Origin of the sequence: Polynucleobacter sp. MG-5-Ahmo-C2 (assembly GCF_018687735.1) — a bacterium.
GTDB lineage: Bacteria > Pseudomonadota > Gammaproteobacteria > Burkholderiales > Burkholderiaceae > Polynucleobacter.
In genome coordinates, this window is record NZ_CP061304.1 from 1 (window position 1) to 57,671 (window position 57,671).

Below are 57,671 nucleotides of genomic sequence, written 5' to 3' on the forward strand. Positions count from 1 at the left end.
ATGAGCAACCTACAAAATCCCCCCGCCTTGAATTCTATTAGCCCCCTGGGTTTTTGGGATGGTGCCGTTAGCGCCCTTTCCCGCGAGCTGTCGCCCCAGCAATTTAAAACCTGGATTCAACCCCTAACCCTCGTATCTTTTGACGAGAGTGATCACTCACTAACTGTTGGCGCTCCAAATCGATTTAAGCTCGACTGGATTAAGAAAACGTTTGCAGATCGCTTTCAAGAGCTAGCGTCGCAGTACTTCGGGCTCCCCATAAATGTTAATTTTGTCCTCGATATCGAGGCTGGCGCACCCTTGGCTGCAACCCCAGCGCCCTTAAAGAGTGTCGCCCCAGAGCCCCAGCAAACCAACGCGCCCGAGCCAGCGTCCACCTCCCTAGAGGAAAGTGCGTTTGAGCTTGAGGATCACTCAAAATTAAACCCCAACTTGACCTTTGAAACCTTTGTTACTGGTAAAGCAAATCAACTTGCTAGAGCGGCATCCATTCAGGTTGCACACAACCCCGGCAGTTCATATAACCCAATGTTTTTGTATGGAGGGGTAGGGCTTGGCAAAACCCACCTAATCCACGCGATCGGCAACCATCTTTTAAAAGAAAAGCCCAATGCCCGCATCCGCTATATACACGCGGAGCAGTATGTCTCCGATGTGGTGCGCGCATATCAACAAAAAGCTTTTGACCGATTTAAGCGCTATTACCACTCTCTAGACCTTTTACTGATAGACGATATTCAGTTTTTTAGTGGTAAGTCCAGGACACAAGAAGAGTTTTTTTATGCTTTTGAGGCCCTTTTAAGCAACAAAGCCCAGGTGATTATCACCAGCGACACGTACCCCAAGGAGATGGTAGGAATTGATGACCGCCTCATTTCGCGCTTTGACTCCGGCCTAACTGTGGCCATTGAGCCGCCGGAACTGGAAATGCGAGTCGCCATCTTAATGAAAAAGGCGATTAGCGAGGGGATACCAATGAGCGAGGATGTGGCCTTCTTTGTGGCCAAACACCTACGCTCGAACGTCCGCGAGCTTGAGGGTGCCCTAAGGAAGATTTTGGCTTTTGTTCGCTTTCATGGCCGCGAGGTCACAATTGAGGTTGCTAGGGTTGCACTTAAAGACCTTCTATCTATACAAAACCGCCAAATTTCAGTGGAAAACATTCAAAAGGCGGTTGCTGATTTTTATAGCATCAAAGTGGCTGATATGTACTCCAAGAAGCGGCCAGCGAACATTGCGCGACCGCGCCAAATTGCGATGTTCATGGCCAAAGAATTAACGCAAAAAAGTCTTCCTGAAATTGGGGAGCTTTTTGGTGGTAGAGACCACACAACCGTCTTATATGCGGTTCGCAAAATAGCAGATGAGCGAGCTCATGATGGCCAGTTAAACCATGAAATTCATGTTATTGAACAGACCCTAAAGGCTTAAACCCTGCCTGTGGATAAGTGTGTGGACAACCCTAGGGATAAGTTTGGGGATTGTGTGTGGATAAATTGTGGAAAGACACAGCTTCATGCAAAAATAGGGTATTGAAAAAAAGCTATCCCCATTTTATACAAGGCTTATACAGTAGTTTTCCACAGGTTTTTTGTCTTACAAGATGTTGATTTACAAAAGGTTTATGACTTACCCACAGAAATAAGCGCCCTTATTACTATTACTACTAAGATATATACAAGGATTTAAAAGCAATGCAACTCGTTAACACTTCTCGCGATAACTTACTAAAACCCCTTCAGGTTGTTAGTGGAATTGTTGAACGTAGGCACACACTGCCAATTTTGGCAAACCTCTTGTTTAAGAAAAACGGTGAAAAGGTTTCTTTCGTCTCGACAGACATTGAAATTCAAATTACGACTAATGCCAATTTTGGGGTTGGTTCGGAAGACGTAACAACCACGGTTGCTGCGAGAAAGCTACTGGATATCTTGCGCGCACTTCCGGAGGGCCCCGTCTCTTTAAACTTAAAAGATAATCGCATGGTTGTGCAAAGCGGTAAAAGTCGCTTCTCCTTACAAACCTTATCTGCGGCTGAGTTTCCTGTAATGCAAAGCGTTGGTGAGGTAACTGCTACATGGAAGATGTCACAAAAAAGTTTCCGTCAGTTAATAAGCCAAGTGCACTTTTCAATGGCTCAACAAGATATTCGCTATTACCTCAATGGAATGTTGTTGGTTGTCGAGGGTAAAGAGGTTGTGGCAGTTGCAACCGATGGGCATCGCCTCGCATATTCTCAGGTTGAATTGTCTGAGGTGCCATCAGGCTCTGGTCAAAGGCAGGAAATTATCATTCCCCGCAAAACCATTTTGGAGTGCCAGCACCTTTTGGAAGACTCTGATGAGTTGTTGGAAATTAGTCTTACAGCAAATCAGGTGAAATTTGCTTTTGGTGATATTGAGTTAATTTCTAAACTGGTCGAAGGAAAATTTCCCGACTTCCAAAGAGTTATTCCAAAAGGACACAAAAACACATTGGTTGTTGGTCGAGATGTTTTGCAGGCAGCTCTGCAACGCGCCGCTATTTTGACGACAGACAAATTTAAAGGTGTTCGTTTTTCTTTATCACCCAATCGCATTACGGTTCAATCTACTAATGCTGAGCAAGAAGAGGCTCAAGAAGAAATTGAGACTGAATACGGTGGCGACACCGTAGAAATTGGGTTTAATGTGAGCTATTTGTTAGATGTTTTATCCAACCTAAAGAACGAGAAAATCCAAATTAGTTTAGGTGATGCAAACAGTAGTGCTGTGATTACTCTGCCTGGCTCAGAGAGCTTTAAGTATGTTGTGATGCCAATGCGTATTTAACTTAGAAAAAAATGACTGAAGAAAAAAAAGTAGTAGAGCAGTACGGCGCTGCATCGATTCAAATCTTAGAGGGTCTCGAAGCTGTTCGTAAACGTCCTGGTATGTACATTGGAGACACCTCCGATGGAACGGGTTTACATCATTTGGTTTTTGAGGTTTTAGATAACTCTATTGACGAGGCTTTGGCTGGGTATTGCTCAGAAATTACAGTTGTTATTCAAACCGATAACTCCATATCAATTGTTGATAATGGGCGCGGTGTCCCAACGGGAATTAAGTATGACGACAAGCATGAGCCAAAAAGGAGTGCTGCTGAGATTGTAATGACTGAGTTGCATGCCGGCGGTAAGTTTGACCAAAATAGCTATAAAGTTTCTGGTGGTTTGCATGGGGTGGGGGTAAGTTGTGTGAACGCCCTATCAAAATGGCTGAAGTTAACCATTCGTCGAGACGGTAAAGCGCATTACATGGAGTTTGAACGCGGCGTTATTAAGAATCGCAATATTCAAGAAGAGAATGGTGTTGCAGTTTCTCCAATTACTGTTACGGGGAATACAGAGCTTTCAGGAACCGAAGTTCACTTCTTAGCAGATGAAACCATTTTCGGAAATGTGGAGTTTCATTATGAAATTCTTGTAAAACGCATTCGCGAACTTTCATTTTTAAATAATGGCGTTCACATTAAATTAATTGATCAACGCACGGGACAAGAGGAAGACTTCGCATACTCTGGTGGCGTCAAAGGTTTTGTTGAATATATCAACCAAACTAAAAACGTTTTACATCCAAACATTTTTTATGCTGAAGGGGTTCGCCCGTCCGATTTGGGTGGGCAGATTACCGCAGAAGTTTCAATGCAGTGGAATGACAGCTTTAGTGAACAAGTACTTTGTTTTACAAACAACATTCCTCAGCGTGATGGCGGAACGCATTTAACGGGTCTGCGCGCAGCAATGACGCGTGTCATCAATAAATACATTGATGAAAACGAGGTTGCAAAGAGAGCTAAGGTAGAAATTTCTGGAGACGATATGCGCGAAGGCTTAGCCTGCGTGCTATCAGTAAAAGTCCCAGAGCCAAAATTCTCAAGCCAAACCAAAGACAAGCTGGTTTCTAGTGAGGTGCGCGGTCCGGTGGAAGAGATTGTTGCAGAGGCGCTTAGTGCGTATTTGCAAGAGCGCCCAGCAGATGCAAAAATCCTTTGTGGAAAAATTGTCGATGCTGCTCGAGCTCGCGAGGCCGCACGCAAAGCACGCGACATGACAAGGCGTAAGGGCGCGCTCGATGGCCTTGGGCTTCCTGGAAAGCTGGCGGATTGCCAAGAAAAAGACCCAGCAAAATCTGAACTATTTATTGTTGAGGGTGACTCTGCAGGAGGTTCTGCGAAACAGGGGCGCGATCGCCGCTTCCAAGCAATTCTTCCTTTAAAAGGAAAAATTCTGAACGTAGAAAAAGCGCGCTTTGATAAAATGTTAGCCAGCCAGGAGGTGGTTACTTTAATTACCGTTCTTGGTACGGGTATTGGCATTGAGGAATATAAGGCCGACAAGTTGCGCTATCACCGCATCATCATCATGACTGATGCGGACGTCGATGGTAGCCATATTCGCACTTTGTTATTAACATTTTTCTACAGACAGATGCCAGAGCTTATTGAACGGGGGCACATTTACATCGCACAACCACCGCTTTATAAGGTGAAGTTTGGAAAAAGTGAGCAGTACATTAAAGATGACGCAGAGCTCAACCAGTTGTTGCTAAAGATTGCGCTAGAAACAGCCTCTCTACAAACACCTGGGGGAGAAATTATTGAGGGCGCGGCGTTAAATGAGTTGGCCAAACACTATCAGGTAATTCAATCCATTGTTGATCGCTTATCTCGCACGATCGACGAAGACGCCTTGCGGGCAATAGCTTCTGGCACACAACTAAACCTCGATACTGAGAAGTCTGCCAATGAATCTGCTGAGCGTTTAAGAAAAGCTTTGGCTGAATCAACCAATCCATTGGCTTTAGCGCCAGAAATCATTGTTCAAAAAGAGGATCGCACTGAGCGCTTTAGATTGTTGCTATCACGCCGCATCCATGGCAACCTCAAGCTGTCTTCAATTAACTCTGATTTTGTTCATGGCGACGACTATCAAAGCCTCGCAAATGCAGCAGCAGTTTTGTCTGGAAAAGTTTTGCCTGGCTCAAAAGTGCGCCGTGGCGATCCCGATAAAAATCAGAAAGAGCAAACGATTGGAGATTTTAGGGCTGCTTTCTCTTGGTTGTTGTCGGAGGCTGAGCGTGTATTGAGTCGTCAACGATACAAAGGCTTGGGCGAGATGAATCCATCGCAGCTTTGGGAAACCACAATGGACGCTAGCTCACGCACCCTGTTGCAGGTAAAGATTGAGGATGCTATTGCGGCCGACCAAGTATTCACAACATTAATGGGGGATGAGGTTGAACCTCGCCGCGCATTTATTGAAAAAAATGCACTCATTGCTCGCAACCTAGACGTTTAAATATGAAATCAAAAAAAATAACACCCCCCAAGGTGGATCGATCCTCTATTGTTGTTAAATCTTCGCCTATTCACGGTAAAGGTGTTTTTGTGCTTAAGCCAATTAAAAAAGGTCAAGCCATTATTGAGTACAAGGGAGAGCGCATTAGTTGGAAGTTGGCTATCAAGCGCCATCCACACGACAAGAAGGATCCAAACCATACGTTTTACTTTTCTTTAGATGATGGTCGCGTTATTGATGCAAAGTATGGCGGAAATGCCGCGCGTTGGATCAATCACTCATGCAAGCCAAGTTGCGAAACAAAAGAGGGTATTTATAACGGAGAGCCACGCGTTTTTATTTACGCAAAGCGTGCCTTGAAGGTTGGCGAGGAGTTGTTTTATGACTACTCTCTTGATGTTGATGGGCGGGTTACTAAACAAATGAAAAAAGACTACGAGTGTCGCTGCGGTGCTAAAAAGTGTCGCGGCACAATGTTGGCTATTCAAGAGAAGTAAGTCATCACAACTCCATGTTGTATATAAGCATTCAAGAGCTTGAGGCTGCAATTAATTATTGGCGCAGTCAATCTCCAGCAGAGGGCGAAGAGTTGCGTCTTTGCCCTGAGGCCTCCGCCCTTGCAAAACCCTACGCACTCATGATTGTTCAGGGCTCACAACGCGTGCCGGTTGACGTTCTAGATGAGTTGGCCCGAGTTGCAATCCAAAAGTTTATAAAAATCAAACAAAACCCTTAGGCATGAAGGACTATGGGTTTTAGGGTTATTGCTATATAAAGCCTAACTATCTTGAGTTATCCTCAATGTCTTGCCCCAGTGAGGGGTAGAGGGCATGAGATTGCAAGAAACAATATTAAAAACAATTGATCTTGGTAAATCCTTTAAAGGATTTACAGCGGTGAGTGCTGTAAACCTAGATGTGACTAGGGGCACCATTCACGCTTTAATTGGCCCAAATGGGGCTGGAAAAACAACCTGCTTTAACTTATTAACAAAATTCCTAGAGCCTAGTAGCGGCCAAATTTTATTTAATGGAATTGACATTACGCGCGAGGCCCCGGCGCAGATTGCACGACGCGGCATTATTCGCTCCTTTCAGATTTCCGCCGTTTTTCCACACTTGACCGTGCTTGAAAATGTTCGTGTTGCACTGCAGCGAGGATTGGGAATAGAATTCCATTTTTGGAAATCAAGCGATTCTTTAAACGTTCTGAATGAGCGCGCTTTAGAGCTTTTGCATGAAGTTGGTTTGGAGGGCTTTGCCAATGAAGAAACTTTAAATTTGGCCTATGGTCGTAAAAGAGCGCTGGAGATTGCCACCACCTTGGCTATGGAGCCAGAGTTGATGTTGTTGGATGAGCCAACACAGGGTATGGGGCACGAGGATGTCGAGCGTGTAACAGAGTTAATTGATCGCGTTGCCAAAGGTCGCACCATCCTCATGGTTGAGCACAACATGAAGGTGGTTTCTTCTATAGCCGATCGAATTACCGTATTACAGCGAGGTTCGGTTTTGGCTGAAGGCTCCTATCACGAGGTTTCAAACAACCCATTGGTGGTGGAGGCTTATATGGGCAGCCACGGGGGCGATGCGATATGAGCACCACAGCCTTAGAGGTTAAAAACCTAGAGTCTTGGTATGGGGAATCACACATTCTGCATGGCGTGAATTTTGCTGTGCGTGATGGAGAGGTGGTTACGCTTCTTGGTAGAAATGGCGCAGGCCGCAGCACTATTCTTAAAACTATTTTGGGTTTAACTAGCAAAAGGTCTGGTTCTGTGGAGATTTATGGCACAGAGACCATCTACATGCCAACCTACAAAATTGCTCGTTTGGGCGTTGGTTTTTGTCCGGAAGAAAGGGGTATTTTTGCAAGCTTAAGCGCAGAAGAGAATCTTTTGTTGCTACCAGAAATTGCTTCGGGCGGAATGGGTTTGGATGAGATTTATGAAATGTTCCCAAATCTTTACGAAAGACGAAACAGCCCTGGAACAAGGCTGTCTGGTGGCGAACAACAAATGCTGGCAATGGCTCGTATTTTAAGAACGGGCGCCAAATTATTATTGCTTGATGAAATCACGGAGGGTTTGGCACCCGTGATTGTGCAGAAACTAGGCGAGGTTGTTACTAGTTTGCGCAACAAGGGATTCACGATTGTGTTGGTTGAGCAAAACTTTCGTTTCGCTGCCCCCTTGGCTGATCGTCATTATGTGGTTGAGCATGGAAACGTGGTTCAGGTTGTGCAGCAAAGCGAGCTTGCGGCAAAAGCAAGTTTATTGAATGAGTATCTTGGTGTTTAGTACTTATCTATAGGAGATAAAAATGAAGTTAAAGCAAATAACCGCATGCCTGGTTGCGGCAACCATGTTTGGTTCAAACCCAGTTTTTGCACAAAGCGGATCCAAAGTAAGTGGTGATGTTGTCAAGATTGGTGTATTGACCGACCTTTCTTCAACTTATTCTGATTTGGCCGGCCCAGGCGCAGTCATTGCAGCAAAAATGGCAATCGCCGATTTTTCTAAAGACGGCACAGTCATTGGTAAAAAGATTGAGTTGATTAGTGCCGACCACCAGAACAAAGCTGACATTGCCGCCAACAAGGCGCGCGAGTGGTACGACAAAGATGGTGTTGATGTGATTGTTGAGTTGGTTTCAACCAATGTTGCTTTGGCTGTAATGGAAGTGGCGGAGCAAAAGAACAAAATTACATTGGTGTCTGGAGCAGCCTCTTTGCCAATTACCAATGAAAAATGTACTGCCAATAACGTGCATTGGACCTATGACACTTATGCACTTTCAAATGGCACAGCCAAGGCGGTTGTAAAGCAGGGGAAAAAGAATTGGTACTTTCTTACTGCTGACTATGCTTTTGGCGCAGCCTTGGAGAAGGATTCAACCAACGTTGTTACAGCTAACGGCGGCAAGGTTTTGGGAACCAGCAAGCACCCGTTTCCGAACAGTGACTTTTCTTCGTACCTCTTAAAGGCTCAGGCTAGTGGTGCAGACGTTGTTGCTCTTGCGAACGCTGGTCAAGACACCATTAATAGCGTTAAACAAGCCTCCGAGTTTGGCATTAATAAAAAACAAACCGTTGTCCCTTTGTTAATGTTTATTTCTGACGTTCACTCTTTAGGCCTCAACTCTGCCCAGGGTATGTACCTCACAGAAGGCTTCTATTGGGATAAAGATGACAAAACTCGCGCCTTTTCTAAGCGCTTCATTTTGCAACATAAGCGTATGCCTACTAGCGTTCAGGCAGGCGTTTATTCCTCAGTTCTTGCTTACTTAAATGCGGTTCAGAAGGCGGGCACTGACGATACTCAGGCTGTGATGAAGGCGCTCAAGTCCACCAACATTGATGATGGCCTCTTTAAGGGCAAGATTCGTGCTGATGGTAAGTTTGAGCATGATATGTATTTGCTCGAAGTGAAAAAACCTTCTGAGTCTACAAGTCCATGGGATTACTACAACGTGCGTGCAGTGATTCCTGCTGCCGAGGCAACACAACCACTTTCATTGTCACGATGCAAGTTGCTTACTAACAAGTAATTCACCTCTTAAGCATGTTTGAACTTCTCGGAATTACCCCCCAAGGGCTGGTAGCCCAGCTCTTGGTGGGGCTTATTAATGGTTCGTTTTATGCCATATTGAGCTTGGGTTTGGCTATTATTTTTGGCCTTCTCAACATCATTAATTTTGCACATGGTGCTCAGTACACCATGGGTGCCTTTATTGCTTGGATTGGTTTGACGCAAATCAGTCAGTGGCTTGGTTTTTCTGAGCTGTCGATTAACTATTGGTTTGCTCTAATTGTTGTGCCCTTAGTCTTGGGGGGATTCGGTTTGATTCTGGAGCGCACTATGTTGCGCCGCTTGTATCACCTCGATCATTTATATGGTCTGCTACTGACCTTTGGCCTTGCTTTGATTATTGAGGGCATGTTTCGTCATTGGTATGGAATTTCTGGTGAGAGCTACCCGGCTCCAGAGCTCTTGCAAGGCGCCATTCCATTAGACGCCATTGGTATTATTTTGCCCAAGTATCGTGTTTGGGTAGTGTTTATTTCTTTGGTGGTTTGCTTCTCTACTTGGTATGTTATTGAGAGAACAAAGTTGGGCGCCTATTTGCGAGCGGGGACAGAAAATCCAAAATTACTCCAAGCGTTTGGCATTAACGTCCCCTTGATGATTTCTTTGGCTTACGCGTATGGCGTTGGGCTTGCGGGTTTTGCTGGTGTATTGGCCGCACCAATTTTTCAAGTAAACCCATTAATGGGTTCGAACCTCATCATCGTAGTTTTTGCAGTGGTGGTGATTGGTGGAATGGGTTCAATTATGGGCGCCATTTTGACTGGCCTAGGGCTGGGTTTGATTGAAGGCCTAACAAAAGTGTTCTACCCAGAGGCTTCTGGCGTTGTGATTTTTGTGATCATGGCAATTGTTCTGTTGATTCGCCCGGCGGGACTTTTTGGGCGAGAAAAATAATCATGAATCCAAAAACAAAACCCCTCTTTAGCATCTTATTTTTAATTGCTATGTTGTTGCCATTTCAGGACTTCATTTATTTAGTCTTTGCAATGAAGGTTTTGTGTTTCGCCCTCTTTGCTTGTACCTTCAATCTATTGCTTGGGTTTACCGGGCTACTCTCCTTTGGTCACGCAGCTTTTTTTGGAACCTCCGCCTATATCACGGCCTATCTTTGTAAGGAGGCTGGATTTTCTCCCGAGCTCGGAATCATTTTGGGCGTAATTGGCTCTGGTGCACTAGGATTAATGATTGGATCCCTAGCCATTCGTCGTCAGGGTATTTACTTTGCAATGGTCACATTGGCTCTCTCCCAAATGGTCTACTTTTTGGCGGTACAACTTCCTTACACTGGTGGGGAAGATGGTATTCAGGGTGTGCCGCGGGGAGTGTTGTTTGGTCTCATCGACTTAAAAGACGATGTTGCTATGTACTATTTTGTGTTGGCGATTTTCTTGTTCGGTTTTGCGCTCATCATGCGTGCTGTCAACTCCCCGTTTGGCCAGGTTTTGAAAGCCATTCGTGAGAATGAGCCGCGTGCCATTTCTTTGGGTTACGACGTCGATCGCTTTAAGTTAATGTCGTTTGTAATTTCAGCCGCTCTCTCTGGTTTGGCTGGCTCCATGAAGTCTTTAGTATTTCAACTGGCAACATTGACCGATGTTCATTGGCACATGTCTGGCGAAGTCGTGTTGATGACTTTGCTTGGTGGTATGGGAACCATTCTTGGCCCGGTGGTTGGCGCAGGCATTGTGGTGGGCCTACAAAACTACTTAGCAAATATTGGATCTTGGAGCACGATTGCAACCGGCTTCATTTTTGTGATTTGTGTTTTGGCATTCCGTCGTGGTGTCGTTGGGGAAATTACCGCGCAGTTTAAAAACAAAAACTGAGTTTTTGTTTTTCCTTTTATTATTTGGTTTTAGTGCGGCGAAGACGCCGCACTCATTTAACTAAAAGAGACGCTCATCGAATTTTCAATTTTGATTTGGCCATTGCTTTTGGCGATGGCTTTTTTTGCTGGACTCGTGGATGCAGTTGCTGGCGGCGGTGGGTTGATTCAGGTTCCAGCCTTATTTGCCGCTTACCCGGATGCTCCCCCCGCAACACTGCTATCAACCAATAAAGTTTCTGCTGTGGGCGGAACTTTAAATGCTGCACGCAGATACTTGCGCCATGTTTCTTTGCCTTGGGCAGTTGTGTTGCCTGCAATAGTGGCGGGGTTTATTGGATCTCTTTTGGGCGCCAATGCTGTGAGCACTTTTCCCGCAGAGCCTTTACGTAAAGCCCTCCCCTTTGTTCTCCTTTTTCTTCTAATCTACACCTGGTTTCAACCATCGCTTGGTGAAGAGCATGCGCCCAAGGGTGAAAATCGTTTTCAACAACTTAAGGCTGCGCTTCTTGGGCTAACGATTGGTTTTTATGATGGTTTCTTTGGGCCGGGCACTGGAAGCTTTTTACTTTTTGGGTTTGTCAGATTTTTTTCATTTGATTTTTTGCACGCCTCTGCCGCAACAAAACTGGTAAATGTGGCTACAAATTTTGCTGCCATTCTGATGTTGGCTAGTCTAGGCCAAATTAATTGGCCTCTGGGTATCGCCATGATGGTTGCTAATATTGCCGGAAGCCAGTTTGGCAGCCGATTGGCAATTCAGCATGGCAGTGCTTTTGTTAGAAAGGCTTTCCTGGTAATTGTGAGTTTGCTGATTCTGAAGTCTGCATGGAATGCTTATTTCTTGAATTAAATCAGTCACTTATAAAATACCACTTATTTTCCTAGATTTTTTCACCAGTTTTGTTTCACGTGAAACAAACAAAATGCTATGATCATCGCCCTATCTGAGGCAAATCATGCGCTATTCCAAAAGTTTCGATGTCATCGTAGTTGGCGGCGGTCATGCTGGGACTGAGGCCGCGCTCGCATCGGCTCGCATGGGGTGCGATACCCTATTAATTACCCATAGCATTGAAAATTTGGGCGCAATGAGCTGCAATCCTTCTATTGGCGGGATTGGTAAGGGGCACCTGGTTAAAGAAATCGACGCTATGGGCGGAGCTATGGCAGCTGCCACCGATGAGGCCGGCATCCAGTTCCGCATTCTGAATTCCAGCAAGGGCCCCGCCGTCCGTGCGACCCGAGCCCAAGGCGATCGTATTTTATATAAGGCTGCAATCCGCCGGCGCCTTGAAAACCAACCTAATTTAAGCCTGTTTCAGGCTGCTGTAGATGATCTTTTGGTAAATGGCGACGAGGTCCAGGGCGTTCTAACCCAAATGGGCCTGGAGTTTGTGGCTAAAAAGGTTGTTTTGACCGCTGGGACTTTTTTGGATGGAAAAATCCACGTCGGCTTAAATAATTTTGCTGGAGGTCGCGCTGGTGATCCAGCGGCAGTTTCTTTATCGGCTCGCCTGAAAGAATTAAACCTTCCACAGGGAAGGCTGAAAACGGGCACCCCTCCTCGTATTGATGGGCGAACTATTGATTTTTCAGTCATGCTGGAGCAGCCGGGGGATCTTGATCCGGTGCCGGTATTTTCTTATTTGGGCCGTCCAGAGCAACACCCAAAGCAGGTCCCCTGTTGGATTTCTCATACAAATGAGAAGACCCACGACATTATTCGGACTGGCTTAGATCGCTCCCCGATGTATACGGGCGTTATTGAGGGGGTGGGTCCGCGCTACTGCCCCTCTATTGAGGACAAAATTCACCGTTTTGCCTCAAGGAATAGCCATCAGATCTTTTTGGAGCCAGAGGGCTTAACCACAAACGAGTTTTATCCTAATGGAATCTCAACCAGCTTACCTTTTGATATTCAGCGGGACTTGGTCCGCAGTATTCGCGGCCTAGAGTCTGCAGTCATTGTGCGCCCAGGCTATGCCATTGAATATGACTTCTTTGACCCACGCCAACTGCGCCATAGTCTAGAAACCAGGGCTATTGGCGGTCTGTACTTTGCCGGCCAGATTAACGGCACAACAGGTTACGAAGAGGCTGCAGCCCAAGGGATGTTAGCTGGCATTAACGCTGGCTTAGCCTCTAAGGGCAAGTCGCCTTGGCTGCCCAAGCGCAGCGAGTCCTATATTGGGGTCTTGGTTGATGACCTTATTACCCGCGGCGTACAAGAGCCGTATCGCATGTTTACTAGCCGTGCGGAGTACCGCTTAAGCTTGCGAGAAGACAATGCCGACATGCGTTTAACAGCAATTGGCCGTGATTTGGGCTTAGTAGACGACTATCGCTGGGAAGTTTTTTGTAGAAAACAAGAGGCTGTTTCACGTGAAACATCTCGTCTGCAAAACATTTGGGTTGGGCCAAAGCATGAGATCGCCCCGCTTGTTTCTGGAATTTTGGGCCAAGATTTGTCCCACGAGTGCAATTTAACTGAGCTTTTGCGCCGCCCAGGAATTACTTATGATGCAATTACTAGTTTGGGCGATGGTTTATGGTCTCCGGGAATCTTGGATGCCGATATTGGGCTTGCCGCTCAAATTAGTGATCAGGTTGAGATTTCGGTGAAATACCAGGGCTATATTGATCGCCAGGCAGTTGAAATAGCCCGTCAGGAGCATAACGAGACCTTTCCTCTCCCGGAAAATCTCGACTATTCGAATGTATTGGGTTTGTCTAAAGAGGTTCAGCAAAAACTCAACTTGCATAAACCAGAAACATTGGGGCAGGCCGGCAGGATTTCTGGTGTAACCCCCGCCGCCCTTTCTTTACTTTTGGTTCATCTCAAAAAAGGTTTGGGCCGCACCCAAGAAATGACATGAGCGAGAGCTTGCTCGCTCTCGGAATTCAAGAGCTTGATTTAAATTTAAGCAAAGCGAACATAGCTGATTTAGAGCTTTTTTTGCAAGAAATGGGCCGCTGGAATCAGGTTCATAACTTGACTGCAATCGAGGGCGAAAAGGATTCTGTTAGATTGCACCTCATTGATTCTATTGCAGTTTTACCTATTTTAAGGCGGCTTCTTAAGGGCCCCAACCCTAAAATTGCCGACCTGGGGTCTGGCGGCGGCTTGCCTGCCATCCCGATTGCTATTGTTGAGCCAGAATGGCGCTTATCCCTAATTGAAGCTGTGAGAAAGAAGACGGCCTTTTTGCAGCATGTGCGCGGAAAACTAAAGCTAAAAAATATAGAGGTGCTAAGTGAGCGCGTTGAAGATGTTGCGGTGCAGCAACCAGGCCAGTTTGATGCGGTTATTTCTAGGGCCTTTACGAATCTCTCACGCTTCTTAGATTTATCTTTGCCTTTTTTGAAGCCAGATGGCCTAGTGTTTGCAATGAAAGGCAAGCGGGCAGATGAAGAAATGCAAGATGTATGCATGAACGACTGGTGTTTGTTGGCAGACGAACCCTTACATATACCAAATCTATCTGTGGAAAGACGCCTTTTGGTCTTGAGCCCCATGAGAAAATCATCACTCACCTCTTAAGCAAAGTCACAAAGTAGCTATGGCAAAAATATTCTGTATTGCAAATCAAAAAGGCGGCGTTGGAAAAACGACTACAGCTGTAAATTTAGCAGCGGGTTTGGCTGGGCTTAAGCAACGCGTTCTACTGGTGGATTTAGATCCTCAGGGCAATGCAACCATGGGGTCTGGAATTGAAAAAGCAACTTTGAATAACAGTGTTTACCAAGTGTTGATTGGTTTGGCTGCCGTAAAAGATTGTGCGCAGCGTTGTGAAAGTTCAGGATATGACGTGTTGCCTGCGAATCGCGATTTGGCTGGCGCAGAAATTGAATTGGTGGATATCGATGCGCGCGAGTCTCGTTTGAAAGATGCCCTGGCTAAGGTGGCAAATGATTACGATTTTATTTTGATTGACTGCCCACCTGCATTGTCTTTATTAACGCTCAACGGATTGTGTGCAGCGAATGGCGTCATTGTTCCAATGCAGTGCGAATATTTTGCACTTGAAGGGTTATCTGATTTAGTAAATACCATCAAACAAGTACATGCCAATTTAAACCCCGATTTGGTGATTATTGGTTTGCTGCGAGTGATGTTTGATGCGCGCATGACCTTACAGCAACAAGTATCCGATCAGCTGCTTGAGCACTTTGGCGACAAAGTATTCAAGGCCATTATTCCGCGCAACGTGCGCCTTGCTGAAGCCCCATCTTATGGTCTTCCTGGGGTTGCCTTTGATAAATCATCGCGTGGAGCGAAAGCCTATTTAGAGTTTGGTGCCGAGATGATTGAGCGCATCAAACAAATGTAATTTTTTGGAAGACTAAAAGAGATCATGGTTGCAATCAAGAAAAAAGGTTTAGGTAGAGGTTTAGAGGCGCTATTGGGCGAGAAAACTCAGGAGGCAAATGCAACTACAGAAATTAATCGTTTGCCATTGAACGCATTGCAAGCTGGCAAATATCAACCGCGTCAAAAAATGGAGACAGGCGCCTTACAAGAGTTGGCTGAGAGTATTCGTGAGCAGGGTGTGATGCAGCCGCTATTAGTAAGACTTGTGGCCCCTGGTAAATACGAAATTATTGCTGGTGAACGCCGGTTTCGCGCGGCCACAATTGCTGGCTTAAAAGAAGTTCCAGTACTGGTCTCTGACGCTGATGATCAGGCAGCGGCGGCAATGGCTTTGGTTGAGAACATGCAGCGTGAGGACTTAAATCCCCTGGAGGAGTCTCAAGGCTTGGCTCGACTGATTGAAGAGTTTGGCTTTACCCACGAGCAGGCCGCAAAAGCTGTAGGAAAGTCCCGCAGCGCAATTACCAATTTGTTGCGCTTAGCCCAGTTGGCAAAGCCAGTGCAAGCAATGCTTTTAGCTGGCGATATTGATATGGGCCACGCCCGCGCCCTATTGCCATTGCCTGGGGCTAGCCAAGTAGCTTTGGCCCAAAGAATTTCTGCGCAAGGCCTATCTGTTCGTGAGGCAGAAAAAATGTCAGCAGCCCTAGCAATTGCCGGCGGCCAGATTGGAGACAAAAAGTCCAAAACCAAGGCAGGCTCTTCTGTTCCAAGTCGCGATCCTGATACGCGTCGTCTTTCACAAGAAATTGCTGATTTAATTGGTTTAAATGTCGAATTTAAGTTCAAAGGCAAAGGTGGCGAGATCCGAATCGGATTTAGCCAATTTGATGAACTTGATTCCTTATTAAAAAAGTTGGGTATTGGTCTTGAATAAAGAGCACCCCATTAAAACTGCTGATTGGGACGATCAAGCCGACGATTCATTTAAGGCGCTCAGTAAGGCAGAGATGGATGCGTTGCGAAAGGCAAAGCCTAAAAGCTTTGCTTTAATCAATGGGTGGCGCATTGTTGCCAGTCAGGTGGTGCTTACCCTGATCATTGCTAGTTTTTGTTACTTTTTTTCTGAATCGCCTGAAAGAGTCGTTTATACTTACTCGGCTTTGGTGGGTGGCTTGATTGGGGTTTTGCCCTCTGCGTTGTTTTTAGTGCGCTTAGAGGCCGCGAAAAAGAATGTCAAATCAAGCCCTGGCGGATATTTAGCAGCAGTGGTTTCGGGTGAATTTTTAAAAATCCTAGCAACCATCCTCCTATTTATTGGCTTTGCCCTAAAGCAACCTGATTTGAAATGGATTCCATTGCTTGTCACTTATTTAGCTACGCTCAAGTGTTATTTACTAGTGTGGTTTTGGAAGTAACAGGTGGTAAATATAGATAAGGACAAGTTTAGAGATGTCTAGCGAAGTCAACGCAGCAGCAGAGGCAGCCCATCATGTGGCTAGCGAACCGCTTACACCGACTGCTTATATTGCTGAGCACTTACAAAACCTAAATAACGTTGGTGGGGCTCAGTCTTCCATTATCGATTTCAGCGTTGTTAATTTAGATACTATTTTTTGGACCTCTTTGATGGGGTTGCTAACCGTTTTTCTGTTGGTTATTGCTGCGCGCAGGGCATCCCCTGGAGTTCCTGGCCGCTTTCAATGTTTAATTGAGATGCTGGTTGAGATGGTTGAAAGTCAATCAAAGGGAATTGTTCACGGCGACCGTTCTTTTATCGCGCCTCTGGCTTTATTCGTTTTTTGCTGGATTATCCTTTTAAACACCCTAGACTTAGTGCCGGTGGATTGGATCTTCGGCGTAAATCAATTTATTGGTAGCTTCGGAGTGCACGTACCGCACCACAAGATTGTGCCTACTACTGACTTGAACGCCACTCTCGGCTTGTCATTCTCTGTGCTCCTATTGGTTTTCTTCTACAGCTTCAAGGTTAAAGGTCTTGGCGGTTTTGCTCATGAGCTTATTTCAGCGCCTTTCGGTGCGAAGTGGTACTTGGCCCCTTTTAACCTTATTTTGAACATCATCGAATATGTTGCCAAAGGCGTTTCTTTAGGAATGCGACTTTTCGGCAATATGTATGCGGGCGAGTTGATCTTCTTATTGATTGCCCTCTTGGGAAGTATGTGGACCTTTAACTTAGATTTGTACATGCTTGGCTTCGTTGGCAATGTGATTGCTGGCTCAGCTTGGGCGATTTTCCATATCTTAGTTATTTTGTTACAAGCATTTATTTTTATGATGTTGACTTTGGTTTACATTGGGCAAGCCCACAGTCACCATTAACCTTTTTATTTTTAACCTCACCTTCAATACTTAGGAGTAAACATGCAAGCATTCTTAGCCAACATTCAAGGACTAACCGCTATCGGTATTGGCCTCATCATCGGCCTCGGCGCATTGGGAGCCTGTTTGGGCATTGGCCTAATGGGTGGTAAGTTCATTGAGGGCGCTGCCCGTCAACCAGAATTGATCAATGAATTACAAACCAAAATGTTCCTTTTGGCTGGTTTGATCGACGCTGCGTTCTTGATCGGCGTTGGTGTGGCAATGTTGTTTGCTTTCGCAAACCCACTGCTCGCAGTTATTAAGTAATTGTTTTGGCGTGGATGACCACCGGGTCATCCAACTGTTCTCAACAATACTGAAAGGAATATCGTGAATCTGAACGCGACCCTATTCGCGCAAATGATCGTTTTCTTCGTCTTATGGTGGGTTGTTGCACGCTTCGTGTGGCCACCGCTAGTTAAGGCGTTAGATGAGCGTTCAAGCAAAATTGCTGATGGTTTAGCTTCTGCTGAGCGCGGCAAAGAAGCGCTTGCATTGGCCAGCAATGAAGCAGAGCAAGAATTAACAAAAGCACGCCAAGAAGGTGTTCAACGCGTTGCTGAAGCAGAAAAACGTGCACAAATGTCAGCCGAAGAAATTCGGTCTAACGCACAAGCTGAAGCCGCTCGAATCATTACGCAAGCGAAGCAAGACGCAGACCAGCAAGTTACTCGTGCCCGCGAAGTGTTGCGCGCCGAAGTGGCTGTGCTTGCTGTTAAAGGTGCTGAGCAAATTTTGCGTCGTGAAGTTGATGCAAAGGCGCATGGCCAGTTACTTGACCAACTAAAGGCAGAACTTTGATATGGCTGAATTAGCCACTATTGCCCGTCCTTATGCTGAAGCACTTTTTCAAAGTGCTAAGCCTGCTGAACTTGCGGGATATTTGGAGCAACTAAACGAGTTGGCACAGCTTGCTGCTTTGCCAGAAGTTGCCACATTAGCAAATAATCCAAAAGTATCTGCTGATGATTTAAGCAAACTACTTTCTGGCATGGTGAAAACTAAGCTGGATCCTAGAGTGGCCAGCTTTTTGAATCTTGTGAATCAAAACCACCGCTTGTCTGCTGTTCCTGAAATTGCTAGTCAATTTGAGGCAATGAAGAATAAGAGCGAAGGTGCAGCAGAAGTAATGATTACCAGCGCATTCCCTTTAGAGGGTTCTGCGCTAAATGATTTGTTGTCAAGTTTGAAGAAGCGCTTTGGGGGTAAAGAATTGCGCCCAACTATTCAAGTTGATCCAACATTGATTGGCGGAGTACGCATTCAAGTTGGCGACGAAGTGATGGATAGTTCAGTTAAGGCACAGTTAGCTCAAATGCAAGCAAGTCTTGGCGCATAAGTTATCCCTATTAAGAACATACGAAATAAGACCCAGGAGTAAGTAATGCAACTCAATCCTTCCGAGATCAGCGAGCTGATCAAAAGCCGAATTAGCGAAATGGGCGTTGACTCCCAAGTTCGCAACGAAGGCACTGTAATTTCAGTGACCGACGGTATTTGCCGCGTACATGGCTTGTCAGGTGTTATGCAGGGCGAAATGTTGGAATTTCCTAACAACACTATCGGCCTCGCATTAAACCTTGAGCGTGATTCTGTTGGTGCCGTAGTGTTGGGTGAATACACCCACATTAAAGAAGGCGACCCAGTGAAATGTACGGGCCGCATTTTGGAAGTTCCAGTTGGCCCGGAGTTGCTTGGTCGTGTCGTAAATGCACTCGGTCAACCAATTGATGGCAAGGGCCCAATCAATACCAAGTTAACCGACTTTATTGAAAAAGTTGCTCCAGGCGTTATCGCACGTCAATCCGTTAGCCAGCCAGTACAAACGGGTTTGAAGGCGATTGACGCGATGGTTCCAATTGGCCGTGGTCAGCGTGAGTTGATTATTGGCGACCGCCAAACTGGTAAGACAGCTGTTGCGGTTGACGCGATCATTAACCAAAAAGGCAAAGGCGTTTATTGCGTTTACGTGGCGATTGGTCAAAAAGCTTCTACTATTGCTAACGTGGTTCGCAAGCTCACAGAATTGGGCGCGATGGAGTACACCGTTGTTGTTGCAGCGAGTGCTTCTGAGTCTGCGGCGATGCAGTACCTCTCTGCTTACGCAGGTTGCACCATGGGCGAATACTTCCGTGATCGCGGCGAAGACGCTTTGATTGTTTATGACGACTTAACTAAGCAAGCAGTTGCTTATCGTCAAATCTCCTTGTTGCTCCGTCGCCCACCAGGCCGCGAAGCTTATCCTGGCGACGTGTTCTACCTCCACTCACGCTTACTCGAGCGCGCTGCTCGTGTAAATGCTGAGTACGTTGAGAAGTTCACTAATGGTGCAGTAAAAGGCAAGACTGGTTCTTTGACTGCATTGCCAATTATTGAAACTCAAGCTGGTGACGTTTCTGCATTCGTTCCAACCAACGTGATTTCGATTACTGACGGTCAGATCTTCTTGGAAACTGACTTGTTCAACGCTGGTGTACGTCCTGCGATTAACGCCGGTATTTCTGTTTCCCGTGTTGGTGGTGCTGCACAAACTAAAGTGATTAAGAAGTTGTCTGGCGGTATTCGTACTGACTTAGCGCAGTATCGTGAATTGGCAGCGTTTGCTCAGTTCGCTTCTGACCTTGACGAAGCAACCCGCAAGCAGCTTGAGCGCGGACGCCGCGTTACCGAATTATGTAAGCAAGCGCAATACAAGCCACTCCAAGTTTGGGAAATGGCTGCTTCACTCTACGCTGTCAATAACGGCTTCTTCGATGACATCGATGTCAAGAACGTATTGGCATTCGAAAAAGGTCTGCAAGATCATTTGAAATCTAAGTACGCCGACTTGGTTGGACGTATTGAAGAAACAAAAGATCTCAGCAAAGATGACGAAGTTGCTTTGCGCGCTGCCATTGAGGATTACAAGCGTTCCGCCTCTTTCTAAGAGGGCTCGCATAAATCATGGCAAGTACAAAAGAGATACGATCAAAGATCAAGAGCGTGCAAAATACGCGCAAGATCACGAAAGCGATGGAAATGGTCGCCGCATCGAAGATGCGTCGAGCCCAGGAGCGCATGCGTAATGCGCGCCCCTATGCTGAAAAAATTCGTGAGATTGTTGCTAATCTTTCTAAAGCCAATCCTGAGTTCCGCCCTGCTTATATGGCAACTCGTGATGTCAAGAAGGCTGGCACGATTTTGGTTACAACAGACAAAGGCTTGTGCGGCGGTTTAAATACCAACGTTTTGCGTTTGATTGCCAACCAGGTACGCGATTTACAAGAAAAAAATGTAGAGATTGTGTACACCGCAATTGGTTCAAAAGGCCTGCAGTTTTTGAATCGCTCAAAAGCAAAACTAATTTCTCAGACGATTCAAATTGGTGATACGCCGCATTTGGATGTCTTGATTGGTGCTATTACTGCTCAGTTAGAAGCGTTTGAGCGTGGCGAGATTGATGCTGTGTATTTGGCATACACCCGCTTTGTAAATGCGATGAAACAAGAGCCTGTCTTAGAGAAGCTCTTGCCTTTGGAGCCAGCAGCTTTAACCCCAGAGGAAAAATCAGGCCCATCTTGGGACTACATTTACGAACCTGAAGCTGAATCCATCTTGAATGGCTTACTAAAGCGTTACGTTGAAGCAATGATTTATCAGGCGGTTGCTGAAAACATGGCTTCTGAGCAGTCTGCTCGCATGGTCTCAATGAAGGCCGCGTCAGATAACGCGAAGAATGTGATCGGTGAATTGCAATTGGATTACAACAAAACACGACAAGCTGCTATTACCAAAGAGTTGTCAGAAATTGTTGGCGGAGCGGCTGCGGTTTAAGCGGTCAGCATTTAGGAATACGAAAGAATTCAGGAATTAAAAGCGGAGAAAGCGATGAGTAACGGAAATATCGTGCAATGTATCGGTCCAGTGGTGGACATTCAGTTCCCACGTGACAAAATGCCAAACATTTATGATGCGTTGACATTAGTTGAAAGCGGCGAAAAATCATTTGCTGAAAAAGGTTTGACCTTTGAAGTTCAGCAACAAATCGGTGACGGCGTAGTTCGCGCGATTGCTATGGGCGCCAGCGATGGTTTGCGTCGTGGCATGGAAGTGAAATCTACAGGTAAGCCAATTTCTGTTCCGGTTGGTCCGGCAACTTTGGGCCGCATCATGGACGTATTGGGTCGCCCAATTGATGACGCAGGTCCGATCGCTACTGAAGAGCGTCGCGCTATTCACCAGCCAGCACCGAAGTTTGATGAACTTTCACCTTCTGTTGACTTGCTCGAAACCGGCATTAAGGTTATTGACTTGGTTTGCCCGTTCGCTAAAGGCGGTAAGGTTGGCTTGTTCGGTGGTGCGGGTGTTGGTAAGACCGTGAACATGATGGAATTGATTAACAACATCGCTAAGCAACACTCTGGTTTGTCAGTGTTTGCCGGTGTTGGTGAGCGTACTCGTGAAGGTAATGACTTCTATCACGAGATGAAAGAATCTAACGTTATCGACAAAGTGGCGATGGTGTTTGGTCAGATGAACGAGCCTCCTGGCAACCGTTTGCGCGTTGCTTTGACTGGCTTGACAATGGCTGAAGCATTCCGCGACGAAGGCCGTGATATTTTGTTCTTCGTTGACAACATTTACCGCTACACATTGGCCGGTACTGAAGTTTCTGCGTTGCTTGGTCGTATGCCTTCTGCTGTGGGTTACCAACCTACATTGGCTGAAGAGATGGGTAAATTGCAAGAGCGTATTACTTCTACCAAGACTGGTTCTGTTACTTCTATTCAGGCCGTTTACGTTCCTGCGGATGACTTGACTGATCCGTCGCCAGCAACAACCTTCTTGCACTTAGACTCCACTGTTGTGTTGTCACGTGACATTGCTGCATTGGGTATCTACCCAGCAGTTGACCCACTCGACTCTACTAGCCGTCAGCTTGACCCACAAGTGGTTGGTCAAGAGCACTATGAAGTGGCTCGTGATGTACAGATGACATTGCAACGTTACAAAGAGTTGCGCGACATTATTGCGATTTTGGGTATGGACGAATTGTCACCAGAAGACAAATTGGCTGTATCACGCGCTCGTAAGATTCAACGTTTCTTGTCCCAGCCTTTCCACGTTGCCGAAGTGTTTACTGGTTCACCAGGCAAATACGTTCCACTGAAAGAAACCATCCGTGGTTTCAAAATGATCTGCAGCGGTGAGTTGGATCACTTGCCTGAGCAAGCGTTCTACATGGTGGGTTCAATTGATGAAGCCATTGAGAAGGCGAAGAAGCTTTAATCGAACTCATCTAGGGAAATCATGTCAACCATACGCGTCGATGTAGTAAGTGCTGAGCAGTCTATTTTTAGCGGGGAAGCTAAGTTTGTTGCGCTTCCTGGCGAAAGTGGTGAGCTTGGCATTTTGCGCGGCCACACTCCTTTGATTACACGTATTCGTCCAGGCTCAGTTCGTATTGAAAAAGCTGATGGTGACGAAGAGTTTGTTTTCGTAGCGGGTGGCTATTTAGAGGTCCAGCCAGACCACGTTACCGTATTAGCAGACACTGCTATTCGCGGTCATGATCTTGATGAAGCAAAAGCTACTGAAGCCAAGAAACGCGCAGAAGAAGCAATGCAAAATCGTGGCAGCGACTTCGATTTAGCTTTGGCTCAATCTGAGTTTGCCATGGCAGCTGCCCAACTCGCTGCCATCGCCCGTTTCCGACGTAAAAAGTAATTACCGGTCATCTCCTTGTTGTTAAACGATCGGTTTTTAAAGGCCTGCCTGGGCGAAGCGGTTGATCAAACACCGCTTTGGCTCATGCGACAAGCCGGCCGATACCTCCCTGAATACAACGCTACGCGCGCGAAAGCAGGAAGTTTTCTGGGGCTTGCAAAAAATCCCGCATATGCTACGGAAGTAACACTTCAGCCCTTAGATCGCTATCCATTGGATGCGGCAATTTTGTTCTCCGATATTTTGACGATTCCCGATGCAATGGGATTGGGCCTCAAATTTACTACTGGCGAAGGCCCCAGCTTTGACAATCCTTTGCGCACTGAAGAGGCTGTCAAAAAATTGCGCGTTGCGGATATGGGTGAATTGCAATATGTGTTTGATGCTGTTTCAGAAATCCGCAAGGCACTTATTCAGGACGGCAAGCAACGCGTGCCCTTGATCGGCTTTTCTGGAAGCCCGTGGACCTTGGCCTGCTACATGATTGATGGTTCTAGTTCTGACGATTTTCGTCATGCTAAAACCATGATGTTTAGCCGCCCTGATTTGTTACAACATATTCTCGATATTAATGCCCAATCAGTCGCTACATACTTAACTGAGCAAGTAAAAGCGGGCGCACAAGCGTTGATGATTTTTGATACCTGGGGCGGTATGTTGCCAGACGGCTGGTATCAAAAAATGTCTTTGGCTGCCATGCAAAAAGTTATTGCTCTATTGCCACGTGAACACGAGGGCAGAAAAATTCCAGTGATTATGTTTACCAAAGGCGGTGCAATTTGGTTAAACGATATGGCACAGGTTGGCGCCGATGTTATTGCAATTGATTGGACGATATCGCTCAGTCGTGCTCGTAAACAACTGCTTGCACTAAACAAGCCTTTGGCAATACAAGGCAATTTAGATCCGCTTATTCTGTTCTCGGGGCCTAAAAAGATTGCTGAGCAGGCTAACTTACTTTTAGAAGATTTAGCCAGCGCCCCAGCCCTTAAGATGGGCCTTCACCCTCTTGACGGGCATATTTTCAATTTGGGGCACGGAATCTCCCAATTTACCCCCCCGGAAAGCGTTACCGCGCTGGCAGAAACAGTGATACAACGGTCAAGGGCTCTCAGATCCAAGCATTAATCCTGAGTGGTTGCTAACTTAGGCTTGAAATTTTGATGAAAGTTATGCACAGATAAGTGCAAAATTCAAAATTCATGAAGATTCCGAATAAAGATAAACATTAACTTGCGAAGTTCATTGTAAGTAATTGATTTATATTAATATTTATTAAAAGCGCTTAAAAACTGTGCACAAGTGGATTGCTGTTAAATTGGCTTATAAATCAAAATCATTGAATGATATCCACAGACTTATCCACAGGCAAAAGAAAGATTGAAGTAAATAATGGCCCCACCAATAGTGGTACAGGTAGTTGTTGATAAGCCTTTAGCTCAAGGCTTTGATTACTTGTGGGATGCTCAAAAGTTGGGCCGGTCACCAGAGATAGGACATATGGTGGAAGTGCCGTTTGGGCGCTCAAGCCTGGTCGGTATAGTTATAAAAGTAAGCGCACACTCTGAATTTGACATTAATAAACTTAAGTCCATATCCAGACTTGCCCCCCTGCCCCCGTTGGATCCAGCGGCCCTCAGGTTAGTTAGCTTTGCAAGCCAGTACTACATTCATGCCCTTGGTGAAACCATCATCCCAGCAATTCCACAAATGTGGAAAAAGCCCGAGGCTTGGGACAAGATCCTAAAAAAACTCATTGTTGCGGAAGAAAAGAGAAAGAAAAGAACTCAGGAAGAGCAAAGCGAAGGCTTTATTAGTGAGGCCTCCTTAAATGACGGACAAAAGCAGGCATTAGAAAAAATACGTACGTGCATCAAGAAAAATGAATTCAAAACTATCTTATTGCAAGGCCAAACCGGCAGCGGTAAAACAGCAGTATTTTTAAACTGGTTGACAAAGGTTTTGGAAGATGAAAGCGCACAAGTGCTGTTACTTGTTCCGGAAATTAATTTGACGCCACAACTAGAGCGGAGAGTGCGGGCATACTTTCCTGAAAAGAGAATGGCTGTGCTTCACAGTGGAGTGAGCGAAAAAGAAAGAGGCATTGCTTGGTATGAGGCAATGACCGGACGGACGCAAATTATTTTAGGAACAAGGTTGGCGGCACTAACCCCGCTTCCAAATTTACGGGCCATTGTTGTCGATGAAGAGCATGATCCGTCCTATAAACAACAAGACGGGATAAGGTACTCGGCACGTGATCTCGCTATATGGCGGGCACATGATCTGAAGATCCCAATTGTGCTTTCATCTGCAACCCCATCATTAGAAACGTGGATAGCAGCAAAGGCTGGACGCTATGAAAATATCCGGATAGATCAGAGAGCGCACGGAGCAAAATTGCCCAACGTTCATCTGATCAATATGCGCGATCCGCAAAATCAGTATAGCCCTGGCGATATTGGCAGACCGAAGGTGAAGAGCTTAATCAGCAAAACACTTGCTAATGCAATTAGTAAAAATTTAGAAGATAAAAAACAAAGTTTGGTCTTAATTAATCGCAGAGGGTATGCTCCAGTACTAAGTTGTGGTGCTTGTGCATGGCTATCAAAATGCCAACAGTGCAGCTCCTGTATGGTGTTACATAAAGCAGGGGTGTTGACTAAAAAATCAGTATTGAGCTGTCACCATTGTGGCTTGTCAAAAACAATTCCAAGCCATTGCCCTGATTGCGGGAATGCAGATCTAAAAACCCTGGGTCAGGGTACGCAAAAGATTGAAGATTTCATTGAAGAAATGTGGTCAAAGGCCAAGGTGTTGCGGATCGATACGGACTCTAGTAGGAGCAGTAAAGGCGCAGAAGAGTTATTTCAAGAAATCCACCAGGGCAAGGTAGATATTGTTGTTGGTACGCAAATGATTGCCAAGGGACATGATTATCAGAATATTGGAATGGTGGGTGTATTGGATGCGGATGGTAGATTATTCTCGCAAGATTTTAGAGCCGCAGAAAGGCTGTTTGCCCAACTTGTGCAAGTGGCTGGTCGTGCAGGACGCTCTAAAGGGGATGGCGAGGGCGGAGGGGATATTTACATCGAGACTCAATACCCCGAGTCAGCAGTATTTCAATACTTACTGCGCCATGATGTAGATGGATTTTTATCCCACACCGCCAATGAAAGGCAGGAGGCTGGATTGCCACCTTTTTCATATCAAGCCTTAGTACATGCTGAGGCAAAAAGTTTAGATAAGGCAATCCAATTTTTGGGCGCCCTAAAAGAGCATCTAAGGTTACAGGGGCAAATATGTAATGGGCTGCGTGTTTATGATCCTGTGCCAAAGACGGTGATGAGAGTTGCCGGCACAGAGCGTGCCCAACTGGTCATTGAATCAGATGACCGCAAACAATTGCAGGCAGTTTTAGAGGCCGTTGATAGAGAGTTGCGTGAAAACTCTCAGGGGAGAATTAGTAAGACTTCACGTATACGTTGGTTAATTGAGCGCGACCCAATCGCACTTTAATAGATTGCTTAGGCGCCAGCAGAGGCGCTGTATTCTTCCATGCTCATCAGAAGGTCAAGCTCAGCAGCGAGACTTATCTCAGTGCTGGATTTGATTTTGAATAACCAAGTTCCATATGGCTTTTCATTTACAAGTTCGGGAGTGTCAGCCATTGCATCATTGATTGCAACAATTTCGCCACTCACTGGCGCATGAATATCGCTCGCCGCCTTTACTGATTCAATCACGGCAATTGCCTCGCCCTGCTTTACTTGCTGACCAAGTTTGGGCGCCTGAAAAAACATAACATCACCTAAAGCCTCTTGGGCATGGTTGCTAATGCCAACCCATACTAGGCCATCGCTTCCAAGGTCAGCCCACTCATGCGTTTCAGCAAACTTGAAAGTATCTTGGCTATTCATTATTAATATCTTGGAAGGGGATACAAAGCCGCCTTCAAGCGAAGGACGACAGGACCTACTAATACTTGTTAAGCTTTTGCAGAGCCGGTGCGGTGTGTACGGTTGTATAGGCAGCTGGCGCAGATCCAGCGTTGCTTGCGATTACTCGTTGGAATCCAGGTTCCGCCTTCAAGTCGTTTTTCGCGACTGCAAGAAGAGCAAAACTTGAGGCTTTGAGAGGTGTCTTGGGCAGCAGCAGGAGTTGAGGTAGTCATGGGCAATCCGGGTAAGGCAAATCTTTATACAGAAGATCTATTTTACCCGTTTTGTCCCACTGGGGCTGGGCTCAGGACAACTCGCACTGAATCCGCCGTTTTATTGCCATCAAAGTCCAGCCATGCCTTGTTCTCAAAGTCATATAGCTTGCACTTGCGTGCAGTATCGAAATACCAGCCCCAAGTGAACTTTTGCACAAAAATACGGTCTGGCAGGATAGTTTCCAAGGTAGTTTGAGCCTCTTGGAGGCGATATAGGGGTGCGCTCATATCCACGTGATGGGCAGTGTGCTCCATGATGTGGTGCATTAAAGAGCCCCAAATCCAATTAAACGTGAGGTGAACCGTGGTTGAAACAAAGGGTTGAGCGCGTAACCATTCAGATTTTTTGTCGTACCAAGAAACTGATGGGTGAGTGTGGTGTACATAGACCACAAACCCAATCATGCCATTCCAGAATAAGAATGGAATGGCAAAACCGGTAGTGAGGCCAAGCCAGATAGATTGACCGGTAACGATTGCACCTGCAATTAAGCAAGCAATCCAAATAATGGCAAAACCAGTAACCAGTAAATTATCTTTTAAGAAAATTGGTCGATCGCCAGGTTTGTTTTTTGCGTTCGGAAAGTATTCGCGTCTCCACCAAATCTCGATGAGGTAGTAGAAAACTGGACCCCAGCCACTGCGGTAGAGGCGCTCTAAGGCCTTACGCCATGGGGGTAGCGCGTCATACTCAGATTTAGATAGGGGCGCCCATACAAAGTCAAAGCCCTTAAGATTGGTTTGGCCATGGTGAACTACGTTGTGACCAACATCCCATAAGCTATAGGGTGTTAGCGAAGGCAAAAATGCAATGCGCCCTAAAATTTTATTAAGTTCGCGATTTGGCGTGAAGCTCTGATGGCAGGCATCGTGACCCAAGATAAAAATGCGGCCAGTTACAAAGCCAGCAATAAGACCAAAAATGATTTTGAATAGAACGCTTTCTACAAATACTGTTCCAGCGATACAGCCAAGCCACAGCAAGGCATCAATAAAGAGGAGCATGATGGCGCGCCCTGTTTCCCCTTGGGCCATTGGAATTAACCAGCTCCGAATAATTTTGCGGTGCGGTAATGGCGCCTCAGGAGGCAAGGGGTTTATCAGGGATGGCTCTGAAAGGGCAGAATTTAGATGTGTAGACACGATAAGAATCAATAAGTTAGACCCAAATGATAGTGGTTTTTGTTTTTCTATGCATGATGTAGGTCAAAAACCCCTCTAGTTCTGGCGCGCCCGGCAGGAATCGAACCTGCGACCCTTGGCTTCGGAGGCCAATACTCTATCCACTGAGCTACGGGCGCCAACGGAAAACTTTGGTTGCCCCTATATTGTAAGTGCCTGTAACCCCACTCTCTAGTTATAATTACCGCAAAACAACCCTAAACCCGTTAAAAAACTAATTCTTATGAGCAACGAGCACGGAAATCTAATTAAGTCCCCAAAACAACTCATCATCATGGTGTTTGCAAGCTTTTTTGTGCCCCTGATCGTTATTTTGTTATTGATGGTGTTTGTGAACAATGGCAAACGTGGCGAATCTTCGACCACTACTGAGCAATTGATTAAGCCAGTAGCCCAGTTAAATTTTCAAGATGCGAGCACAGCCGCCGCCGCTAAAGATCCGAGCGCTAAATAAAAATTTTTGGCATTCAAAAAGCTGGCTACATGCCAGCTTTTTTATTTTTCATCACCTCATCTTTTGCATCTAGAGCAATTTGATAGGCCTCTTTTTTTGTTAGGCCCAAGGCTTGTGAAAGAACTGCAGCAATTTCTTTGCTACCCAGATAAGGGTTAAGTGTATTTGCCCAAAGTAGAAGTGAGGCATGTTCAGGAGCCTCATCAGCCCTGCCCTGGCGGCCCGCTACCAAAATAATAAATTCACCCTTTAAGCTCGTCGCATTTTCTAGCCAAGAGGCGATTTCAGTCGCCTGAATTGAAACAAGCTGCTCAAACTTTTTAGTTAATTCACGACAAATCAATACTTGGCGCTCAGGCTCCAAAGCGTTTACAAGTAAAAGCAATGTTTCACGAATGTGATATGGTGATTCAAAAAAGATGCTTGTTTTTTTACTGCTGAAAATATCTTGTAGCAGAGCGTCACGCTCTTTGGTTTTGTTCGGCCAAAAACCTAAAAACTGAAAGCGTCCTTCCGAATTGAGCATCACCGAACCTGATGCAGAGATTGCGCAAGACACAGAGCTTGCGCCAGGAATGGGGATCACTCGAAGACTAGCTTTTTGCACTTCATTTACTAATCTTGCTCCGGGGTCGGAAACTCCCGGAGTGCCTGCATCCGATATATAGGCCCAGCGCTCGCCTTTGGTGAGGCTTTGAATAACGGTTTGTGCACCCTCTAGCTCGTTGTGCTCATGAAGCGCTAGACATTTTTTGTGGATTCCAAATTGCTGCAATAGCGCTGCGCTATGTCTCGTGTCTTCGCAGGCAATACCGTCTACTGCGTTCAACACATGAAGTGCTCGCAAGGTGATATCGCCCATATTGCCAATCGGCGTAGCCACCATGTAGAGGGCTCCAGCAGGTAGATCCTGTTGTTTTAAAAAATCAAATGAGCCTATTTCCATAAGGGCAGGTTCTGCGTAAGATTAGTCATAAGTAAGAGGATACGTTGCTTTAGAAATTACCCCCAGTTTGGCGCATAATATTGGCATGGATAAAAATATTATTGAAGTTCTGCGAAAGCGTGCATCACAACATTTTTTAGACAGCATTGCTGTAAAGCAAGAGGCTGAAAAAGTACTTCCAGAAGCCGTTGCTCGTGGAGTGCTGGCAATGGTTGATTGTTTGAAATCTGGTGGCAAGGTGATGGCTTGCGGCAATGGCGGCTCTGCTGCTGATGCTCAACACTTTGCCGCAGAATTAATTGGCCGATTTGAGCGAGAGCGCGAAGAACTAGCAGCAATTGCATTGACCACGGATTCATCGATTCTGACTGCCGTTGGAAATGATTACAGCTATGACGATATCTTTAGTAAACAAGTTCGTGGACTTGGGAAAAAGGGCGACATCCTCTTGGGAATTTCAACTTCTGGTAACTCCAAGAATGTAGTGAAAGCAATCGAAGCGGCAAAGAAAATGGGTATCAAGATTATTGCTTTTACTGGCAATGGTGGTGGAAAGATTGCTACTTTGTTAGACGAAGATGACATACATCTGTGTGTACCCTCTACGCGCACTGCTCGTATTCAAGAAACCCATTTGGTTCTGTTGCACGGATTATGCGATGGTGTTGATCATGTTTTATACGACTAGACTTTTTTGACGCAATCCATTTCAGAAAATAATTAAATGCAAATTTCTTCTCTTGTTAAGCTAGTTGTCGCGGCGATGGCGGTGTCTCAACTCGCATCTTGTGCGGTTGTCGCTGTTGGCGGCGTTGCTGCAACTGCAGCTGTCATGGCTGATCGACGCAGCCCTGGCGTGCAGGCCATAGACAAAGGAATTGAGTGGGAAGCTAGTAACGCTTTAAGCAAGAGATTTGGCGACAACGCTCACATCAACATCGCTTCATTTAATCAAAAAGTATTATTGACTGGCGAAGCAAAAGACGCTGACATTAAGGGCGAAGCTGGCTCGTATGTGAAAGCAATGAAGAATGTGCGATCCGTATTTAACGAATTAGTGATCGGCCCGAATAGCAGTTACACATCTCGCGCAAACGATTCATATCTGGAATCTAAGATCAAAACACAAATGATCTTTACAGAAAAATTACCATCGAATTCGATGGTAATCGTTGCCGAAGGTAGCAGTGTTTATTTGCTTGGCATACTCACGCAAGGCGAGGCTGAATTGGCGAAGAAAATTGCCAGCAATACAAATGGCGTGAAAGATGTTTACGTTTATTTCGACATCATTTCTGAGGCTGAGAAAACCCGCCTAGAGAAGCAAGGCAAGGCAGAGCAATCACAACCAGATAGCCCGCCAAAGTATCAGTAATCTTTTGGCATAAAGCAGTGTATACACGCCTTGCATAAGTTGATAAAAATATTTTTATTGTTCTCATTGCTTGCTTTGCAGCTTCAAAATGCACAAGCGAATAGTGAAGATGAAAAAGCGTTTGCCATTGCAAAACAAAATGCATGTTTAGGTTGTCATGCGATTAATAAAAAAATTGTTGGCCCGAGTTTTGAATCAGTCGCTCAAAAATATAAGGCCGATTCAAACGCGCAAGCATTCTTGAAAAATAAAATTGCTAAAGGCGGAGCCGGCTCATGGGGCGTGGTGCCTATGCCGGCCAACCCTAAATTAAGTGATGCAGATTTATCACGCTTATCGAGTTGGGTATTGCGCGGCGCACCAAATAAAAATTCAAACTGAAATTAGGGTGCGAGCCCAGGCCTTCCAAGAAACCACCACCATGCTTGATTAGATCGTTTGAGGTTTTCTTTTAAGGCGTAATCCATATCAGCCCACTGCTCATTAGCAGCTTCTTCAACAATGGTCGCAGGACTTGCTGGCGGCAATTTAAGGTAAGCATCGGCATCGCCGTAAGCGAATTCAACGCTCATGCCAGCCTTCTGCGCCAAATGCATCATTGCTTTGTTGTTTGATAGGCAATGAACATAGAGAGTTTCTATGCGGGTATTGCGGGAATGCACAGCTGAACGTTGCAATAAAGCAGTTCCAAGACCTTGTGAGCGCCCTTCTTGTAGGACTGAGACCCCAAATTCAGCTGCTCGAGCTTGATCCTTGACTTCAGGTAGATAGGCCAAATGAGCCATGCCAATAAGCCGTAAATTCAAGTCAAAGATCCCAAAGATAGTGTCTTTATTGAAATTTAGGTGCGCAACGTAGCGCTCAATGACCTCATTGGGTGTTTGGGTGCCAAAGCGTAAACGACGATCTTCATCGTTTAGCTGCAATAAGTGCTGAAGAATTTCTTCCCTGTGCCCAGCATGGAGCTCCCGGACAGGAACTGCTAGTCCTGTCGCATAGGGCCTGCTGGGTAAGTGTTTGCTCGCTAATTTATTGTGCATAGCAATATTTTAACAGGGTTACCAGAAAATTTCAGGGTTTTCCCTAGGGTGTGGTTGCTACGCAAATAAGGCGTCAAAAACGCGATTTTCCTCCAGCAGAAGCCGGAAAATTCCGCTAAAAATGGAATTTTTCAAAAAAGACTGAAATTAATTTAAAAATCTATCCAACTGATTTCATTGAGTTTATTTTGAAAACAGGAAAAATCTTCGCGTTTTTTAGGAGAAATAGTACGAAAGGTGTTGACGACCCTAAATAAGTGCGCTATAGTCTCACCTCTCTGCTGAATGTTTTTTGAAATACAAAACAAGTCAGCCCTCTTTAAAAATTAGTCAACCGATAATTGTGGGTACTAGGCGAAAGCATCCAGTCCTTCGGGACAGATGTAAACAAATAGTACTCATAGACAGTAAAAAGATTTGGTTTTATTACCAAGTCAATTTCTTGAATGAGTGCGACGATCCGCAAGGATCACAGGAATTAAACTGAAGAGTTTGATCCTGGCTCAGATTGAACGCTGGCGGCATGCCTTACACATGCAAGTCGAACGGCAGCACGGGTGCTTGCACCTGGTGGCGAGTGGCGAACGGGTGAGTAATACATCGGAACGTACCTTATCGTGGGGGATAACGCAGCGAAAGCTGTGCTAATACCGCATACGCCCTGAGGGGGAAAGCGGGGGATCGAAAGACCTCGCGCGATTAGAGCGGCCGATGCCTGATTAGCTTGTTGGTGGGGTAAAAGCCCACCAAGGCGACGATCAGTAGCTGGTCTGAGAGGACGATCAGCCACACTGGGACTGAGACACGGCCCAGACTCCTACGGGAGGCAGCAGTGGGGAATTTTGGACAATGGGGGCAACCCTGATCCAGCAATGCCGCGTGAGTGAAGAAGGCCTTCGGGTTGTAAAGCTCTTTTGTCAGGGAAGAAACACCGGCTCTAACACAGTCCGGGAATGACGGTACCTGAAGAATAAGCACCGGCTAACTACGTGCCAGCAGCCGCGGTAATACGTAGGGTGCGAGCGTTAATCGGAATTACTGGGCGTAAAGCGTGCGCAGGCGGTTATACAAGACAGGCGTGAAATCCCCGGGCTTAACCTGGGAATGGCGCCTGTGACTGTATAGCTAGAGTGTGTCAGAGGGGGGTAGAATTCCACGTGTAGCAGTGAAATGCGTAGATATGTGGAGGAATACCAATGGCGAAGGCAGCCCCCTGGGATAACACTGACGCTCATGCACGAAAGCGTGGGGAGCAAACAGGATTAGATACCCTGGTAGTCCACGCCCTAAACGATGCTGACTAGTTGTTCGGGATTTACATCCTGAGTAACGTAGCTAACGCGTGAAGTCAGCCGCCTGGGGAGTACGGTCGCAAGATTAAAACTCAAAGGAATTGACGGGGACCCGCACAAGCGGTGGATGATGTGGATTAATTCGATGCAACGCGAAAAACCTTACCTACCCTTGACATGTCACTAACGAAGTAGAGATACATTAGGTGCTCGTAAGAGAAAGTGAACACAGGTGCTGCATGGCTGTCGTCAGCTCGTGTCGTGAGATGTTGGGTTAAGTCCCGCAACGAGCGCAACCCTTGTCTTTAGTTGCTACGCAAGAGCACTCTAAAGAGACTGCCGGTGACAAACCGGAGGAAGGTGGGGATGACGTCAAGTCCTCATGGCCCTTATGGGTAGGGCTTCACACGTCATACAATGGTGCATACAGAGGGTTGCCAACCCGCGAGGGGGAGCTAATCTCAGAAAATGCATCGTAGTCCGGATCGTAGTCTGCAACTCGACTACGTGAAGCTGGAATCGCTAGTAATCGCGGATCAGAATGTCGCGGTGAATACGTTCCCGGGTCTTGTACACACCGCCCGTCATACCATGGGAGTGGGTTTTGCCAGAAGCCGTTAGCCTAACCGCAAGGAGGGCGACTGCCACGGCAGGGTTCATGACTGGGGTAAAGTCGTAACAAGGTAGCCGTATCGGAAGGTGCGGCTGGATCACCTCCTTTCTAGAGAAAAGATGCTGGAGCTATAGTGCCCACACTTATCGGTTGACAATAAAAGCCACGGGTCTGTAGCTCAGCTGGTTAGAGCACTGTGTTGATAACGCAGGGGTCGTAGGTTCAAGTCCTACCAGACCCACCAATCAGCGTTGATATGGACTTAGTGGACGTTGGGGGATTAGCTCAGCTGGGAGAGCACCTGCTTTGCAAGCAGGGGGTCGTCGGTTCGATCCCGTCATCCTCCACCAACATCTAAATGTCAAAACTAAGCAATTGATTAATTGTTTAGTTTTGCCATTTATGGCTGTTCTTTAAAAATTTGAGTAAGCAAAGTGTCAAATGTTTCTTTGAGAGGACATTTGACAATGTAATAAGGGTAAAGATTGAATCATCAATCAGTAATACAAACGAGTTTTACCAAGTTCTTTAACAAGTACTTACAGTTTGGATTACGGCAAACATGTCAGAAGTAGAAGTAAAACCTGTAACAGGTACTAGCAATGGTGCTCGTTATAGGATCAAGTGAATAAGTGCACATGATGGATGCCTTGGCGATTACAGGCGACGAAAGACGTTATAACCTGCGATAAGCCCCGGGGAGCTGGTAAATAAGCTTTGATCCGGGGATTTCTGAATGGGGAAACCCACCACTTTTGTGGTATCCATACCTGAATACATAGGGTATGAGAAGCGAACCTTGTGAACTGAAACATCTAAGTAGCAAGAGGAAAAGACATCAACCGAGATTCCCAAAGTAGTGGCGAGCGAAATGGGAAGAGCCTTCTAGTGATATCTCAGTAATTAACAGAATGGAATGGAAAGTCCAACAATAAAGGGTGATAGTCCCGTATGTGAAAATTATTGAGTGGTACTAGGCTAGAGACAAGTAGGGCGGGACACGAGAAATCCTGTCTGAATATGGGGGGACCATCCTCCAAGGCTAAATACTCGTAATCGACCGATAGTGAACAAGTACCGTGAGGGAAAGGCGAAAAGAACCCCGGGAGGGGAGTGAAATAGATCCTGAAATTGTGTGCATACAAACAGTAGGAGCCTCGTAAGGGGTGACTGCGTACCTTTTGTATAATGGGTCAGCGACTTACATTCAGTAGCAAGCTTAACCGAATAGGGAAGGCGTAGCGAAAGCGAGTCCGAATAGGGCGCTAGTTGCTGGGTGTAGACCCGAAACCAGTTGATCTATCCATGGCCAGGTTGAAGGTGCGGTAACACGTACTGGAGGACCGAACCCACTAACGTTGAAAAGTTAGGGGATGAGCTGTGGATAGGGGTGAAAGGCTAAACAAAACTGGAAATAGCTGGTTCTCTCCGAAAACTATTTAGGTAGTGCCTCGTGTATCACTGTAGGGGGTAGAGCACTGTCATGGTAGTGGGGTCCATTGCGGATTACTGCGCCATAGCAAACTCCGAATACCTACAAGTGCAATCACGGGAGACAGACATCGGGTGCTAACGTCCGGTGTCAAGAGGGAAACAACCCAGACCGCCAGCTAAGGTCCCTAATATATGCTAAGTGGGAAACGAAGTGGGAAGGCTAAAACAGTCAGGAGGTTGGCTTAGAAGCAGCCATCCTTTAAAGAAAGCGTAATAGCTCACTGATCGAGTCGTCCTGCGCGGAAGATGTAACGGGGCTAAGCATATAACCGAAGCTGCGGATCACAGCAATGTGATGGTAGGAGAGCGTTCTGTAAGCCTGTGAAGGTGTCTTGTAAAGGATGCTGGAGGTATCAGAAGTGCGAATGCTGACATGAGTAGCGATAAAGGGGGTGAAAAGCCTCCTCGCCGTAAGCCCAAGGTTTCCTGTTCAACGTTCATCGGAACAGGGTGAGTCGGCCCCTAAGGCGAGGCAGAGATGCGTAGCTGATGGGAACAAGGTTAATATTCCTTGACCATTGTTAGATGCGATGGGGGGACGGATCGCGGAAAGTTGTCCGGGTGTTGGAAGTCCCGGTTCTTGCGTTGGAGATGGCTATTAGGTAAATCCGGTAGCGTAATTCAAGGGCGTGAGACGAGCGAATTTATTCGCGAAGCAATTGGAAGTGGTTCCAAGAAAAGCCTCTAAGCTTCAGTCTAACAAGACCGTACCGCAAACCGACACAGGTGGGCGAGATGAGTATTCTAAGGCGCTTGAGAGAACTCAGGAGAAGGAACTCGGCAAATTTGTACCGTAACTTCGGGATAAGGTACGCCCTGGTAGTTTGACCCTGTACAAGGGGAGGACGAAAGGGTTGCAATAAAAAGGTGGCTGCGACTGTTTAATAAAAACACAGCACTCTGCAAACACGAAAGTGGACGTATAGGGTGTGACGCCTGCCCGGTGCTGGAAGATTAAATGATGGGGTGCAAGCTCTTGATTGAAGTCCCAGTAAACGGCGGCCGTAACTATAACGGTCCTAAGGTAGCGAAATTCCTTGTCGGGTAAGTTCCGACCTGCACGAATGGCGTAACGATGGCCACACTGTCTCCTCCTGAGACTCAGCGAAGTTGAAATGTTTGTGATGATGCAATCTACCCGTGGCTAGACGGAAAGACCCCATGAACCTTTACTGTAGCTTTGCATTGGACTTTGAATCGGTCTGTGTAGGATAGGTGGGAGGCGTTGATAACAGGATGCTAGTTCTGTTGGAGCCAACCTTGAAATACCACCCTGATTTATTTGAGGTTCTAACCTTGGCCCGTTATCCGGGTCGGGAACAGTGCATGGTAGGCAGTTTGACTGGGGCGGTCTCCTCCCAAAGTGTAACGGAGGAGTACGAAGGTACGCTTGGTACGGTCGGACATCGTACCTAAAGTGCAATGGCAAAAGCGTGCTTAACTGCGAGACCGACAAGTCGAGCAGGTGCGAAAGCAGGTCATAGTGATCCGGTGGTTCTGTATGGAAGGGCCATCGCTCAACGGATAAAAGGTACTCTGGGGATAACAGGCTGATACCGCCCAAGAGTTCATATCGACGGCGGTGTTTGGCACCTCGATGTCGGCTCATCTCATCCTGGGGCTGTAGCCGGTCCCAAGGGTATGGCTGTTCGCCATTTAAAGAGGTACGTGAGCTGGGTTTAAAACGTCGTGAGACAGTTTGGTCCCTATCTGCCATGGGCGTTGGAGATTTGACGGGGGCTGCTCCTAGTACGAGAGGACCGGAGTGGACATTCCGCTGGTGTACCTGTTGTTTCGCCAGAAGCATCGCAGGGTAGCTATGAATGGAAGAGATAACCGCTGAAAGCATCTAAGCGGGAAACTTGCCTGAAGATGAGATCTCCCGTAGGTTTAACCTACATAAAGGGTCGTTGAAGACCACAACGTTGATAGGTCGGGTGTGGAAGTGCAGTAATGCATTAAGCTAACCGATACTAATTGCCCGTTAGGCTTGATCCTATAACCAGCACTATTGTGTTGGATGTTTGCCAGATTTAATCTGCATCCTTATTACATGCTTACTCAAATCGAGTTGTTGATTTATCAGCAGCTCAACCCTCTACGCCCGGTGACCATAGCGAATTGGAACCACTCCTTCCCATCCCGAACAGGACAGTGAAACGATTCTACGCCGATGATAGTGCGGATTACCCGTGTGAAAGTAGGTAACTGCCGGGCACCAATGCGACGCCCAGACCCTCTTAGGTCTGGGCGTTTTTACTTGTGCAAAGCGTTTAGAGAGATTGACAGATACTCCGTTTGGAGTCAGAATATTGGGTTCGCGGAGGGGTGTCCGAGCGGCTAAAGGAGGCAGACTGTAAATCTGTTGGCTATGCCTACGTAGGTTCGAATCCTACCCCCTCCACCAGATGTGCGGGATTAGTTTAATGGTAAAACAGCAGATTTCCAATCTTCGGTCAAGAGTTCGATTCTCTTATCCCGCTCCAGATTTGTTGCATTAGATTTCGCCCATGTGGCTCAGTGGTAGAGCACTCCCTTGGTAAGGGAGAGGTCGGCAGTTCGATCCTGCCCATGGGCACCATGTTTGATTTTATTAATTGTGTATTTCGTGTTTGGTTTAAGAATTAACTAAAGGCAGATTAAAAATGGCAAAAGAAAAGTTCGAGCGGACAAAACCGCACGTAAACGTAGGCACCATCGGTCACGTTGACCATGGTAAAACTACATTGACAGCAGCAATTGCAACCGTGCTCTCAAAAGCATTTGGTGGCGAAGCGAAAGCATACGATCAGATCGATGCTGCTCCTGAAGAAAAAGCCCGTGGTATTACGATTAATACTGCGCACGTTGAGTATGAGACTGCAAACCGTCACTACGCTCACGTGGATTGCCCAGGACATGCTGACTACGTTAAGAACATGATTACTGGCGCTGCTCAGATGGACGGCGCTATTTTGGTTTGCTCTGCAGCTGATGGCCCAATGCCACAAACGCGTGAGCACATCCTCTTGGCACGCCAAGTTGGTGTTCCTTACATCGTGGTGTTTCTGAACAAGTGCGACATGGTTGATGATGCTGAATTGTTAGAACTCGTTGAAATGGAAGTTCGTGAACTTCTCTCTAAATATGACTTCCCAGGCGATGACACACCAATCGTGCAAGGTTCTGCTAAGTTGGCTTTAGAAGGCGACGAAGGCCCATTGGGTAAAGAAGCCATTATGAAATTGGCTGAAGCTTTAGATACCTACATCCCAACTCCAGAGCGTGCTATTGACGGTGCGTTCTTGATGCCAGTAGAAGATGTGTTCTCGATCTCTGGTCGCGGTACTGTTGTAACAGGCCGTATTGAGCGCGGTATCGTTAAGGTTGGTGAAGAGATCGAAATTATCGGTATCAAGCCAACACTCAAAACCACTTGTACTGGTGTTGAAATGTTCCGCAAATTGCTCGATCAAGGTCAAGCAGGCGACAACGTTGGTATTTTGTTGCGCGGTACAAAACGTGAAGAAGTTGAGCGCGGCCAAGTATTGGCCAAGCCTGGTTCAATCACCCCACATACTCACTTTACTGCCGAGGTTTACATCTTGGGTAAAGATGAAGGTGGTCGTCATACACCATTCTTTAACAACTATCGTCCCCAGTTCTACTTCCGCACAACGGACGTAACAGGTTCAATCGAGTTGCCAAAAGACAAAGAAATGGTCATGCCTGGTGATAACGTAACCATTACCGTAAAACTCATCGCCCCTATCGCGATGGAAGAAGGTTTACGTTTTGCGATCCGTGAAGGTGGCCGTACAGTTGGCGCCGGTGTGGTTGCAAAGATTTTGGCTTAAGTGGTAAAGCTGTAATGAGTTTTTATAAAGGGGTGTAGCTCAATTGGCAGAGCGTTGGTCTCCAAAACCAAAGGTTGGGGGTTCGATGCCCTCCGCCCCTGCCACGATTTGAACTGAAAGCAATATGTCTCAACAAACTGTAAGTCACTCTGAAGAAAAGAGCAGCTGGGTCTCCGTACTCGCTGCTTTAATCGTCGTTGCTGCGCTAGTGCTTTATTACACGCTCATCGACCAATCTTTATGGATGCGCTTGGGTGTTCTGTTTGGTGGCATCGCTGCTGCGGTTTTGATTGTGGCGATTTCACCGGATGGGCGTCGTTTTATTGCCTATGCAAAAGATTCTTGGTATGAAGTAAAAAAGGTTGTTTGGCCAACTCGTAAAGAGACTACCCAAATGACTCTAGTCGTATTTGGCTTTGTTCTGATCATGTCCCTGTTTTTATGGGTAGCAGACAAATTGATTGAATGGCTAGTTTTTTCAGCTTTTTTAGGCTGGAAGTGAGCAAAAAATGATTGATTCTGAAGTAGCCGTAAATCCACAAGCTACTGGCAATATGCGCTGGTACGTTATTCATGCCTATTCCGGGATGGAAAAGAGCGTCAAAAAAGGCCTTGAAGAGCGTATTGCACGTTCTGGTATGCCTGAGAAATTTGGCCGCATTTTGGTTCCCTCCGAAGAGGTTGTAGAGATCAAATCTGGCACAAAATCAGTAACAGAGCGTCGTTTCTTCCCAGGATATGTCCTGATTGAGATGGAAATGACAGATGAAAGCTGGCATTTGGTGAAAAATACGCCAAAAGTGACTGGTTTCGTAGGTGGTGTTCGTAACCGCCCAAGCCCGATTTCTACTGCGGAAGTAGCAAAAATCATGGATCAAATGCAGGCTGGGGTGGATAAACCGAAGCCTAAGACCCTATTTGAGGTGGGTGAGATTGTGCGCGTTAAAGAAGGCCCATTTGTTGATTTCAACGGAAACATCGAAGAAGTTAACTATGAGAAGTCAAGACTGCGTGTTTCTGTTACAATATTTGGCCGCGGTACCCCAGTTGAGCTGGAGTTCGGTCAGGTAGAAAAGATGTAAAAACAAGGACTTAGTCCTGGTTTGTAGTGCAGTAGTTTTAAGTGGTTAGTAATTAACCGAGGAGCGGAGCTAGAAAGCCAAAAACTAGCGAAGCGTTTACTCAACGGCGGTCTTTCCTAATGAGGTTAGGCGCGCTTTAAGGAGCACACATGGCAAAGAAGATTATTGGCTTTATCAAACTGCAGATCCCTGCAGGTAAAGCAAATCCATCACCACCCGTAGGTCCAGCATTGGGTCAACGTGGCCTCAATATTATGGAATTCTGTAAGGCGTTTAATGCTCAAACTCAGAGCATGGAACCTGGCCTGCCAATTCCAGTCGTGATTACAGCGTTCGCTGATAAGAGCTTCACATTCATCATGAAGACTCCCCCAGCAACCATCATGATTAAGAAGGCTGCGAAGATCGAAAAAGGATCCCCACGTCCTCATACCGATAAGGTGGGAAAAATTACTCGTGCTCAAGCGGAAGAAATCGCTAAAGCAAAAATGCCAGACTTGACAGCAGCCGATATGGACGCAGCTGTAAGAACAATCGCTGGCAGCGCCCGTTCCATGGGCATCACTGTGGAAGGCCTCTAATCATGACTAAGTTATCTAAACGCGTAAAAGTAATTCAATCTAAAGTCGATCGCAATAAGTTTTATTCATTAGACGATGCATTGAACCTCGTTAAAGAGTGTGCAACTGCTAAGTTTGATGAGTCTATCGACGTTGCTGTTCAGTTGGGCATTGATGCCAAGAAATCTGACCAAGTTGTACGTGGCGCAGTAGTGCTTCCAGCTGGTACGGGTAAGCACGTTCGCGTGGCTGTTTTTGCACAAGGCGAGAAGGCTGAACAAGCTAAAGCCGCTGGCGCGGAAATCGTTGGCATGGAAGAGCTTGCTGAGCAAATTAAAGGCGGCAAAATTGATTTCGATATTTTGATTGCATCTCCAGACACAATGAAAATTGTTGGCACTTTAGGTCAAGTATTGGGCCCACGTGGTTTGATGCCAAACCCAAAAGTGGGAACAGTTACTCCTGATGTTGCTACTGCAGTGAAGAACGCGAAAGCAGGTCAAGTGCAGTTCCGTGTGGACAAAGCCGGCATCGTGCATGCAAGCATTGGCCGTCGTTCATTTGAGCCAACTGCATTGAAATCTAACTTGCTCGCATTGCTTGAGGCTTTGAATAAAGCAAAGCCACCTGCATCTAAGGGTATTTATTTAAAGAAGGTTGCCGTAAGCAGCACCATGGGTGCAGGCGTACGTGTAGACCAAGCATCGTTACAAGCAGCTCAATAGGTAGCTTGTAACAAAAAAGAACTTTGGGTCGACTCCTGCTCTTTGAGCGAGAGTCGAACATCAAAGACCGTTGGTGAATTGGTTGCTTGTACAGAGTTAATTCTTAATCGTTACGAAAGTAATAGCCAGCGCAGATGGCGACCCTGAAAAGATTTTCACAAGAACTTTGTGAACAAATGATCAGACGCTGGTGTGTAACCCCAACTGGAAACAGTTGGTTTTTATGGAGTTAAACCGTGCCTTTGAATGTACAAGACAAAAAAGCGATTGTTGCTGATGTCGGCGCTCAATTGGCTGGAGCCCAAACTGTCGTGCTCGCTGAATACCGTGGTATTCCAGTAGAGCAGTTGACAAAGCTACGTGCTAGCGCACGTGACCAAGGTGTATATCTTCGCGTTTTGAAGAACACATTGGCGCGCCGTGCTGCACAAGGCACACAGTTTGAGCCCCTTGCTGATTCGATGGTTGGCCCCTTGATTTATGGCATCTCTGCTGATCCGATTGCTTCGGCAAAAGTATTGCAGGGATTTGCTAAGACTCAAGATTTGCTAGTCATTAAAGCTGGCTTATATAACGGCAAGTTGTTAGATGTTGCAGGTGTAAAAGCGCTTGCAACAATTCCAAGCCGCGAAGAGTTGTTATCTCAGTTGTTGGGTGTGATGTTGGCACCTGTTTCTGCGATGGCTCGCGTATTGGGCGCAGTAGCAGCACAAAAGGCAGAAGGAGCTCCCGCTCCGGTAGCCGAATCGGCAGCACCTGTAGCAGAAGCAGCAGCCCCAGCAGAAGTAGTTGCTGAAGCAGCCGCACCTGAAGCAAGCGCTGAGCCTGCAGCCGCAGCCCCAGAAGCTGGAACAGAAGCAAACGAAACCCCTGCCGCTGAATAAGCGACAGATTAACTATTTAAGTATTAGGAGCTAAAAATGGCGATTACTAAAGAAGAAATCATTGAAGCAGTAGGTAGCATGTCCGTTATGGATTTGAACGATTTGGTTAAAGCGTTCGAAGAGAAGTTTGGCGTTTCAGCTGCAGCGATGGCTGTTGCTGGTCCTGCTGGTGCAGGCGGTGGCGGTGCTGCTGCTGAAGAGCAAACAGAATTCACTGTGAACTTGCTCGAAGCTGGCGCAAACAAGGTTTCAGTAATTAAGGCTGTTCGCGAAATTACTGGCCTTGGCTTGAAAGAAGCTAAAGACTTAGTTGATGGCGCACCAAAGCCAATCAAAGAAGCTGTTGATAAGAAGACAGCTGAAGAAGCTAAGAAGAAGCTTGAAGAAGCTGGCGCCAAAGCAGAACTCAAGTAATACAAACTCCGCTAGCGCTTCTCAAAAAGGAGCGTTAGCTATGTTGGGTTTGACCATTAGTGGTCAAACCCGATTTCATTTCTGATTGAAATCGGGTTTGCCTTCTGATACGACTGCAGAATGCAAGTTTGGTCGGGCACTAAATCGAAACGGTTTAGTGTTGTCCGCCAGTGATTGGTAGTGGCCAATCGCCAAATCTTTGTACAGTCGCTGAATTCGGAGATGAAATGAACTATAGCTTCACCGAACGCAAGCGAGTCCGTAAAAGCTTTGCTAAGCGAGTAAATAACCACCAGGTTCCGTACCTGATCGCAACGCAGCTGGAATCCTACGCTAAATTTTTACAGGCTGAAAAGCCGGCCATGTCTCGCCTTACTGAGGGACTTCAAGCTGCCTTTACATCAGCATTCCCAATTGTGTCTAACAACGGCTATGCACGTATGGAATACGTGTCTTACCAGTTATCACAGCCACCATTTGACGTCAAAGAATGTCAACAGCGTGGTTACACATACCACTCTGCCTTACGCGCAAAAGTTCGCTTGATTATTTATGATCGCGAAGCGCCTACTAAGGTTAAAGAGGTAAAAGAGAGCGAAGTCTACATGGGTGAAATTCCACTCATGACAGAAAACGGTTCTTTTGTAATTAACGGTACCGAGCGCGTGATCGTTTCTCAGTTGCACCGTTCCCCAGGCGTGTTCTTTGAGCACGATAAGGGCAAGACACATAGCTCAGGTAAGCTGCTGTTCTCAGCACGCATTATTCCTTACCGTGGTTCATGGCTCGATTTCGAGTTTGATCCAAAAGATATTCTCTATTTCCGAGTTGACCGTCGTCGTAAGATGCCCGTCACCATTTTGCTCAAAGCAATTGGTTTAAACAACGAACAGATTCTTGCTAACTTCTTTAACTTTGACCATTTCTCATTGACTGCTAACGGCGGCTCAATGGAATTTGTTCCAGAGCGCTTGCGTGGTCAGCTGGCTAATTTTGATGTGCTTGATAAAAATGGCGTTGTCGTAATTCAGAAAGACAAGCGTATCAATGCAAAGCATATCCGCGAACTTGAAGCTGCTAAGACAAAAACGATTGCTGTACCAGATGACTATTTAATCGGTCGCGTAGTTGCACGCAATATTGTTGATCCAGATTCTGGTGAAATCTTGGCATACGCTAATGATGAAATCACTGAAGAGTTGTTGGCTACATTGCGCGATGCAGGCATCAAGCAATTGGAAACCATCTACACGAATGATTTGGATTCTGGTGCGTACATATCTCAAACATTGCGTACGGATGAAACTGCCGATCAGATGGCTGCTCGTATTGCCATCTATCGCATGATGCGTCCTGGTGAGCCTCCAACAGAAGATGCTGTTGAAGCCCTATTCCAACGCTTGTTCTATAGCGAAGATACCTACGACCTATCACGCGTTGGCCGTATGAAGGTCAATAGCCGTTTGAACCGTCCAGAAATGGAAGGCGCAATGGTTCTGTCAAACGAAGACATTCTTGACACCATTAAGTCTCTCGTAGATTTACGTAACGGCAAAGGCGAAGTGGACGATATCGATCACTTAGGTAATCGTCGTGTACGTTGCGTTGGCGAGTTAGCGGAGAATCAATTCCGTGCCGGTTTGTCACGTGTTGAGCGTGCGGTTAAAGAGCGTCTCGGCCAAGCCGAAACAGAAAATCTCATGCCGCATGACTTGATTAACAGCAAGCCAATCTCTTCTGCGATTCGTGAGTTCTTCGGTTCTTCACAGTTGTCCCAGTTTATGGACCAAACCAATCCACTTTCAGAGATTACGCACAAGCGTCGTATTTCTGCATTAGGCCCTGGTGGTTTGACACGTGAGCGCGCAGGCTTCGAAGTGCGTGACGTGCATCCAACCCATTACGGACGTGTTTGCCCAATCGAAACTCCAGAAGGACCAAACATTGGTTTGATCAACTCACTCGCGTTATTTGCGCGCTTGAATGAGCATGGTTTCCTAGAAACTCCATACCGTAAGGTTTCCAATAGCAAGGTAAGCGATGAAGTGGTTTACCTCTCTGCGATTGAGGAAGCAAAGTATGTGATTGCTCAGGCGAACGCAACAATCGACAAGAGCGGCAAGTTGGCCGACGAGTTGGTTTCAGCGCGTCAAGCTGGTGAGACCATGATGGTTAGCCCAGAGCGCATCGATTTCATCGACGTTGCTCCTAGCCAGATCGTTTCTGCCGCTGCTTCACTTGTTCCATTCTTAGAGCACGATGATGCAAACCGTGCGTTGATGGGTGCGAACATGCAGCGTCAAGCAGTTCCTTGCTTGCGTCCAGATAAACCATTGGTTGGTACAGGCTTAGAGCGTATTGTTGCGGTCGACTCCGGTACTGTTATTTTGGCATCCCGCGGCGGTATCGTTGATTATGTTGACGCTAACCGTGTTGTGATTCGTGTAAACGATGATGAGACAGCTGCCGGTGAGGTTGGTGTGGATATTTATAACCTCATCAAATACACCCGTTCAAACCAAAATACCAACATTAACCAACGTCCAATCGTTCAAGCTGGTGATCGTGTTGTCCGCGGCGACGTAGTTGCTGATGGCGCATCTACCGATTTGGGTGAATTGGCTTTAGGTCAAAACATGACCGTGGCATTTATGCCATGGAACGGTTACAACTTCGAAGATTCAATCTTGATCTCTGAGAAGGTTGTTGCTGATGACCGTTACACCTCTATTCATATTGAAGAGTTGTCGGTTGTTGCGCGTGACACTAAGCTTGGTTCAGAAGAAATTACTCGCGATATTTCCAATTTGGCAGAGTCACAACTCTCCCGTTTGGATGAGAGCGGTATTGTTTACATCGGTGCTGAAGTTGAAGCTGGCGACGTATTGGTTGGTAAGGTAACTCCAAAGGGCGAGACGACTCTCACCCCTGAAGAGAAGCTCCTCCGTGCGATCTTCGGTGAAAAAGCATCTGACGTTAAAGATACTTCTTTGCGCGTTCCATCAGGAATGATCGGTACTGTTATCGATGTTCAAGTCTTCACCCGTGAAGGCATTGAGCGCGATGCACGTGCACAAGCCATTATTCAAGAAGAATTGCAGCGCTATCGTTTGGACTTAAACGACCAGTTGCGTATTGTTGAAGGCGATGCCTTCATGCGTTTAGAAAAACTGTTGATTGGCAAAGTTGCCAATGGCGGCCCTAAGAAATTAGCTAAAGGCACCAAGATTGATAAGGAATACCTTGCCGATTTGGATAAATACCATTGGTTCGATGTGCGTCCAGCAGATGATGATATTGCTTCACAAGTTGAAGCGATTAAGTCTTCTATTGAAGCGAAGCGTAAACAGTTTGACGAAGCTTTTGAAGAGAAGCGCACCAAGCTTACCCAGGGCGATGATTTACAGCCTGGCGTAACGAAGATGGTTAAGGTGTACTTAGCTGTTAAGCGTCGCTTACAGCCTGGGGACAAGATGGCTGGTCGTCACGGTAACAAGGGTGTGGTTTCTAAAATCGCCCCAGCAGAAGACATGCCATTTATGGCTGACGGACGCCCTGTAGACATCGTCTTGAACCCATTGGGCGTTCCTTCCCGTATGAACGTTGGCCAGATCTTGGAAACCCACTTAGGTTGGGCGGCTCAAGGTATTGGTAAGCGCATCGATGAGATGGTTCGTGAGCATGCTAAGCAAACTGAATTGCGTAAGTTCTTCAAGCAGCTTTATAACGAAACAGGCCGCATTGAAGACATCGACAACTTCACTGATGAGCAGATCAATGTTTTGGCTGAGAATCTCCGTCAAGGCTTGCCATTTGCTACCCCAGTGTTTGACGGTGCTACTGAAGCTGAAATCGGACGCATGCTCGAGTTGGCGTATCCAGAAGAGGTTGCTAAATCTTTGAAGATGACTCCTTCACGTCAGCAAATGATTTTGTGCGACGGCCGTACTGGCGATCAATTTGAGCGCCCAGTAACTGTTGGCGTAATGCACGTCTTGAAACTCCACCATTTGGTCGATGACAAGATGCACGCACGTTCAACCGGACCTTACTCCTTGGTAACGCAACAGCCATTGGGCGGTAAAGCTCAGTTCGGTGGTCAGCGCTTTGGTGAGATGGAAGTCTGGGCCCTCGAAGCATACGGTGCTTCATATGTCTTGCAGGAAATGCTGACAGTGAAGTCCGATGACGTCGCAGGCCGTACCAAGGTTTACGAAAACATCGTCAAGGGCGAGCACACGATTGATGCTGGCATGCCCGAATCCTTCAACGTGCTGGTAAAAGAAATCCGTTCGTTGGGTATTGACATTGACATGGAGCGCAACTGATATGAAAGCATTGCTCGATTTATTTAAGCAAACGCAGGGCGAAGAGCAGTTTGATGTCATCAAAATTGGTCTCGCATCTCCTGAGAAAATTCGCTCATGGTCTTTTGGTGAAGTACGCAAACCAGAAACCATCAACTACCGGACTTTTAAGCCCGAGCGTGATGGGTTGTTCTGCGCCAAGATTTTTGGACCAACCAAAGACTACGAGTGCTTATGCGGTAAGTACAAGCGTTTAAAGTTCCGTGGCGTAATCTGCGAGAAGTGCGGCGTTGAAGTTACTCTCGCTAAGGTACGTCGTGAGCGTATGGGCCACATTGAGTTGGCAGCCCCTGTAGCGCACATTTGGTTCTTGAAGTCATTGCCATCCCGTTTGGGTATGGTTCTCGATATGACATTGCGTGATATCGAGCGCGTTCTCTACTTTGAAGCATATGTAGTGGTTGACGCTGGCATGACTCCTGAAGGCGCGATGAAGCGTGGTCAGATTATGTCTGAAGACGAATATATTGCTAAAACTGAAGAGTATGGTGACGGTGCGTTTACTGCCATCATGGGCGCGGAAGGTATTCGTGATCTCTTGCGTTCGATTGATATCGATCGTGAAGTAGAAACGATTCGTGCTGATTTAAAAGCTACTGGTAGCGATGCCAAGATCAAGAAATACGCTAAGCGCTTAAAAGTGCTCGAGGCGTTCCAGACTTCAGGTATTAAGCCTGACTGGATGATCATGGAAGTATTGCCAGTGTTGCCACCTGAATTGCGCCCATTGGTGCCATTGGATGGCGGCCGCTTTGCTACTTCTGATTTGAACGACCTCTATCGTCGTGTGATCAACCGTAACAACCGCTTAAAACGTTTGTTAGAGTTGCGCGCACCAGAGATCATTGTTCGTAACGAAAAACGGATGTTGCAAGAAGCGGTTGACTCACTGCTCGACAACGGTCGTCGCGGCAAGGCTATGACTGGCGCTAATAAGCGTCCTCTCAAGTCCTTGGCTGAGATGATTAAAGGTAAGAGCGGTCGTTTCCGTCAAAACTTGTTGGGTAAACGCGTTGACTACTCTGGTCGTTCAGTCATTGTGGTTGGCCCTACATTGAAATTGCATCAGTGCGGCTTACCAAAATTGATGGCTTTGGAATTGTTCAAGCCATTCATTTTTAACAAGCTTGAAACTTTAGGAATTGCAACCACGATTAAGGCTGCGAAGAAAGAAGTTGAGAGCCAGACTCCAATCGTTTGGGACATTCTCGAAGAAGTGATTCGTGAACATCCAATCATGTTGAACCGTGCGCCTACATTGCACCGTCTTGGTATTCAGGCTTTCGAGCCAATGCTGATTGAAGGTAAAGCAATCCAATTGCACCCATTAGTTTGCGCGGCATTTAACGCGGACTTTGACGGTGACCAAATGGCGGTTCACGTTCCTTTGTCGCTCGAAGCGCAAATGGAAGCACGTACATTGATGTTGGCTTCGAACAACGTATTGTTCCCAGCTAACGGCGAACCATCGATCGTTCCTTCACAGGACGTGGTGTTGGGTCTGTACTACGCTACACGTGACAAGATCAACGGTAAAGGCGAGGGCATGGTCTTCGCTAACATTACTGAAGTAGTACGTGCATACGAAGCTGGTCAAGTTGAATTGGCCTCTCGTGTTGCTGTGCGTATTACTGAGTTTGAGATTGTGGACAAGAAGGCAGAGGGCGACGCCCGTTTTGCTGAAAAGACCAAGATTTACCAAACATCAGTTGGCCGTGCAATTTTGTCTGAGATTTTGCCTAAAGGCATGTCTTTCGAGGAAATTAACAAGCCTTTGAAGAAAAAAGAAATCTCTCGTTTGATCAACACTTCATTCCGCAAGTGCGGTCTTCGTGAAACAGTGATTTTTGCTGACCGCCTATTGCAGTCTGGTTTCCGTTTGGCAACGAATGCTGGTATCTCGGTTGCAATCGACGATATGTTGATTCCAAGCTCTAAAGAGCGCATCATCACCGAGGCTTCTGCCAAGGTTAAGGAGTATGACAAGCAGTTTATGTCTGGTCTCGTAACCAATCAAGAGCGTTATAACAACGTGGTTGATATTTGGGGTGCCGCTGGCGACCAAGTTGGTAAGGCGATGATGGATGAGTTGTCACACGTTGACGTGCTCGACCGTAACGGTAAAACTGTACGTCAAGAATCCTTTAACTCCATCTACATGATGGCGGATTCTGGTGCGCGTGGATCTGCAGCGCAGATTCGTCAGTTGGCTGGTATGCGTGGTTTGATGGCTAAGCCTGATGGCTCAATCATCGAAACTCCAATTACTGCGAACTTCCGCGAAGGTTTGAATGTATTGCAATACTTCATTTCAACCCACGGTGCTCGTAAAGGTTTGGCTGATACCGCGTTGAAGACAGCGAACTCAGGTTACTTGACGCGTCGTTTATGCGACGTTACTCAAGATCTCGTGGTGATCGAAGATGATTGCGGCGCAACCAATGGCGTAACCATGAAGGCGCTTGTTGAAGGCGGCGAAATTATCGAAGCATTGCGTGACCGTATTTTGGGCCGTGTATGCATCGGTGACATCGTTCATCCTGATACACAAGAAGTCATCGTTCCTAACGACACATTGCTTGATGAAGATCACGTTGATCAAATCGTTGCATTGGGTATCGATGAAGTGAAAGTTCGCACAGTATTGTCTTGCTTAACTCGCTTTGGCTTGTGCGCTAAGTGCTACGGACGTGATTTAGGTCGCGGTGGTTTGGTAAACGTTGGTGAAGCAGTCGGCGTGATCGCTGCTCAGTCCATCGGTGAGCCAGGCACACAGTTGACTATGCGTACCTTCCACATCGGTGGTGCAGCGTCTCGTGCTTTGGTTGCGAGCAATATTGAAGCCAAATCTAACGGTGCTTTGAAGTTCTCCGGCACGATGCGTGTTGTGAAGAACGCGAAGGGTGAGCAGATCGTGATTTCACGCTCTGGCGAAGCCTTGATCGTTGATGAGAATGGTCGTGAGCGTGAGCGTCATAAAGTACCTTACGGTGCAACGCTCTTGTTGAAAGAAGATGCAGCAGTGAAGGCTGGTGCAAGCTTAGCAACATGGGATCCATTAACACGTCCGATTATTTCTGAGTACGCTGGTATCGCTCGCTTCGACAACGTTGAAGAAGGCGTCACTGTTGCTAAACAGGTTGACGAAGTTACTGGCCTCTCTACTTTGGTGGTGATTGACGGTAAGCGTCGTTCCGCTGCAAGCAAAGGCGTTCGCCCAATGATCAACTTAGTTGATGACAAGGGTAATGAAGTCATGATCGCCGGTACTGATCACCCAGTAAACATTGGCCTCCAAGTAGGCGCTTTGATTACTGTTAAAGATGGTCAGAAAGTTGAAGTCGGTGAAGTATTGGCGCGTATTCCAATCGAATCACAGAAGACTCGCGACATTACTGGTGGTTTGCCACGTGTTGCAGAATTATTCGAAGCACGCTCACCAAAAGATGCAGCTGTCTTGGCGAAAGTGACTGGAACAGTTTCCTTCGGTAAAGAAACCAAAGGCAAACAACGTCTGGTCATTACCGATATGGACGGCGAAGCCAATGAATTCTTGATTCCTAAAGAGAAGCAAGTTCTCGTTCATGACGGTCAAGTTGTGAACAAGGGCGAGATGATTGTGGAAGGCCCTGCTGATCCACATGACATCTTGACTCTCCGCGGTATTGAAGAGTTAGCGATCTACATTGTTGATGAAGTTCAAGACGTTTACCGTTTGCAAGGCGTGAAGATCAATGACAAGCACATTGAAGTGATCGTGCGTCAAATGTTGCGTCGTGTGCAAATTACTGATGGTGGCGATACTGCCTACATCACTGGTGAGCAAGTTGAGCGTTCAAAACTGTATGACGCTAACGATTTAGTGATTGCTGCAGGTAAGCGCCCGGCGCAGTTCGAAAACGTGCTGTTGGGTATTACTAAAGCGTCCTTGTCTACCGATAGCTTCATTTCAGCGGCTTCTTTCCAAGAAACTACCCGTGTATTGACCGAAGCCGCCATTATGGGCAAGACCGATACACTCCGTGGACTTAAGGAAAACGTCATTATTGGTCGTCTGATCCCTGCTGGTACTGGCTTGTCTTATCGCCGTGCACGCAAGGTCAGGGAGCAATTTGAGCGTGATCGCGCTCAAATGATTGCCGCCGAAGAGGAAGCAATGGCCAATATGCCTGTAGAAATTGAGGCTGAAGTCGTTGCTCCTAGTGGGGAGACTGATCCAAGCTAATTTGGTAATTCTGGCTAAAAATGGCCAGTTTTTTCCTCATTTGGTTGACGGAAAGAGCTGGCCAAGCTAGAATGCTGAGTTCTACTGATTCAGAAGAGGGTCTTTTTGACCTAGAAATTCTCTAAGTCATTGATTTTCTTGAAGAAAGCAACAAAGAAGTACTAACCGAGCTATTTTATGCCAACAATTAATCAATTAATACGCAAGCCAAGATCCAGGCTTATCGTTAAAAGCAAGAGCCCTGCACTGGAAAACAGTCCGCAGCGCCGTGGTGTTTGTACACGTGTGTACACCACTACTCCTAAAAAGCCTAACTCTGCGCTGCGTAAGGTAGCCAAAGTTCGCTTAACCAATGGTTTTGAAGTGATTTCATACATTGGTGGTGAAGGCCATAACCTCCAGGAACACTCAGTAGTGTTGATTCGTGGCGGTCGTGTAAAGGATTTGCCAGGTGTTCGTTACCACATCGTTCGTGGCTCACTTGACTTGCAGGGCGTTAAAGACCGTAAGCAATCGCGTTCCAAGTACGGTGCTAAACGCGCCAAGAAATCTGCTTAATCTTTCAATAGATTTTTGCTGAAGTATTTGTAGTAAGTCATCGTTTGTCGGACTTAAAAGACAAGTAAGTGGTTGTTCCGTCTAGGAATCTTCTTAGATAGTAGGGCAACCGGAGCGGATGATTCATGTGAATCATCCCTAACTGAACTGAAGGAGTAGTTATGCCACGTCGTCGTGAAGTTCCCAAACGGGAAATTTTGCCGGATCCAAAATTCGGCAATGTAGAAGTAGCTAAATTCATGAACGTCCTGATGTTGGACGGCAAGAAATCGGTTGCAGAGCGTATCGTTTACGGTGCCTTTGATCACATCGAGAAAAAAGCAAACAAAGAACCACTCGAAATTTTCTCAACAGCTATGGGCAATGTTAAGCCAATGGTTGAAGTCAAAAGCCGTCGTGTTGGTGGTGCCAACTATCAAGTTCCTGTTGAAGTTCGCCCATCTCGTCGTTCTGCCTTGGCAATGCGCTGGGTTCGTGAAGCTGCTAAAAAACGTGGCGAGAAATCCATGGCACAACGTTTGGCCAACGAATTACTAGAAGCTGCAGAAGGTCGCGGCGGAGCAATGAAGAAGCGTGAAGAAGTTCACCGTATGGCAGAAGCTAACAAAGCTTTCTCACATTTCCGCTTCTAATCAAATAGTCAAGAAAAGGCACCAACAGTGGCACGTAAAACCCCCATCGACAGATATCGCAACATTGGTATCTCTGCGCATATTGACGCAGGTAAGACAACAACTACAGAACGCGTTTTGTTCTACACCGGTGTTAATCACAAAATTGGTGAAGTACATGATGGCGCAGCTACCATGGACTGGATGGAGCAAGAGCAAGAGCGTGGCATCACGATTACTTCTGCAGCTACCACCACCTTTTGGAAGGGTATGGCCGGTAATTTTGCTGAGCACCGCATCAACATTATTGATACCCCAGGACACGTAGACTTCACCATTGAAGTTGAGCGTTCAATGCGCGTTTTGGATGGTGCTTGCATGGTTTACTGTGCAGTTGGCGGCGTTCAGCCACAATCAGAAACTGTATGGCGTCAAGCAAATAAGTATCAAGTTCCCCGTTTAGCTTTCGTAAACAAAATGGACCGTACTGGCGCGAACTTCTTCAAGGTCTATGACCAGATGAAGTTGCGTTTGAAGGCAAATCCTATATTGATCCAAATTCCTATTGGCGCTGAAGAAAACTTTAAAGGCGTTGTGGATTTGGTCAAAATGAAGGCCATCTATTGGGATGAGGCTTCGCAAGGCACTAAATTTAACTACGATGAAATTCCTGCTGAATTACAAGCATCTGCTGAAGAGTGGCGCGAGAAGTTGGTGGAAGCAGCCGCTGAAAGCTCAGAAGAGCTAATGGAAAAGTATCTTGGTGGCGAAGCGCTGACTGAAGAAGAAATTAAAGCAGCATTGCGTCAGCGTACGATTGCCAACGAAATCATTCCTATGATGTGTGGAACTGCTTTCAAAAACAAAGGTGTTCAGGCGATGTTGGACGCGGTGGTTGAGTTGTTGCCATCTCCATTGGATGTTCCACCAGTTCCCTGTGAATTGGAAGACGGCACACCTACAACACGTAAAGCTGATGATGCGGAGAAATTCTCTGCATTGGCATTTAAGATCATGACTGATCCGTTTGTTGGGCAACTTATTTTCTTCCGTGTTTATTCTGGTGTGATGAAGTCTGGCGATACGATCTACAACCCAATCAAGGGCAAGAAAGAGCGTGTTGGTCGTTTGTTGCAAATGCATGCAAACCAACGTGAAGAAATTAAAGAAGTGTACGCAGGTGATATTGCTGCAGCAGTTGGTTTAAAGGACGCAACTACTGGCGAAACATTATGTGATCCAGATAGCATTGTTATCTTAGAGCGTATGGTATTCCCAGAGCCGGTGATCTCACAGGCTGTTGAACCAAAGACCAAGCCTGACCAAGAAAAAATGGGTCTTGCATTGAATCGTTTGGCTCAAGAAGATCCATCATTCCGCGTAAAGACCGATGAAGAATCAGGCCAAACCATTATTTCTGGAATGGGCGAGCTCCACTTAGAAATTTTGGTTGATCGTATGCGTCGTGAGTTTGGTGTTGAGGCAACTGTTGGTAAGCCACAAGTTGCCTATCGCGAAACGATTCGTAAGGTTTGCGAAGAAATCGAAGGTAAATTTGTTAAGCAATCTGGTGGTCGCGGTCAATACGGTCACGTTGTATTGAAGCTTGAGCCACAAGAGCCAGGCAAAGGTTTTGAATTCATTGACGCTATCAAAGGCGGTGTTGTGCCTCGCGAATACATCCCTGCGGTAGAAAAGGGAATTCGTGAAACATTGAACTCTGGTATTTTGGCTGGTTATCCAGTTGTAGATATCAAAGCAACTTTGTTCTTCGGTTCATACCATGATGTCGACTCCAATGAAAACGCATTTAAGATGGCGGGTTCAATGGCATTTAAAGACGGTATGCGCAAAGCAGCGCCAGTATTGCTTGAACCAATGATGGCTGTTGAAGTAGAAACACCTGAAGATTTCATGGGCAACGTAATGGGTGACCTCTCATCACGTCGTGGTATTTTGCAGGGTATGGATGACATTCCAGGCGGCGGCAAGATCGTTCGTGCTGAAGTGCCATTGGCAGAGATGTTTGGTTATTCAACTGGCTTGCGCTCGTTGACCCAAGGTCGCGCTACCTACACCATGGAATTTAAGCACTATTCCGAAGCACCTAAGAACGTTGCTGAAGCAGTTATGGCTGCTAAAGCGAAGTAATTTATCCACATTAATTTTGAATATTGACTAGCTAAAGAAGGCAGACAAAAATGGCAAAAGAAAAGTTCGAGCGGACAAAACCGCACGTAAACGTAGGCACCATCGGTCACGTTGACCATGGTAAAACTACATTGACAGCAGCAATTGCAACCGTGCTCTCAAAAGCATTTGGTGGCGAAGCGAAAGCATACGATCAGATCGATGCTGCTCCTGAAGAAAAAGCCCGTGGTATTACGATTAATACTGCGCACGTTGAGTATGAGACTGCAAACCGTCACTACGCTCACGTGGATTGCCCAGGACATGCTGACTACGTTAAGAACATGATTACTGGCGCTGCTCAGATGGACGGCGCTATTTTGGTTTGCTCTGCAGCTGATGGCCCAATGCCACAAACGCGTGAGCACATCCTCTTGGCACGCCAAGTTGGTGTTCCTTACATCGTGGTGTTTCTGAACAAGTGCGACATGGTTGATGATGCTGAATTGTTAGAACTCGTTGAAATGGAAGTTCGTGAACTTCTCTCTAAATATGACTTCCCAGGCGATGACACACCAATCGTGCAAGGTTCTGCTAAGTTGGCTTTAGAAGGCGACGAAGGCCCATTGGGTAAAGAAGCCATTATGAAATTGGCTGAAGCTTTAGATACCTACATCCCAACTCCAGAGCGTGCTATTGACGGTGCGTTCTTGATGCCAGTAGAAGATGTGTTCTCGATCTCTGGTCGCGGTACTGTTGTAACAGGCCGTATTGAGCGCGGTATCGTTAAGGTTGGTGAAGAGATCGAAATTATCGGTATCAAGCCAACACTCAAAACCACTTGTACTGGTGTTGAAATGTTCCGCAAATTGCTCGATCAAGGTCAAGCAGGCGACAACGTTGGTATTTTGTTGCGCGGTACAAAACGTGAAGAAGTTGAGCGCGGCCAAGTATTGGCCAAGCCTGGTTCAATCACCCCACATACTCACTTTACTGCCGAGGTTTACATCTTGGGTAAAGATGAAGGTGGTCGTCATACACCATTCTTTAACAACTATCGTCCCCAGTTCTACTTCCGCACAACGGACGTAACAGGTTCAATCGAGTTGCCAAAAGACAAAGAAATGGTCATGCCTGGTGATAACGTAACCATTACCGTAAAACTCATCGCCCCTATCGCGATGGAAGAAGGTTTACGTTTTGCGATCCGTGAAGGTGGCCGTACAGTTGGCGCCGGTGTGGTTGCAAAGATTTTGGCTTAAGGAAGTAGAAGTAAATAATATTTAGCGGTTTGCTAACCGGTGACATCAGTGCTGCTGATGTCACCGTGCTCTTTAGATGTATAACGTGGCAGCACCACAACGCTCTTTGGAATTAATATGCAAAACCAAAAAATTCGTATTCGCCTCAAAGCATTTGATTACCGTTTGATCGACCAATCTGCGGCTGAAATCGTTGATACAGCTAAGCGTACTGGTGCGGTTGTTAAGGGTCCAGTACCTTTGCCAACGCGTATTGAGCGTTTTGATATCTTGCGTTCACCACACGTGAACAAGACATCTCGTGATCAATTAGAGATCCGTACCCATCTTCGTTTGATGGATATTGTTGATCCTACAGAGAAAACTGTAGATGCTTTGATGAAATTAGACCTCCCTGCAGGTGTGGATGTCGAAATTAAGTTGCAATAATTTGTTGTTTCCAGTCTTTTTGCTTGTCAAGACAGGGTTTTCGGGATAGAATCAAAGGCTTCGCTCAATTAATTGGGTGAATTTTTAGGCTTTATCAGCATTGAAAACGTTGTAAGTTATTGATTTAGAAGTACTTTTACTTGTAAATCACTTAAATTAATTTTGCCGACCAATCGAAGTCGGCGTGGAGCATGAATATGAGCTTAGGCTTAATCGGCCGCAAGGTCGGCATGACCCGTCTATTTACGGACGAAGGGGATTCAATCCCTGTAACCGTAATTGACGTGAGCGATAACAGAGTCGCTCAAATCAAGACCCAGGCAACTGATGGCTATGATGCTATCCAGTTGGCACATGGCACACGTAGAGCAACTCGTGTTACCAAAGCAATGGCTGGTCACTTCGCTAAAGCAGGAGTGATGGCTGGTAACGGTCTTAATGAATTCAAACTAGATGCAGCAAAAATTGCAGAAATGACACCAGGACAAGTTATTCCTGCTGAAGCTGCTTTCGCTGCTGGCCAAAAAGTCGATGTGCAAGGCGTTTCTATTGGTAAAGGTTATGCCGGTACCATCAAGCGTTATCACTTCGCTTCTGGTCGCGCATCCCACGGTAACTCACGCTCACATAACGTACCAGGCTCTATTGGTATGGCGCAAGATCCGGGTCGTGTTTTTCCAGGTAAGCGCATGACTGGCCACCTTGGTGACGTTACCAAAACAGTTCAAAATTTAGTCATCGCACGCATTGATGCAGAACGTAATCTCATCATGGTTAAAGGCGCTATACCAGGCGCCCCGGGCGGTAAAGTTATTGTTACTCCAGCGGTGAAG

At 46.4% G+C, this 57,671-nt stretch carries 49 protein-coding genes, 7 tRNA genes, 3 rRNA genes and 1 pseudogene (1 of these 60 running past the window's edge); 54 read left to right on the forward strand and 6 right to left on the reverse strand.

The features are described from left to right. The 26 genes from dnaA (at position 1) to priA (ending at position 26,662) form a co-directional block, all read left to right on the forward strand. The gene (gene dnaA / locus C2740_RS00005) at positions 1-1,431 is read left to right on the forward strand and encodes a chromosomal replication initiator protein DnaA (protein WP_251369645.1); all 1,431 of its coding nucleotides are present in this window, start codon (positions 1-3) and stop codon (positions 1,429-1,431) included. A gap of 263 nt (positions 1,432-1,694) precedes the next feature. After that, on the forward strand, positions 1,695-2,810 hold the full coding sequence (dnaN, locus tag C2740_RS00010; RefSeq protein ID WP_215293412.1) for a DNA polymerase III subunit beta: 1,116 nt from the start codon (positions 1,695-1,697) through the stop codon (positions 2,808-2,810). Between the two features lie 11 nt (positions 2,811-2,821). Then, a complete protein-coding gene (gene gyrB / locus C2740_RS00015; RefSeq protein ID WP_215293413.1) occupies positions 2,822-5,320 on the forward strand; it encodes a DNA topoisomerase (ATP-hydrolyzing) subunit B in 2,499 nt (832 codons plus the stop codon). 2 nt (positions 5,321-5,322) lie between these two features. Then, positions 5,323-5,817: an SET domain-containing protein gene (locus C2740_RS00020; protein WP_215293414.1), complete on the forward strand. Its 495-nt coding sequence runs from the start codon at positions 5,323-5,325 to the stop codon at positions 5,815-5,817. 14 nt (positions 5,818-5,831) lie between these two features. Then, positions 5,832-6,056 carry a DUF3717 domain-containing protein gene (locus tag C2740_RS00025; protein ID WP_215293415.1) on the forward strand — a complete coding sequence of 75 codons (225 nt, stop codon included), beginning with the start codon at positions 5,832-5,834 and terminating at the stop codon, positions 6,054-6,056. 94 nt (positions 6,057-6,150) lie between these two features. After that, positions 6,151-6,918: an ABC transporter ATP-binding protein gene (locus C2740_RS00030; protein ID WP_215293416.1), complete on the forward strand. Its 768-nt coding sequence runs from the start codon at positions 6,151-6,153 to the stop codon at positions 6,916-6,918. Further along, positions 6,915-7,619, forward strand: coding sequence for an ABC transporter ATP-binding protein (locus C2740_RS00035; RefSeq protein ID WP_215293417.1), 705 nt, complete (start codon positions 6,915-6,917; stop codon positions 7,617-7,619). Before C2740_RS00030 ends, C2740_RS00035 begins: the two co-directional genes overlap by 4 nt. Positions 7,620-7,641: 22 nt before the next feature. Beyond that, the gene (locus C2740_RS00040; protein ID WP_215293418.1) at positions 7,642-8,868 is read left to right on the forward strand and encodes an ABC transporter substrate-binding protein; all 1,227 of its coding nucleotides are present in this window, start codon (positions 7,642-7,644) and stop codon (positions 8,866-8,868) included. Between the two features lie 14 nt (positions 8,869-8,882). Beyond that, entirely contained in the window at positions 8,883-9,803 is a 921-nt protein-coding gene (locus tag C2740_RS00045) for a branched-chain amino acid ABC transporter permease (RefSeq protein WP_215293419.1), read from the forward strand. A 2-nt stretch (positions 9,804-9,805) separates the two neighbouring features. Beyond that, positions 9,806-10,735, forward strand: coding sequence for a branched-chain amino acid ABC transporter permease (locus C2740_RS00050; protein WP_215293420.1), 930 nt, complete (start codon positions 9,806-9,808; stop codon positions 10,733-10,735). Between the two features lie 114 nt (positions 10,736-10,849). Beyond that, positions 10,850-11,587, forward strand: coding sequence for a TSUP family transporter (locus C2740_RS00055; RefSeq protein ID WP_215293421.1), 738 nt, complete (start codon positions 10,850-10,852; stop codon positions 11,585-11,587). Positions 11,588-11,693: 106 nt separating this feature from the next. Beyond that, a complete protein-coding gene (gene mnmG, locus C2740_RS00060) occupies positions 11,694-13,613 on the forward strand; it encodes a tRNA uridine-5-carboxymethylaminomethyl(34) synthesis enzyme MnmG (protein ID WP_215293422.1) in 1,920 nt (639 codons plus the stop codon). Beyond that, the gene (rsmG, locus tag C2740_RS00065) at positions 13,610-14,278 is read left to right on the forward strand and encodes a 16S rRNA (guanine(527)-N(7))-methyltransferase RsmG (protein ID WP_215293423.1); all 669 of its coding nucleotides are present in this window, start codon (positions 13,610-13,612) and stop codon (positions 14,276-14,278) included. Before mnmG ends, rsmG begins: the two co-directional genes overlap by 4 nt. 19 nt (positions 14,279-14,297) lie before the next feature. Then, entirely contained in the window at positions 14,298-15,068 is a 771-nt protein-coding gene (locus C2740_RS00070; protein WP_215293424.1) for a ParA family protein, read from the forward strand. A 24-nt stretch (positions 15,069-15,092) separates the two neighbouring features. Beyond that, complete coding sequence (locus C2740_RS00075) at positions 15,093-15,986, forward strand: ParB/RepB/Spo0J family partition protein (RefSeq protein WP_215293425.1); 894 nt, start codon at positions 15,093-15,095, stop codon at positions 15,984-15,986. After that, the gene (locus tag C2740_RS00080; RefSeq protein ID WP_215293426.1) at positions 15,979-16,467 is read left to right on the forward strand and encodes an ATP synthase subunit I; all 489 of its coding nucleotides are present in this window, start codon (positions 15,979-15,981) and stop codon (positions 16,465-16,467) included. The genes C2740_RS00075 and C2740_RS00080 overlap by 8 nt, the downstream gene beginning before the upstream one ends. 34 nt (positions 16,468-16,501) lie before the next feature. Further along, complete coding sequence (gene atpB, locus C2740_RS00085; RefSeq protein WP_215293427.1) at positions 16,502-17,392, forward strand: F0F1 ATP synthase subunit A; 891 nt, start codon at positions 16,502-16,504, stop codon at positions 17,390-17,392. Between the two features lie 42 nt (positions 17,393-17,434). Continuing rightward, positions 17,435-17,701: a F0F1 ATP synthase subunit C gene (gene atpE, locus C2740_RS00090; RefSeq protein ID WP_028818346.1), complete on the forward strand. Its 267-nt coding sequence runs from the start codon at positions 17,435-17,437 to the stop codon at positions 17,699-17,701. Positions 17,702-17,764: 63 nt separating this feature from the next. Continuing rightward, positions 17,765-18,235: a F0F1 ATP synthase subunit B gene (locus C2740_RS00095; RefSeq protein WP_215293428.1), complete on the forward strand. Its 471-nt coding sequence runs from the start codon at positions 17,765-17,767 to the stop codon at positions 18,233-18,235. Between the two features lies 1 nt (position 18,236). Further along, positions 18,237-18,773, forward strand: a complete 537-nt coding sequence (locus tag C2740_RS00100) for a F0F1 ATP synthase subunit delta (RefSeq protein WP_215293429.1) — start codon at positions 18,237-18,239, stop codon at positions 18,771-18,773. A 45-nt stretch (positions 18,774-18,818) separates the two neighbouring features. Further along, positions 18,819-20,360 carry a F0F1 ATP synthase subunit alpha gene (gene atpA / locus C2740_RS00105; protein WP_215293430.1) on the forward strand — a complete coding sequence of 514 codons (1,542 nt, stop codon included), beginning with the start codon at positions 18,819-18,821 and terminating at the stop codon, positions 20,358-20,360. A 17-nt stretch (positions 20,361-20,377) separates the two neighbouring features. Then, positions 20,378-21,247: a F0F1 ATP synthase subunit gamma gene (gene atpG / locus C2740_RS00110; protein ID WP_215293431.1), complete on the forward strand. Its 870-nt coding sequence runs from the start codon at positions 20,378-20,380 to the stop codon at positions 21,245-21,247. 54 nt (positions 21,248-21,301) lie between these two features. Beyond that, entirely contained in the window at positions 21,302-22,702 is a 1,401-nt protein-coding gene (gene atpD / locus C2740_RS00115) for a F0F1 ATP synthase subunit beta (RefSeq protein WP_011901874.1), read from the forward strand. A 21-nt stretch (positions 22,703-22,723) separates the two neighbouring features. Beyond that, positions 22,724-23,140 (forward strand): F0F1 ATP synthase subunit epsilon, encoded by a 417-nt coding sequence (locus C2740_RS00120; protein WP_215293432.1) that lies wholly within the window; start codon positions 22,724-22,726, stop codon positions 23,138-23,140. A gap of 9 nt (positions 23,141-23,149) precedes the next feature. Continuing rightward, positions 23,150-24,268, forward strand: coding sequence for a uroporphyrinogen decarboxylase (gene hemE, locus C2740_RS00125; protein ID WP_215294240.1), 1,119 nt, complete (start codon positions 23,150-23,152; stop codon positions 24,266-24,268). Between the two features lie 264 nt (positions 24,269-24,532). Continuing rightward, complete coding sequence (priA, locus tag C2740_RS00130) at positions 24,533-26,662, forward strand: primosomal protein N' (RefSeq protein ID WP_215293433.1); 2,130 nt, start codon at positions 24,533-24,535, stop codon at positions 26,660-26,662. An 8-nt stretch (positions 26,663-26,670) separates the two neighbouring features. Here the strand turns inward: priA and gcvH are convergent, their stop codons facing one another. The 4 genes from gcvH to C2740_RS00150 form a co-directional block, all read right to left on the reverse strand. Next, positions 26,671-27,063 (reverse strand): glycine cleavage system protein GcvH, encoded by a 393-nt coding sequence (gcvH, locus tag C2740_RS00135; protein ID WP_215293434.1) that lies wholly within the window; start codon positions 27,061-27,063, stop codon positions 26,671-26,673. 68 nt (positions 27,064-27,131) lie between these two features. Then, positions 27,132-27,317 carry a hypothetical protein gene (locus C2740_RS00140; protein WP_215293435.1) on the reverse strand — a complete coding sequence of 62 codons (186 nt, stop codon included), beginning with the start codon at positions 27,315-27,317 and terminating at the stop codon, positions 27,132-27,134. Positions 27,318-27,359: 42 nt separating this feature from the next. Further along, on the reverse strand, positions 27,360-28,502 hold the full coding sequence (locus tag C2740_RS00145; protein ID WP_251369646.1) for a fatty acid desaturase: 1,143 nt from the start codon (positions 28,500-28,502) through the stop codon (positions 27,360-27,362). Between the two features lie 82 nt (positions 28,503-28,584). After that, positions 28,585-28,660 (reverse strand) — tRNA-Arg (locus C2740_RS00150). A gap of 104 nt (positions 28,661-28,764) precedes the next feature. Between C2740_RS00150 and C2740_RS00155 the strand changes: the two genes are divergently transcribed. Beyond that, a complete protein-coding gene (locus tag C2740_RS00155; RefSeq protein ID WP_251369647.1) occupies positions 28,765-28,995 on the forward strand; it encodes a hypothetical protein in 231 nt (76 codons plus the stop codon). Positions 28,996-29,020: 25 nt separating this feature from the next. Here C2740_RS00155 and rsmI read toward each other — a convergent pair whose 3' ends face one another. Next, positions 29,021-29,941, reverse strand: a complete 921-nt coding sequence (gene rsmI / locus C2740_RS00160) for a 16S rRNA (cytidine(1402)-2'-O)-methyltransferase (protein ID WP_215293436.1) — start codon at positions 29,939-29,941, stop codon at positions 29,021-29,023. 85 nt (positions 29,942-30,026) lie between these two features. Here rsmI and C2740_RS00165 point away from each other — a divergent pair, with 85 nt between their 5' ends. Genes C2740_RS00165 through C2740_RS00175 form a run of 3 tightly spaced genes read left to right on the forward strand, consistent with a single transcriptional unit; the run spans position 30,027 to position 31,697 of the window. Next, positions 30,027-30,629: a phosphoheptose isomerase gene (locus tag C2740_RS00165; protein ID WP_215293437.1), complete on the forward strand. Its 603-nt coding sequence runs from the start codon at positions 30,027-30,029 to the stop codon at positions 30,627-30,629. Between the two features lie 36 nt (positions 30,630-30,665). Further along, complete coding sequence (locus C2740_RS00170; protein ID WP_215293438.1) at positions 30,666-31,316, forward strand: BON domain-containing protein; 651 nt, start codon at positions 30,666-30,668, stop codon at positions 31,314-31,316. Positions 31,317-31,373: 57 nt separating this feature from the next. Further along, positions 31,374-31,697: a c-type cytochrome gene (locus C2740_RS00175; RefSeq protein WP_251369648.1), complete on the forward strand. Its 324-nt coding sequence runs from the start codon at positions 31,374-31,376 to the stop codon at positions 31,695-31,697. A gap of 2 nt (positions 31,698-31,699) precedes the next feature. On the opposite strand, the gene C2740_RS00180 is transcribed toward C2740_RS00175, so the two are convergent. Further along, a complete protein-coding gene (locus C2740_RS00180) occupies positions 31,700-32,356 on the reverse strand; it encodes a GNAT family N-acetyltransferase (protein ID WP_215293439.1) in 657 nt (218 codons plus the stop codon). Positions 32,357-32,836: 480 nt separating this feature from the next. Between C2740_RS00180 and C2740_RS00185 the strand changes: the two genes are divergently transcribed. The 24 genes and pseudogenes from C2740_RS00185 to rplC form a co-directional block, all read left to right on the forward strand. Next, positions 32,837-34,369: ribosomal RNA gene (locus C2740_RS00185) — 16S ribosomal RNA — on the forward strand. A 59-nt stretch (positions 34,370-34,428) separates the two neighbouring features. Beyond that, a tRNA-Ile gene (locus C2740_RS00190) sits at positions 34,429-34,505 on the forward strand. Positions 34,506-34,535: 30 nt separating this feature from the next. Beyond that, a tRNA-Ala gene (locus tag C2740_RS00195) sits at positions 34,536-34,611 on the forward strand. Between the two features lie 268 nt (positions 34,612-34,879). Next, positions 34,880-37,753: ribosomal RNA gene (locus C2740_RS00200) — 23S ribosomal RNA — on the forward strand. 105 nt (positions 37,754-37,858) lie between these two features. Next, positions 37,859-37,972, forward strand: a 5S ribosomal RNA gene (gene rrf / locus C2740_RS00205). The 16S, 23S and 5S rRNA genes sit together here with 5 tRNA genes alongside, the layout of an rRNA operon. Positions 37,973-38,077: 105 nt before the next feature. Continuing rightward, positions 38,078-38,162, forward strand: a tRNA-Tyr gene (locus C2740_RS00210). 5 nt (positions 38,163-38,167) lie between these two features. Beyond that, a tRNA-Gly gene (locus C2740_RS00215) sits at positions 38,168-38,241 on the forward strand. Between the two features lie 20 nt (positions 38,242-38,261). Then, positions 38,262-38,336, forward strand: a tRNA-Thr gene (locus C2740_RS00220). A gap of 64 nt (positions 38,337-38,400) precedes the next feature. Continuing rightward, the gene (gene tuf / locus C2740_RS00225) at positions 38,401-39,591 is read left to right on the forward strand and encodes an elongation factor Tu (RefSeq protein ID WP_071464438.1); all 1,191 of its coding nucleotides are present in this window, start codon (positions 38,401-38,403) and stop codon (positions 39,589-39,591) included. Positions 39,592-39,619: 28 nt separating this feature from the next. Then, a tRNA-Trp gene (locus tag C2740_RS00230) sits at positions 39,620-39,695 on the forward strand. 20 nt (positions 39,696-39,715) lie between these two features. After that, entirely contained in the window at positions 39,716-40,093 is a 378-nt protein-coding gene (gene secE / locus C2740_RS00235; RefSeq protein WP_215293440.1) for a preprotein translocase subunit SecE, read from the forward strand. Between the two features lie 7 nt (positions 40,094-40,100). After that, the gene (nusG, locus tag C2740_RS00240) at positions 40,101-40,673 is read left to right on the forward strand and encodes a transcription termination/antitermination protein NusG (protein ID WP_215293441.1); all 573 of its coding nucleotides are present in this window, start codon (positions 40,101-40,103) and stop codon (positions 40,671-40,673) included. 149 nt (positions 40,674-40,822) lie between these two features. Continuing rightward, positions 40,823-41,254: a 50S ribosomal protein L11 gene (gene rplK, locus C2740_RS00245; protein ID WP_011901890.1), complete on the forward strand. Its 432-nt coding sequence runs from the start codon at positions 40,823-40,825 to the stop codon at positions 41,252-41,254. Between the two features lie 2 nt (positions 41,255-41,256). After that, positions 41,257-41,958, forward strand: a complete 702-nt coding sequence (gene rplA / locus C2740_RS00250; protein ID WP_215293442.1) for a 50S ribosomal protein L1 — start codon at positions 41,257-41,259, stop codon at positions 41,956-41,958. 236 nt (positions 41,959-42,194) lie between these two features. Beyond that, positions 42,195-42,713, forward strand: a pseudogene (rplJ, locus tag C2740_RS00255) (50S ribosomal protein L10); the annotation flags it as partial. Between the two features lie 165 nt (positions 42,714-42,878). Next, on the forward strand, positions 42,879-43,256 hold the full coding sequence (gene rplL, locus C2740_RS00260; protein ID WP_215293444.1) for a 50S ribosomal protein L7/L12: 378 nt from the start codon (positions 42,879-42,881) through the stop codon (positions 43,254-43,256). A gap of 227 nt (positions 43,257-43,483) precedes the next feature. Then, complete coding sequence (gene rpoB / locus C2740_RS00265) at positions 43,484-47,584, forward strand: DNA-directed RNA polymerase subunit beta (protein WP_215293445.1); 4,101 nt, start codon at positions 43,484-43,486, stop codon at positions 47,582-47,584. A gap of 1 nt (position 47,585) precedes the next feature. Continuing rightward, positions 47,586-51,848: a DNA-directed RNA polymerase subunit beta' gene (gene rpoC / locus C2740_RS00270; protein WP_215294243.1), complete on the forward strand. Its 4,263-nt coding sequence runs from the start codon at positions 47,586-47,588 to the stop codon at positions 51,846-51,848. Positions 51,849-52,025: 177 nt separating this feature from the next. After that, entirely contained in the window at positions 52,026-52,406 is a 381-nt protein-coding gene (gene rpsL / locus C2740_RS00275) for a 30S ribosomal protein S12 (RefSeq protein WP_072582063.1), read from the forward strand. A 161-nt stretch (positions 52,407-52,567) separates the two neighbouring features. Then, positions 52,568-53,038 carry a 30S ribosomal protein S7 gene (gene rpsG / locus C2740_RS00280; RefSeq protein WP_011901897.1) on the forward strand — a complete coding sequence of 157 codons (471 nt, stop codon included), beginning with the start codon at positions 52,568-52,570 and terminating at the stop codon, positions 53,036-53,038. Between the two features lie 27 nt (positions 53,039-53,065). Further along, positions 53,066-55,168 carry an elongation factor G gene (fusA, locus tag C2740_RS00285; protein ID WP_215293446.1) on the forward strand — a complete coding sequence of 701 codons (2,103 nt, stop codon included), beginning with the start codon at positions 53,066-53,068 and terminating at the stop codon, positions 55,166-55,168. 50 nt (positions 55,169-55,218) lie between these two features. Then, entirely contained in the window at positions 55,219-56,409 is a 1,191-nt protein-coding gene (tuf, locus tag C2740_RS00290; RefSeq protein WP_071464438.1) for an elongation factor Tu, read from the forward strand. 117 nt (positions 56,410-56,526) lie between these two features. After that, complete coding sequence (rpsJ, locus tag C2740_RS00295) at positions 56,527-56,838, forward strand: 30S ribosomal protein S10 (RefSeq protein ID WP_011901899.1); 312 nt, start codon at positions 56,527-56,529, stop codon at positions 56,836-56,838. Between the two features lie 197 nt (positions 56,839-57,035). After that, a protein-coding gene (gene rplC, locus C2740_RS00300) for a 50S ribosomal protein L3 (protein ID WP_215294244.1) crosses the window boundary here: on the forward strand, positions 57,036-57,671 show its 5' portion. Its footprint extends 21 nt past the window's final position; only the first 636 of its 657 coding nucleotides appear in the window; its start codon is at positions 57,036-57,038; the stop codon falls past the right edge of the window.

What these genes read in the sequence shown, in the direction of transcription:
- rpoC (WP_215294243.1), top strand. Translation starts at nt 47,586, where the DNA reads ATGAAAGCATTGCTCGATTTATTTAAGCAAACGCAGGGCGAAGAGCAG.
- C2740_RS00120 (WP_215293432.1), top strand. Translation starts at nt 22,724, where the DNA reads ATGTCAACCATACGCGTCGATGTAGTAAGTGCTGAGCAGTCTATTTTT.
- C2740_RS00055 (WP_215293421.1), top strand. Translation starts at nt 10,850, where the DNA reads ATGGCTTTTTTTGCTGGACTCGTGGATGCAGTTGCTGGCGGCGGTGGG.
- rplL (WP_215293444.1), top strand. Translation starts at nt 42,879, where the DNA reads ATGGCGATTACTAAAGAAGAAATCATTGAAGCAGTAGGTAGCATGTCC.
- gcvH (WP_215293434.1), bottom strand. Translation starts at nt 27,063, where the DNA reads ATGAATAGCCAAGATACTTTCAAGTTTGCTGAAACGCATGAGTGGGCT.
- rpoB (WP_215293445.1), top strand. Translation starts at nt 43,484, where the DNA reads ATGAACTATAGCTTCACCGAACGCAAGCGAGTCCGTAAAAGCTTTGCT.
- gyrB (WP_215293413.1), top strand. Translation starts at nt 2,822, where the DNA reads ATGACTGAAGAAAAAAAAGTAGTAGAGCAGTACGGCGCTGCATCGATT.
- priA (WP_215293433.1), top strand. Translation starts at nt 24,533, where the DNA reads ATGGCCCCACCAATAGTGGTACAGGTAGTTGTTGATAAGCCTTTAGCT.
- C2740_RS00170 (WP_215293438.1), top strand. Translation starts at nt 30,666, where the DNA reads ATGCAAATTTCTTCTCTTGTTAAGCTAGTTGTCGCGGCGATGGCGGTG.
- C2740_RS00180 (WP_215293439.1), bottom strand. Translation starts at nt 32,356, where the DNA reads ATGCACAATAAATTAGCGAGCAAACACTTACCCAGCAGGCCCTATGCG.
- rpsL (WP_072582063.1), top strand. Translation starts at nt 52,026, where the DNA reads ATGCCAACAATTAATCAATTAATACGCAAGCCAAGATCCAGGCTTATC.
- C2740_RS00100 (WP_215293429.1), top strand. Translation starts at nt 18,237, where the DNA reads ATGGCTGAATTAGCCACTATTGCCCGTCCTTATGCTGAAGCACTTTTT.
- C2740_RS00035 (WP_215293417.1), top strand. Translation starts at nt 6,915, where the DNA reads ATGAGCACCACAGCCTTAGAGGTTAAAAACCTAGAGTCTTGGTATGGG.
- tuf (WP_071464438.1), top strand. Translation starts at nt 38,401, where the DNA reads ATGGCAAAAGAAAAGTTCGAGCGGACAAAACCGCACGTAAACGTAGGC.
- atpE (WP_028818346.1), top strand. Translation starts at nt 17,435, where the DNA reads ATGCAAGCATTCTTAGCCAACATTCAAGGACTAACCGCTATCGGTATT.
- C2740_RS00155 (WP_251369647.1), top strand. Translation starts at nt 28,765, where the DNA reads ATGAGCAACGAGCACGGAAATCTAATTAAGTCCCCAAAACAACTCATC.
- rsmI (WP_215293436.1), bottom strand. Translation starts at nt 29,941, where the DNA reads ATGGAAATAGGCTCATTTGATTTTTTAAAACAACAGGATCTACCTGCT.
- atpD (WP_011901874.1), top strand. Translation starts at nt 21,302, where the DNA reads ATGAGTAACGGAAATATCGTGCAATGTATCGGTCCAGTGGTGGACATT.
- C2740_RS00075 (WP_215293425.1), top strand. Translation starts at nt 15,093, where the DNA reads ATGGTTGCAATCAAGAAAAAAGGTTTAGGTAGAGGTTTAGAGGCGCTA.
- rplA (WP_215293442.1), top strand. Translation starts at nt 41,257, where the DNA reads ATGACTAAGTTATCTAAACGCGTAAAAGTAATTCAATCTAAAGTCGAT.
- dnaA (WP_251369645.1), top strand. Translation starts at nt 1, where the DNA reads ATGAGCAACCTACAAAATCCCCCCGCCTTGAATTCTATTAGCCCCCTG.
- C2740_RS00140 (WP_215293435.1), bottom strand. Translation starts at nt 27,317, where the DNA reads ATGACTACCTCAACTCCTGCTGCTGCCCAAGACACCTCTCAAAGCCTC.
- nusG (WP_215293441.1), top strand. Translation starts at nt 40,101, where the DNA reads ATGATTGATTCTGAAGTAGCCGTAAATCCACAAGCTACTGGCAATATG.
- C2740_RS00040 (WP_215293418.1), top strand. Translation starts at nt 7,642, where the DNA reads ATGAAGTTAAAGCAAATAACCGCATGCCTGGTTGCGGCAACCATGTTT.
- atpG (WP_215293431.1), top strand. Translation starts at nt 20,378, where the DNA reads ATGGCAAGTACAAAAGAGATACGATCAAAGATCAAGAGCGTGCAAAAT.
- C2740_RS00045 (WP_215293419.1), top strand. Translation starts at nt 8,883, where the DNA reads ATGTTTGAACTTCTCGGAATTACCCCCCAAGGGCTGGTAGCCCAGCTC.
- C2740_RS00070 (WP_215293424.1), top strand. Translation starts at nt 14,298, where the DNA reads ATGGCAAAAATATTCTGTATTGCAAATCAAAAAGGCGGCGTTGGAAAA.
- dnaN (WP_215293412.1), top strand. Translation starts at nt 1,695, where the DNA reads ATGCAACTCGTTAACACTTCTCGCGATAACTTACTAAAACCCCTTCAG.
- C2740_RS00025 (WP_215293415.1), top strand. Translation starts at nt 5,832, where the DNA reads ATGTTGTATATAAGCATTCAAGAGCTTGAGGCTGCAATTAATTATTGG.
- mnmG (WP_215293422.1), top strand. Translation starts at nt 11,694, where the DNA reads ATGCGCTATTCCAAAAGTTTCGATGTCATCGTAGTTGGCGGCGGTCAT.
- C2740_RS00165 (WP_215293437.1), top strand. Translation starts at nt 30,027, where the DNA reads ATGGATAAAAATATTATTGAAGTTCTGCGAAAGCGTGCATCACAACAT.
- rplK (WP_011901890.1), top strand. Translation starts at nt 40,823, where the DNA reads ATGGCAAAGAAGATTATTGGCTTTATCAAACTGCAGATCCCTGCAGGT.
- rsmG (WP_215293423.1), top strand. Translation starts at nt 13,610, where the DNA reads ATGAGCGAGAGCTTGCTCGCTCTCGGAATTCAAGAGCTTGATTTAAAT.
- atpB (WP_215293427.1), top strand. Translation starts at nt 16,502, where the DNA reads ATGTCTAGCGAAGTCAACGCAGCAGCAGAGGCAGCCCATCATGTGGCT.
- atpA (WP_215293430.1), top strand. Translation starts at nt 18,819, where the DNA reads ATGCAACTCAATCCTTCCGAGATCAGCGAGCTGATCAAAAGCCGAATT.
- C2740_RS00050 (WP_215293420.1), top strand. Translation starts at nt 9,806, where the DNA reads ATGAATCCAAAAACAAAACCCCTCTTTAGCATCTTATTTTTAATTGCT.
- C2740_RS00020 (WP_215293414.1), top strand. Translation starts at nt 5,323, where the DNA reads ATGAAATCAAAAAAAATAACACCCCCCAAGGTGGATCGATCCTCTATT.
- secE (WP_215293440.1), top strand. Translation starts at nt 39,716, where the DNA reads ATGTCTCAACAAACTGTAAGTCACTCTGAAGAAAAGAGCAGCTGGGTC.
- tuf (WP_071464438.1), top strand. Translation starts at nt 55,219, where the DNA reads ATGGCAAAAGAAAAGTTCGAGCGGACAAAACCGCACGTAAACGTAGGC.
- rpsG (WP_011901897.1), top strand. Translation starts at nt 52,568, where the DNA reads ATGCCACGTCGTCGTGAAGTTCCCAAACGGGAAATTTTGCCGGATCCA.
- C2740_RS00030 (WP_215293416.1), top strand. Translation starts at nt 6,151, where the DNA reads ATGAGATTGCAAGAAACAATATTAAAAACAATTGATCTTGGTAAATCC.
- rpsJ (WP_011901899.1), top strand. Translation starts at nt 56,527, where the DNA reads ATGCAAAACCAAAAAATTCGTATTCGCCTCAAAGCATTTGATTACCGT.